This window comes from Methylobacterium sp. J-001, from assembly GCF_022829565.1.
Classification (GTDB): domain Bacteria; phylum Pseudomonadota; class Alphaproteobacteria; order Rhizobiales; family Beijerinckiaceae; genus Methylobacterium.
In genome coordinates this window covers 1-45558 of sequence record NZ_JAKSYN010000021.1, presented here as the reverse complement: position 1 = coordinate 45558, position 45558 = coordinate 1, and the positions used below count along the sequence as shown (strand labels likewise).

The 45558-nt window shown below is 69.5% G+C and carries 46 protein-coding genes; 31 read left to right on the top strand and 15 right to left on the bottom strand.

Features of this window, described 5'->3' with window-relative positions; all coding sequences use genetic code 11:
* From MKK65_RS00645 to MKK65_RS00630, 4 genes are all read right to left on the bottom strand, one after another.
* Positions 1-1584, bottom strand: a 1584-nt coding sequence (locus MKK65_RS00645; RefSeq protein ID WP_243954410.1) for a methyl-accepting chemotaxis protein, incomplete at its 3' end; no start/stop codon positions are given.
* Between the two features lie 48 nt (positions 1585-1632).
* Positions 1633-2205 carry a chemotaxis protein CheW gene (locus MKK65_RS00640; protein WP_243954408.1) on the bottom strand — a complete coding sequence of 191 codons (573 nt, stop codon included), beginning with the start codon at positions 2203-2205 and terminating at the stop codon, positions 1633-1635.
* Positions 2206-3699: a CheR family methyltransferase gene (locus tag MKK65_RS00635; RefSeq protein ID WP_243954406.1), complete on the bottom strand. Its 1494-nt coding sequence runs from the start codon at positions 3697-3699 to the stop codon at positions 2206-2208.
* Positions 3700-3706: 7 nt separating this feature from the next.
* Positions 3707-4201: a chemotaxis protein CheW gene (locus MKK65_RS00630; RefSeq protein ID WP_243954404.1), complete on the bottom strand. Its 495-nt coding sequence runs from the start codon at positions 4199-4201 to the stop codon at positions 3707-3709.
* Positions 4202-4410: 209 nt separating this feature from the next.
* On the opposite strand from MKK65_RS00630, the gene MKK65_RS00625 reads away from it, so the two are divergent.
* The 7 genes from MKK65_RS00625 (at position 4411) to MKK65_RS00595 (ending at position 11577) form a co-directional block, all read left to right on the top strand.
* Entirely contained in the window at positions 4411-4662 is a 252-nt protein-coding gene (locus tag MKK65_RS00625) for a hypothetical protein (protein WP_058192218.1), read from the top strand.
* Between the two features lie 369 nt (positions 4663-5031).
* On the top strand, positions 5032-5847 hold the full coding sequence (locus tag MKK65_RS00620; protein ID WP_243954401.1) for a DeoR/GlpR family DNA-binding transcription regulator: 816 nt from the start codon (positions 5032-5034) through the stop codon (positions 5845-5847).
* Positions 5848-5932: 85 nt separating this feature from the next.
* Complete coding sequence (glpD, locus tag MKK65_RS00615) at positions 5933-7465, top strand: glycerol-3-phosphate dehydrogenase (protein ID WP_243954399.1); 1533 nt, start codon at positions 5933-5935, stop codon at positions 7463-7465.
* Positions 7466-7521: 56 nt separating this feature from the next.
* Positions 7522-9027, top strand: coding sequence for a glycerol kinase GlpK (gene glpK, locus MKK65_RS00610; RefSeq protein WP_243954397.1), 1506 nt, complete (start codon positions 7522-7524; stop codon positions 9025-9027).
* Between the two features lie 211 nt (positions 9028-9238).
* Positions 9239-9970 (top strand): MIP/aquaporin family protein, encoded by a 732-nt coding sequence (locus MKK65_RS00605; protein WP_243954395.1) that lies wholly within the window; start codon positions 9239-9241, stop codon positions 9968-9970.
* A 139-nt stretch (positions 9971-10109) separates the two neighbouring features.
* The gene (lipA, locus tag MKK65_RS00600; RefSeq protein WP_243954393.1) at positions 10110-11105 is read left to right on the top strand and encodes a lipoyl synthase; all 996 of its coding nucleotides are present in this window, start codon (positions 10110-10112) and stop codon (positions 11103-11105) included.
* Between the two features lie 16 nt (positions 11106-11121).
* A complete protein-coding gene (locus tag MKK65_RS00595) occupies positions 11122-11577 on the top strand; it encodes a type II toxin-antitoxin system RatA family toxin (RefSeq protein WP_243954391.1) in 456 nt (151 codons plus the stop codon).
* Positions 11578-11582: 5 nt separating this feature from the next.
* Here the strand turns inward: MKK65_RS00595 and MKK65_RS00590 are convergent, their stop codons facing one another.
* Both MKK65_RS00590 and MKK65_RS00585 read right to left on the bottom strand, forming a co-directional pair.
* Positions 11583-12800, bottom strand: coding sequence for an FAD-dependent oxidoreductase (locus tag MKK65_RS00590; protein WP_243954389.1), 1218 nt, complete (start codon positions 12798-12800; stop codon positions 11583-11585).
* A gap of 21 nt (positions 12801-12821) precedes the next feature.
* Positions 12822-13319, bottom strand: a complete 498-nt coding sequence (locus MKK65_RS00585) for a CinA family protein (RefSeq protein WP_243954388.1) — start codon at positions 13317-13319, stop codon at positions 12822-12824.
* A gap of 100 nt (positions 13320-13419) precedes the next feature.
* Between MKK65_RS00585 and MKK65_RS00580 the strand changes: the two genes are divergently transcribed.
* The gene (locus MKK65_RS00580; RefSeq protein ID WP_243954386.1) at positions 13420-13818 is read left to right on the top strand and encodes an MAPEG family protein; all 399 of its coding nucleotides are present in this window, start codon (positions 13420-13422) and stop codon (positions 13816-13818) included.
* Between the two features lie 427 nt (positions 13819-14245).
* Here the strand turns inward: MKK65_RS00580 and MKK65_RS00575 are convergent, their stop codons facing one another.
* Complete coding sequence (locus MKK65_RS00575; protein ID WP_243954384.1) at positions 14246-15577, bottom strand: bifunctional 2-C-methyl-D-erythritol 4-phosphate cytidylyltransferase/2-C-methyl-D-erythritol 2,4-cyclodiphosphate synthase; 1332 nt, start codon at positions 15575-15577, stop codon at positions 14246-14248.
* 169 nt (positions 15578-15746) lie between these two features.
* On the opposite strand from MKK65_RS00575, the gene dusB reads away from it, so the two are divergent.
* From dusB to ntrC, 3 genes are read left to right on the top strand one after another with little or no spacing between them, the layout of a single operon-like run.
* The gene (gene dusB, locus MKK65_RS00570; protein WP_243954382.1) at positions 15747-16769 is read left to right on the top strand and encodes a tRNA dihydrouridine synthase DusB; all 1023 of its coding nucleotides are present in this window, start codon (positions 15747-15749) and stop codon (positions 16767-16769) included.
* On the top strand, positions 16766-17923 hold the full coding sequence (locus MKK65_RS00565; protein ID WP_058192206.1) for a two-component system sensor histidine kinase NtrB: 1158 nt from the start codon (positions 16766-16768) through the stop codon (positions 17921-17923). Before dusB ends, MKK65_RS00565 begins: the two co-directional genes overlap by 4 nt.
* 48 nt (positions 17924-17971) lie before the next feature.
* Entirely contained in the window at positions 17972-19438 is a 1467-nt protein-coding gene (gene ntrC / locus MKK65_RS00560; protein WP_058192205.1) for a nitrogen regulation protein NR(I), read from the top strand.
* A 63-nt stretch (positions 19439-19501) separates the two neighbouring features.
* Here ntrC and MKK65_RS00555 read toward each other — a convergent pair whose 3' ends face one another.
* On the bottom strand, positions 19502-19804 hold the full coding sequence (locus MKK65_RS00555; protein WP_243954380.1) for a hypothetical protein: 303 nt from the start codon (positions 19802-19804) through the stop codon (positions 19502-19504).
* Between the two features lie 74 nt (positions 19805-19878).
* Between MKK65_RS00555 and MKK65_RS00550 the strand changes: the two genes are divergently transcribed.
* On the top strand, positions 19879-20052 hold the full coding sequence (locus tag MKK65_RS00550; protein WP_243946381.1) for a hypothetical protein: 174 nt from the start codon (positions 19879-19881) through the stop codon (positions 20050-20052).
* Positions 20053-20080: 28 nt separating this feature from the next.
* On the opposite strand, the gene MKK65_RS00545 is transcribed toward MKK65_RS00550, so the two are convergent.
* Positions 20081-20440: a type II toxin-antitoxin system HicB family antitoxin gene (locus MKK65_RS00545; protein ID WP_058192204.1), complete on the bottom strand. Its 360-nt coding sequence runs from the start codon at positions 20438-20440 to the stop codon at positions 20081-20083.
* Positions 20437-20703 carry a type II toxin-antitoxin system HicA family toxin gene (locus MKK65_RS00540; RefSeq protein WP_243954378.1) on the bottom strand — a complete coding sequence of 89 codons (267 nt, stop codon included), beginning with the start codon at positions 20701-20703 and terminating at the stop codon, positions 20437-20439. The genes MKK65_RS00545 and MKK65_RS00540 overlap by 4 nt, the downstream gene beginning before the upstream one ends.
* A 164-nt stretch (positions 20704-20867) precedes the next feature.
* Here MKK65_RS00540 and metC point away from each other — a divergent pair, with 164 nt between their 5' ends.
* From metC to MKK65_RS00515, 5 genes are all read left to right on the top strand, one after another.
* On the top strand, positions 20868-22058 hold the full coding sequence (metC, locus tag MKK65_RS00535; protein ID WP_243954376.1) for a cystathionine beta-lyase: 1191 nt from the start codon (positions 20868-20870) through the stop codon (positions 22056-22058).
* Positions 22059-22146: 88 nt separating this feature from the next.
* Positions 22147-23868: an ArnT family glycosyltransferase gene (locus MKK65_RS00530; RefSeq protein ID WP_243954373.1), complete on the top strand. Its 1722-nt coding sequence runs from the start codon at positions 22147-22149 to the stop codon at positions 23866-23868.
* Positions 23865-24632 (top strand): glycosyltransferase family 2 protein, encoded by a 768-nt coding sequence (locus tag MKK65_RS00525; RefSeq protein ID WP_243954371.1) that lies wholly within the window; start codon positions 23865-23867, stop codon positions 24630-24632. The genes MKK65_RS00530 and MKK65_RS00525 overlap by 4 nt, the downstream gene beginning before the upstream one ends.
* Positions 24626-24961, top strand: a complete 336-nt coding sequence (locus MKK65_RS00520) for a lipid-A-disaccharide synthase N-terminal domain-containing protein (RefSeq protein ID WP_243954369.1) — start codon at positions 24626-24628, stop codon at positions 24959-24961. The genes MKK65_RS00525 and MKK65_RS00520 overlap by 7 nt, the downstream gene beginning before the upstream one ends.
* Positions 24958-25557 carry a pyridoxamine 5'-phosphate oxidase family protein gene (locus MKK65_RS00515; RefSeq protein WP_243954367.1) on the top strand — a complete coding sequence of 200 codons (600 nt, stop codon included), beginning with the start codon at positions 24958-24960 and terminating at the stop codon, positions 25555-25557. The genes MKK65_RS00520 and MKK65_RS00515 overlap by 4 nt, the downstream gene beginning before the upstream one ends.
* A 105-nt stretch (positions 25558-25662) precedes the next feature.
* Here MKK65_RS00515 and MKK65_RS00510 read toward each other — a convergent pair whose 3' ends face one another.
* Positions 25663-25902, bottom strand: coding sequence for a hypothetical protein (locus MKK65_RS00510; RefSeq protein ID WP_243954414.1), 240 nt, complete (start codon positions 25900-25902; stop codon positions 25663-25665).
* On the opposite strand from MKK65_RS00510, the gene MKK65_RS00505 reads away from it, so the two are divergent.
* The 5 genes from MKK65_RS00505 (at position 25877) to MKK65_RS00485 (ending at position 32278) form a co-directional block, all read left to right on the top strand.
* On the top strand, positions 25877-27502 hold the full coding sequence (locus MKK65_RS00505) for a methyl-accepting chemotaxis protein (protein ID WP_409565343.1): 1626 nt from the start codon (positions 25877-25879) through the stop codon (positions 27500-27502). The genes MKK65_RS00510 and MKK65_RS00505 overlap by 26 nt on opposite strands.
* Before the next feature lie 130 nt (positions 27503-27632).
* Positions 27633-28532 (top strand): EamA family transporter RarD, encoded by a 900-nt coding sequence (rarD, locus tag MKK65_RS00500; protein ID WP_243954363.1) that lies wholly within the window; start codon positions 27633-27635, stop codon positions 28530-28532.
* 48 nt (positions 28533-28580) lie between these two features.
* Positions 28581-30962 (top strand): response regulator, encoded by a 2382-nt coding sequence (locus tag MKK65_RS00495; protein ID WP_243954361.1) that lies wholly within the window; start codon positions 28581-28583, stop codon positions 30960-30962.
* Positions 30959-31240 (top strand): hypothetical protein, encoded by a 282-nt coding sequence (locus MKK65_RS00490; protein ID WP_243954359.1) that lies wholly within the window; start codon positions 30959-30961, stop codon positions 31238-31240. The genes MKK65_RS00495 and MKK65_RS00490 overlap by 4 nt, the downstream gene beginning before the upstream one ends.
* Before the next feature lie 741 nt (positions 31241-31981).
* A complete protein-coding gene (locus tag MKK65_RS00485) occupies positions 31982-32278 on the top strand; it encodes a hypothetical protein (RefSeq protein ID WP_243954358.1) in 297 nt (98 codons plus the stop codon).
* Between the two features lie 81 nt (positions 32279-32359).
* Here MKK65_RS00485 and MKK65_RS00480 read toward each other — a convergent pair whose 3' ends face one another.
* A complete protein-coding gene (locus MKK65_RS00480; RefSeq protein ID WP_243954355.1) occupies positions 32360-33385 on the bottom strand; it encodes a P1 family peptidase in 1026 nt (341 codons plus the stop codon).
* 100 nt (positions 33386-33485) lie between these two features.
* Here MKK65_RS00480 and MKK65_RS00475 point away from each other — a divergent pair, with 100 nt between their 5' ends.
* A complete protein-coding gene (locus MKK65_RS00475) occupies positions 33486-34352 on the top strand; it encodes an NAD(P)-dependent oxidoreductase (protein ID WP_243954353.1) in 867 nt (288 codons plus the stop codon).
* Positions 34353-34694: 342 nt separating this feature from the next.
* On the opposite strand, the gene MKK65_RS00470 is transcribed toward MKK65_RS00475, so the two are convergent.
* Positions 34695-35546: a S49 family peptidase gene (locus MKK65_RS00470; RefSeq protein ID WP_243954352.1), complete on the bottom strand. Its 852-nt coding sequence runs from the start codon at positions 35544-35546 to the stop codon at positions 34695-34697.
* Between the two features lie 230 nt (positions 35547-35776).
* On the opposite strand from MKK65_RS00470, the gene MKK65_RS00465 reads away from it, so the two are divergent.
* From MKK65_RS00465 to MKK65_RS00440, 6 genes are all read left to right on the top strand, one after another.
* Positions 35777-36079 carry a hypothetical protein gene (locus MKK65_RS00465; protein ID WP_058192192.1) on the top strand — a complete coding sequence of 101 codons (303 nt, stop codon included), beginning with the start codon at positions 35777-35779 and terminating at the stop codon, positions 36077-36079.
* 176 nt (positions 36080-36255) lie between these two features.
* Complete coding sequence (gene gyrA / locus MKK65_RS00460; RefSeq protein ID WP_243954350.1) at positions 36256-39012, top strand: DNA gyrase subunit A; 2757 nt, start codon at positions 36256-36258, stop codon at positions 39010-39012.
* Positions 39013-39073: 61 nt separating this feature from the next.
* Positions 39074-39577 carry a pantetheine-phosphate adenylyltransferase gene (coaD, locus tag MKK65_RS00455; RefSeq protein WP_243954348.1) on the top strand — a complete coding sequence of 168 codons (504 nt, stop codon included), beginning with the start codon at positions 39074-39076 and terminating at the stop codon, positions 39575-39577.
* A 27-nt stretch (positions 39578-39604) separates the two neighbouring features.
* Entirely contained in the window at positions 39605-40153 is a 549-nt protein-coding gene (locus MKK65_RS00450) for a peptidylprolyl isomerase (RefSeq protein ID WP_243954346.1), read from the top strand.
* Positions 40154-40164: 11 nt separating this feature from the next.
* Positions 40165-40662 (top strand): hypothetical protein, encoded by a 498-nt coding sequence (locus tag MKK65_RS00445; protein ID WP_243954344.1) that lies wholly within the window; start codon positions 40165-40167, stop codon positions 40660-40662.
* A 66-nt stretch (positions 40663-40728) separates the two neighbouring features.
* Positions 40729-41190 (top strand): peptidylprolyl isomerase, encoded by a 462-nt coding sequence (locus tag MKK65_RS00440; protein ID WP_058192188.1) that lies wholly within the window; start codon positions 40729-40731, stop codon positions 41188-41190.
* 204 nt (positions 41191-41394) lie between these two features.
* On the opposite strand, the gene mobA is transcribed toward MKK65_RS00440, so the two are convergent.
* Positions 41395-42045: a molybdenum cofactor guanylyltransferase MobA gene (mobA, locus tag MKK65_RS00435; RefSeq protein WP_279596426.1), complete on the bottom strand. Its 651-nt coding sequence runs from the start codon at positions 42043-42045 to the stop codon at positions 41395-41397.
* A gap of 17 nt (positions 42046-42062) precedes the next feature.
* A complete protein-coding gene (apbC, locus tag MKK65_RS00430; RefSeq protein WP_243954342.1) occupies positions 42063-43211 on the bottom strand; it encodes an iron-sulfur cluster carrier protein ApbC in 1149 nt (382 codons plus the stop codon).
* Between the two features lie 239 nt (positions 43212-43450).
* Between apbC and MKK65_RS00425 the strand changes: the two genes are divergently transcribed.
* A complete protein-coding gene (locus MKK65_RS00425) occupies positions 43451-43954 on the top strand; it encodes a pyridoxamine 5'-phosphate oxidase family protein (protein WP_058192185.1) in 504 nt (167 codons plus the stop codon).
* Positions 43955-44081: 127 nt separating this feature from the next.
* Positions 44082-45353 carry a nicotinate phosphoribosyltransferase gene (locus tag MKK65_RS00420; RefSeq protein WP_243954340.1) on the top strand — a complete coding sequence of 424 codons (1272 nt, stop codon included), beginning with the start codon at positions 44082-44084 and terminating at the stop codon, positions 45351-45353.
* The last annotated feature ends 205 nt before the right edge of the window (positions 45354-45558 follow it).

The window sequence follows — 45558 nt, the reverse complement described above, 5'->3', positions numbered from 1 at the left end:
GGCGTTCTGCTGCCCCGCTTGCCGGATGTTGTGCAGCGCCTGCATCACCTGCTCGATCCCGAGCTGCTGCTGGTTGGTCGAGGCCACGATCTGCTGGAACGTCTGGACGTTCTCCTCCACCCGCGCCGTGATCTCCTCGATGGTCCGCTGCGTCGTGTCCGAACGGGTCTTGCCCGAGGCCGCGCGCTTGACCGCCTCCTCGGTGAGCATCACCGAGGTGTTGATGCCCCGCTGGATCTCGCCCAGCAGCCCCCGGACCTGGCCGGTGGCCGCCTTGGCCTGGTCGGCCAAGAGCTTCATCTCCGAGGCCACCACGGCGAAGCTGCGCCCGCTCTCGCCGGCCGCGGCCGCCTCGATGGCGGCGTTGAGCGCCAGGAGATGCGTGCGCTCGGAGATGTCGTTGACCGTCTCGATGATGTCGCCGATCGTCTGGGTCTTCTCCGACAGGCTGACGATGTTGCCGGCCACGGCCTCGGCCTGCTCGCGGATCGCGTCCATGGCCTTAGCGGTGTCGGAGACGGCGCGCAGGCCCTGGCGGGAGGTCTGGGCGGTGGCCTGGGCGGTGGCGATGACCTCGGTGGCGCGCTTGCCGATCTGGGCGCCGGAATGGGTGATCTCGTCGACGGTGGCCGCGGTCTCTTGGACGGCGGCGAACTGCTCCTCGACGGACGCGGCCTGCTGCTGCGCCGAGGCCCGGATCTCGGCGGCGGCGGCGTTGAGGTCGGCGGTGGCCGCCCGGTTGGTCCGGGCGAGGTCCGACAGGCCCGACACCATGGCGTTGAGTGTCCGACCGAGGCGGGCGATCTCGTCGCCGCCGCGCACGTCGAGCTGCCCCGACAGGTCCCCCGAGCCGACCCGCTCGACGAACCCCATCACCGTCTCGAGCGGGCGCACCACCGCACGGCGGATAAGCCACGTGACGATCATCGCCAGCAGCACGGCGGCCGCGAGGGTCAGGTGGATCGAGAGGCGCGAGCGCTCGTAGACCTCGTGCGCGGCGCGCTGTCCCAGGGCCATGCTGCCGTCGAGCAGGGTGCGCAGATTGGTGATGCCGCCGAGGAACGGCGCCTGCAGTCGGCCGATCTCGTCGTTGCGCGCCTCGACGGCGGCGACATCCTGGTTGGCGATGGCGGCGAACTGCGCCTCGCTCACGCTCCGGACATCCCGGAACGAGCGCTGCACCTCGGTGGCCGCCGCGGCGATCCGGTCCCAGGCGGCGTTGCGCTCGGCGGAGATCGAGATCGTCCGGTACTCGCTGGCGAGCTGGACCGTGGTGGCGAGGCCGGCCTCGACCTTGGCGGCGGTCTGGCGCCACGCCGCCACGTTGTCGTCGGCGCGCGCCGGCCGGCCTTGCGCCTGCGACAGCATCGCGATCACGGCGTTGCGGCGCAGGAGCCCCAGGTCGCGGGCCTGGTTGCCCAGATCGTCGAGCTGGCGCAGCACCGACATGTCGCGCCGGACGATGGCGTCGGTGGTGTCGCGCACCGCCCCGATCTGCTCCAGCGCGTAGAAGCCGAGAGCCACGATCACCACCGTGACGGCGACGAAGCCGAGGAGGATGCGTCTTCCGATCGAGAACGTCACGGTCGGGGCTAGCTCCGGTGGTGGGGCGCGGATGCGCGGATCAGGGCGTTAGGGCAGGACGCGGCGCAGGAGGCGGGGCAGGTCGACGACGACGAAATCCGGTCGGCCGTCGCGGGCCGAAGCGGGGGCATAGCCCGAAGCGGCGGCGTTGCCCAACCCGGCGGGGTCGGCCTCGGCTGTCGCCCCTGCGGCGGAGGGTCCCGGGGCGACGGCGATCCCGAGCACCCGGTCGACCGCCAGAGCCACGGGCTGTGCCTGGGCGGCGCGCAGCACGACGAGATGGCCGGCGCCCAGCTCGGCGTCCGGCGGCTCCGGCCGGCCGAGGGCCCGGGCGAGGCCGAGAACGCCGACGATCCGGCCCGAGAGGGCGATCAGGCCCAGCAGCGCCGGCACGGCCCCGGGCATCGGCGTGGATGGGCGCATCGGCAACACCTGCGCGACCGCCGCGAGGGGAATCCCGTAGCGCTCGGTCCCGCAGGCGCAGACAAGGTGGTCGATGCCGTGCACGGCCCCCACGGCAGCGGCTTGCCGCCGGGCGAGCGCGGCGGCGCGCTCGGCCTTGAGGTCCCGCTCGGACTTGCGCGGTCGGCTCCGCTCCGGTGCGCTCGGGCGCGCGTCCATTTAAAAGCTCCCGCTGCCTGGGCCGCGATACGGGCCGAGCCCGGTGCGGGCTGCGGCGGCCCCGGCCGCGACCTCGCCGGCCACCGCGCCATCACCCTCGCGGAGGGGCGTCTCCGGCTCGAGGGCCTGACTCAGCGCGACGGCGTTGTCGAGGGCGCGCGCGGCCTCCTCGGCACGCCCCATCGCCATCAGCAGCAGGCCGAGATGGTAATGGGCCATGACGAAACCCCGGTCGAGATAGAGCGCCGCCCGGAAGGCCCGCTCGGCCTCGACGTCCCGACCGAGGGTGCGGGCGAGCAGCCCCTCGTAGAAGCGCAAAGACGGATCGGTCGGATCCCGTTCCAGAGCGCCGGGCAGCAGCCGCCAGGCGGTGCCGGTCTCGCCGGCATCGGCCAGGGCGCGGATCTGGGCGAGGTCGCCGGCCTGCACGGCGTCATCGCCACGATCGAGGCTCACGGCGATGGCGGGCAGGGGCGCGGGCGGAACGAGAATAGCGACGGCCGCTTCAGCGGGCTCGAGCGGCGGGTCCGCCGGCAGGGGTTGGGACGCCGGCCAGGGCGGTTCGACGGCGAGCGGCACCGGCCAGGGCACGGGCGGCGGGACGGCATCGGCGAGACGCCGGTAGGCGACGGTGCCGGGCAGGCTGACCGGATCGAGGAACCCCGAAAAGGTCGGGTTCGGCTCGGCATGGCCAAGGAGTATCCAGCCGTCCGGGCGAAGCCGGCGTCCGAGGCCGCGCACCACCGCGGCCACCGTCTCGGCCTCGAAATAGATCAGTACGTTGCGGCACAGGATCAGGTCGAACCCCTCGCCGGGCGGCCGCTTCGGCTCGATCAGGCTCAGGAGGTTGCCGCGCTCGAACCGCACCAGGGTGCGGAATTCCGGCCGCAGGGCGTAGCCGCCCTCCCGGCGGATCCCGGGCGCGGGAGGCAAGCGGGTGAAGTAGCGCAGCCGGTCCTCCGGCGGCATGGTGCGGAGCGCCCAGCGGCCGTACACGGCCGCCCGGGCGGTCGCCAGCGCCTCGACGCTAATATCGGTGCCGAGGATCGCGATCCGCCAGTCGGGCAGGGCATCGCCCAGGGCCTCGCGGACCAGGATCGCCAGGGAATAGGGCTCGGCCCCGGTGGAGCAACCGGCGCTCCAGATCCGCAGGGTGCGGTCGAGGCTGCGCGCCGCGATCAGCGCCGGCAGGATCGTCTGGCGCAGGGCCTGGAACTGCTCCGCGTACCGGAAGAAGAAGGTCTCGCCGACGGTGATCTCGGCCTCGAGCTGGGACCATTCCGCCTCGCCCTTGGACCGGTCGGCCAGGAGCGCGGTGTAGGCGGCGCAATCGGCGACCGCATTGGCCCGGAAGCGTCGGCGCAGGCGCTCGATCAGCAGCTCGTCCTTGTCGATGTAATAGTGGTGGCCGGTGCGCGCGATGATCCGCGCCTTGAGCGCGGCATAGGCCGGGTCGTCAGCCGCCTCGGGACGGAACGGAGCGGGGCGCGGCATCGCCGGATCACGCGGTTGCGGGCAGGGCGGCCAGGCGCTCGGCCGCGGCCTGGGTCAGCGCCGCGACCCGGGCCCGCTCCTGGGCGGTCAGGAGGCTCGCAGGAGCCAGGGCGTGCACGAGCCGGTCGCTGATCACCAGCTCGGCGGCGACGCAGCCGTTGAGCGTGCCGTCCTGCTCGGACGGCCGGATCGCGGAGTCGGGCACGATCACGAGATCGGCGGCGCGATCGACCAGGTAGGCGACGGAATCGTCCCGGGTGAGCACCAGATGCGCGTAGAGGCCCGGGGCGGTGGCGGCCGGGCGCAGGCCGAGCAAGGGCGCCAGATCGACCACCGGGATCGGCGCGCCGCCGAGATTGAGGAAGCCGGCGAGCCAGCCGCCGGTGGCCGGGGGCGTGTGCAGGTCCGGCAGGGGCAGGATCTCGGAGACGGAGGCGCGGGGCAGGGCGCACGGCGTGCCGGCCACATCGAGGAGCAGATAGGCCGAACCGCTGCTGGCCAAAGCCGCCCCTCCTGTAAGCCCCACGGTCACGGTCGCGCCGGGCCCGCTCGCGAGATAGGCCCACGGCCGGCGGCAGGCAATCGTCCACAATCGGATCGCGGAACCGGGGAACCATGTCTCCCCTCAGCCGCTTATTTTCCGACGCAGCGGCAAAGCCCTAGACGTTGGGCGACGCCTTGCCTGCGCCTGTCTTACGCCAGGGATCGATCATGAAGAAACTGCTGTTGGCTGCCGCGTCGCTGACGCTGCTCGCGGGCTCCGCTTACGCCCAGGGTAATGCGCCCTACAACAATTCCGGCGCCCAGGCTGGCGGCCCCCGCGGCGGCATGGAGCGGGCCGGCGAAGCCGCCGCCATGGAGCGGGGCGCAGTTGCGCCGACCGAGCGCCCGATGATGCGCAAGCGCATGAAGCACAAGCGCATGATGAAGCATCACCGCCGGATGCGTCACCACCAGATGTGATCAGGCCGGGATCGCCGCACGCGGCCTCTACCGGACGATCTGGCCTGTCGCGCTCGCGGCAGGCCTTTTTTGTGGGGTTTTTCCGGCGTGGTTCAGATGCTCCACTTCGAGGATGACACGCGCCCTCCCTCCGCCCTTTGCGGGGGAGGGAGGGCGCGTGTGTGACCAAGCAAACACCGCGTAGTCCAGTGAGGAAGTTGCCCGCGCCACGGTCTACCGGTGTTGAGAATCCTGTCCTCTACCCGAGCGATCCGGTTGCCCCACCGCCCCGGCAGGTCCACTCTCGTTACGAAAGCCGCCACACCCGCAGGATGTTCGAAAACGAACATCTGCACCTATAGGGCGGCCCGAGGAACACCAGGAGTCTCGATGTCACGCCTGCTCGACCGGAAATCCGAGGACAGGGTCGAGGCAACCGGGGTCGAGGGGCGGCGGTGCGCCATCGTGGCGGCGGTGCGCCAGCGGGGCTTCGTCACCATCGAAACCCTGGCCGCGCAATTCGGCGTCACCGTGCAGACGATCCGGCGGGATCTCAACGAACTGAGCGCGGAGGGGCGGCTGGAGCGCTACCGGGGCGGCGGCGGGCTGCCGTCGAGCGTCGAGAACATCGACTATGCCGATCGCCGGGTAACCCTGCTGCCGGAGAAGACCCGGATCGGCCGGCTGGCGGCCGCCCGGATCCCGTCGCACTGCTCGGTCTTCGTCAATATCGGCACGACCCCCGAGGCCGTGGCCCGCGAATTAACCCGGCACGACGACCTTAGCGTCATCACCAACAACCTCAACGTGGCTTTGTCACTGGCCGAGGCCACGGAATTCCACATCGTCGTGGCCGGCGGCACCGTGCGCAACCGCGACGGCGCGGTGCTGGGCCAGCTCACCTGTGACACGCTCAGCCAGTTCCGGGTGGACGTGGCGGTGATCGGCATCAGCGGCATCGATGCCGACGGCGCGCTGCTCGACTACGATTACGAGGAGGTGCGGGCGACGCAGACCATCCTGGCCCATGCCCGCAAGACCTTCCTGGTCGCCGACCACACCAAGTTCACCCGGCGACCGATGGTGCAGGTCGGGCGTCTGGATCAGGTCGACACATTCTTCACCGACCGGACGCCGCCGCCCGAGGTCGTCGCGATGATCGAGCGCCAGGGCGTCACCCTGGCGGTGGCCGACGACGAACCGTAACGAACATGTGCTTTTTCGCTTGCGAAAATCGGCAGGCGGCTCAATATGTCCTGAACCCGCCATCGAGGGCGGGAGAGGAGGAACAATGCCGGCTGCAACGCGCCAGCGCACGCCGTCCGACGCCTACGATCTTCTGGTCATCGGCGGCGGCATCAACGGCACCGGAATCGCGCGCGATGCGTCGGGCCGCGGCCTGTCGGTCCTGCTGGCCGAGCGCGGGGACCTGGCCGGCTTCACCTCCTCGTCCTCGACGAAGCTGATCCACGGCGGGCTGCGCTACCTCGAATATTACGAGTTCCGCCTGGTCCGCGAGGCCCTGGCCGAGCGCGAGCGGCTGCTGCGCCAGGCGCCCCACGTGATCTGGCCCCTGCGCTTCGTGCTGCCCCACGACGAGGGCCTGCGCCCGGCCTGGATGCTGCGGCTCGGCCTGTTCCTGTACGATCATCTCGCCCGGCTGCGGACCCTGCCGGGCTCGAAGTCCGTCGATCTGCGCAGCTCCCCCTACGGCGCGCCGCTGCAGAAGCGGCTGACCAAGGGCTTCGTCTATTCGGACTGCTGGGTCGAGGACAGCCGCCTGGTGGTGCTCAACGCCATGGATGCCCGAGAGCGCGGCGCCACGGTCCTGACCCGCACCGGCGTGGTCTCGGCGCGGCGCGAGGGCGACGGCTGGGTCGCGACCCTGCGCGACGAGCGCACCGGAACCGAGCGGATGGTCCGGGCCAAGGCCGTGGTCAACGCCGCCGGTCCCTGGGTGAGCGCGACGCTGGGCGGCACGCTCGGCATCAACAGCCGAGCCGCGGTGCGCCTGATCAAGGGCAGCCACATCGTGGTCAAGCGCCTGTTCCCGGGGGACCAGGCCTACATCCTGCAGCAGCCCGACAAGCGCATCATCTTCGCGATTCCCTACGAGCGCGACTTCACGCTGATCGGCACCACCGACGTGCCCTATGACGGCGAGCCCGGGCCGGTCTCGATCTCCCCCGAGGAGACCGACTACCTCTGCGGCTGCATCAACCGCTCCTTCGACACCCGCATCACCCCGGCCGACGTGGTCTGGAGCTATTCGGGCGTGCGCCCGCTCTATGACGACGCGGCCGAGAACGCCTCCGCGGTGACCCGCGACTACGTCCTCGACGTGGAGGACCAAGGCGGGAAGGCGGCAGTGCTGTCGGTGTTCGGCGGCAAGATCACCACCTACCGGCGGCTGGCCGAGCACGCGATCGAGAAGCTCAAGCCGTTCTTCCCGGGCCTCAAGCCGGCCTGGACCGGCGAGGCGGTGCTGCCCGGCGGCGCCATGCCGGACGCGGATTTCGACCGGTTCCTCGCCGAGCTTCAGGCGGAGAAGCCGTTCCTGCCCGCCGAGACCGCGCGGCGCCTCGCCCGGGCCTACGGCACCAAAGCGCGCGAGATCGTCGGGAGCGCGCAATCCATGGCCGATCTCGGCGCGGTGTTCGACGGCGGCCTCACGGCGGCCGAGGTCGATTACCTGCGTATCGCCGAATGGGCGGTCACCGCCGAGGACATCCTCTGGCGCCGCTCCAAGCTCGGGCTGCGCACCAGCCCCGAGAGCGCCGCGCGGCTTGCCGCCTACCTCGACCGCAAGGCCGAGGCCGCATGATCCAGTCGAACCCGAGCCGGCGCGAGACCGGTCGGGCCTAACCAAGGGAGGGAACGATGAGCCGTTACGTCGGGGCCATCGACCAGGGCACCACGAGCAGCCGCTTCATGGTGTTCGATCGCGCGGGCAGCGTCATCGCGCTGGCCCAGGCCGAGCACGCGCAGATCTATCCGGCCCCCGGCCATGTCGAGCACGACGCCGCCGAGATCTGGACCAAGACGCAGGGCGTGATGCGCGAGGCCCTGGACAAGGCCGGCCTCCAGCCCACCGACCTCGCGTCCATCGGCATCACCAACCAGCGCGAGACTACGCTGATCTGGGACCGCCGCACCGGCAAGCCGCTGCACAACGCCCTGGTCTGGCAGGATACCCGCAACGACCGGCTGGTCTCCGAGTTCGCCCGCGACGGCGGCCGCGACCGGTTCCGCGACCTCACTGGCCTGCCGCTGGCGAGCTACTTTTCCGGACTGAAGCTGCGTTGGCTGCTCGACCATGTCGAGGGCGCCCGGGAGCGGGCCGAAGCCGGCGACGTGCTGTTCGGCAACATCGACACCTGGCTGGTCTGGAACCTCACCGGCGGGACCGAGGGCGGGCTGCACGTTACCGACGTGACCAATGCCAGCCGCACGCAGCTGATGTCGCTGAAGTCCCTGGATTGGGACGACGGCATGCTGAAAACCTTCGGCATCCCGCGGGCGATGCTGCCCCGGATCGTCTCGTCGAGCGAGGTCTACGGCGAGACCAAGGCGCCGTTCGCCGGCGTGCCGATCGCCGGCATCCTGGGCGACCAGCAGGCGGCCCTGTTCGGCCAGACCTGCTTCGCGCCGGGCGAGGCCAAGAACACCTACGGCACCGGCTGCTTCGCGCTGATGAACACCGGCACCGAGCCGGTCCCGTCCAAGGCCGGCCTGGTCACGACCCTGGCCTACCGTCTCGACGGCCAGAAGCCCGCCTACGCCCTGGAGGGCTCCATCGCGATCACCGGCGCCCTGGTGCAGTGGCTGCGCGACAACCTGCACATGATCAAGGATTCGGCCGAGGTCGAGACGCTGGCCACGACCGTCGAGGACAATGGCGGCGTCTACTTCGTGCCGGCCTTCTCGGGCCTCTACGCGCCGCACTGGAACGAGGGTGCGCGCGGGCTGATCATCGGCCTGACCCGCTACGTCAACCGCGGCCACATCGCCCGCTCGGTGCTGGAGGCGACCGCCTTCCAGACCCACGAGGTGCTGGACGCGATGGCCAAGGATTCCGGCATCCCGGTCAAGGAGTTGCGTGCCGACGGCGGCATGGTCGCCAACACCACGCTGATGCAGTTCCAGGCGGACATGCTCGATGTGCCGGTGGTGCGCCCGAAGGTCTCCGAGACCACGGCGCTCGGCGCCGCCTACGCGGCCGGCCTCGCGGTCGGCTACTGGAAGGGCCTCGACGACCTCAAGCGCAACTGGGGCGTCGACAAGCGCTGGACGCCGAAGATGGATGCCGGCCAGCGCCAGAAGATCGCCGCCGCCTGGGGCCGGGCGGTGCAGCGCTCCTTCGACTGGAAGCTCGACGAGGATTGAGCGGCCAAGGCCCGGGATTCCAAAGGGCCTGCAGCCCCTTGGCAGGGATTCGGGGGCGGAGCACCCGGGGATCGCAGGGCTCTGCTCTGCACCCGCAAAAGGTCTCGGACCTTTTGAAACCAAGATGTTCCGGCCGAAGCCTGAGGGCGAGGACGGCAAAACCTCAAAAAAAGACTTTTTTAACAAGACGATATTTGGGGGAGACCAGACCATGACTTCGCCATTCCTGGGCGAGTTCCTGGGCACGATGACGCTGATCGTGCTGGGAGACGGCGTCGTCGCCGGCGCCCTGCTCAAGAAATCCAAGGGCGAGAATGCCGGCTGGATCGCGATCACAGCCGGCTGGGCCTTCGCGGTGCTGGCCGGGATCTTCGTCGCCACCGCCACCGGCAGCCCGGACGCGCATCTCAATCCCGCCGTGACCGTGGCGGGCGCGGTCAGCTCAGGGGATGTCTCGAAGCTCTGGGTCTACAGCCCGGCGCAGATGCTCGGCGCCTTCGCGGGCGCGGCCATCGTCTGGCTCCACTACCTGCCGCACTGGGCGGCGACCCCGGAGCAGGACCTGAAGCTCGCCTGCTTCTGCACCGGGCCCGCGATCCGGGACGCCAAGGCCAACTGGACCTCGGAGATCATCGCCACCTTCTTCCTCATCCTGACCATCTCGGCATTGGTGACCAACACGCTCGGCGCCTCGGGGGCGATCCCGCGCGGGGTCGCCCCCTACATGGTCGGCATGCTGGTCTGGGGCATCGGCCTCTCGCTCGGCGGCACCACCGGCTACGCCATCAACCCCGCCCGCGATCTTGGACCACGCATCGCGCACGCCGTCCTGCCGATCGCGGGGAAGGGCACCTCCGACTGGGGCTACGCGCTGATCCCGGTGGCCGGCCCCGTTGTCGGGGCGGTGCTGGCCGGGCTGCTGGTACGGGCGCTCGGGATCTGACGGAAACGCCGCATCCTCAACCGCCGCAGGGCGTCCCGGCGTCGCGGCGGTTTGCGGCGCGAGGCCGGGCGCCTTAAGTCAGTCCCACTGACCGACCGCGCCTCCGGGCGCCTCCCCCCGGTGTGGCAGCCCCCGACCCATGGCCGTCGTCCTCGACATCCTGAAGAACGATCCGCGCTCCGCGCGCCTGCGCCATCCCGAGAAGGCGCACCGGCCGGACCAGCCCGTTCAGGCCAAGAAACCGGATTGGATCCGGGTCAAGGCGCCGGGCTCCAAGGCCTGGACCGAGACCCAGAAGATCGTCCGCGAGCACGGCCTGGTTACCGTCTGCGAGGAGGCCGGCTGCCCCAATATCGGCGAGTGCTGGGAGAAGCGGCATGCCACCTTCATGATCATGGGTGACACCTGCACGCGGGCCTGCGCCTTCTGCAACGTCCGCACCGGCTTGCCCGACGCCCTCGACGCCCTGGAGCCGGAGAAAATCGGTGACTCGGTGGCCAAGCTCGGCCTGCACCACGTGGTGATCACCTCGGTGGACCGGGACGACCTGAAGGACGGCGGCGCCCAGCACTTCGCCCGGACCATCGCGGCGATCCGCCGGGCGAGCCCCGGCACCACGGTGGAAATCCTCACCCCCGACTTCCTGCGCAAGGACGGCGCCCTGGAGGTGGTGGTCGCGGCCAAGCCCGACGTGTTCAACCACAACCTGGAGACGGTGCCGGCCAAGTACCTGACGGTGCGGCCCGGCGCCCGCTACTTCCACTCGGTGCGCCTGCTGCAGCGGGTGAAGGAGCTCGACCCGACGATCTTCACCAAGTCCGGCATCATGGTCGGGCTCGGCGAGGAGCGCAACGAAGTGCTCCAGCTCATGGACGACCTGCGCTCGGCCGATGTCGACTTCCTGACCATCGGCCAGTATCTGCAGCCGTCGAAGAAGCATCACGAGGTGGTTCGCTTCATTCCGCCCGACGAATTCAAGACCTACGAGACCACCGCCTACGCCAAGGGCTTCCTGCTGGTCTCGGCCACGCCGCTCACCCGCTCGTCGCACCATGCCGGCGAGGATTTTGCCAAGCTTCAGGCGGCCCGGCTCGCCAAGCACGCTGTCTCGCACGCCCCCGCCCTCTCGGCCTGAGCACGTCGGAAAAGAAATGCCGTCCTTCCGGGTTACCCGCACGGTGCGGCATTCGCCGCAGCAGATGTACGATCTCGTGGCCGACGTGGAGCGCTACCCGGAATTCCTGCCGCTCTGCGAATCCCTGCGGGTGATCCGCCGGCAGGCGATGCCGGAGGGCGGGCAGGTTTTGGTCGCCGAGATGGGCGTGGGCTACAAGGCCATCCGCGAGCGCTTCACCACCCGGGTCAGCCTCGATCCGGCCAACCACAAGATCGTGGCCGAGTATATCGACGGTCCGTTCCGCCACCTGGAGAACCGCTGGTCGTTCAAGGAGGCGCCGAACGGCGGCTGCAGCGTGGATTTCTTCATCACCTACGAGTTCAAGAGCCGGACGCTGGGCCTCCTGATGGGCACGATGTTCGACCGCGCCTTCCGCAAGTTCACCGACGCCTTCGAGGGACGGGCGGACCGGATGTACGGTACCGCCTGAAGGGATCAGGCCCGGGCCGGCATGGACACGTGCTCCGGCCGCACGCCCATCCCGATCATCCGGGCGGGCAGGACCTGGAGCATCGGCAGCCTGTCGAGGATCCGCAGGGCCAGCGGCGCCCGGAACGGCGCATCGGCCTTGAGCGTGCTGGCGATCACCCGGGCCTGGATGAACCGCTGCAGCGCCTGCGTCGCCCGGACCGGGAACATCCGCCGGGCCTGGACCCGGGCGAGGTCGGCCTCGGCGACCGGCCCCGCCCGCAGGGGCCCGGCCAGGATGTTGGCGGCCGCCACCGCGTCCTGGATCGCCAAATTGATGCCGACCCCGCCGACCGGCGACATCGCGTGGGCGGCGTCGCCGATGCAGAGCAGACCGGGACGGTGCCAGCGCGCCAGCCGGTCGACGGTCACGGTCAGGAGCTTGACCGAATCCCAGTCGGCGATGGCGTCGGTGCGGTCGGCCAGGAACGGCGCGATCTCGCCGACCGCCGCCCGAAAGGCCGGCAGCCCCCTGGCGCGGAGCGCCGCGTCACCGTCCTTCGGAACCACATAGGCGCATTGCCAGGTATCGCCCCGGTCGAGGGTAATCAGGATGCGGCCCGGGCCGAATCGCCCGGCTGCCGCCTCCGGATCGCCGTCCTGGCGCGGCAGGCGGAACCACAGCACGTCGATCGGCGCCCCGAAGGCCCGGGGGACAAACCCGGCGCGTTCGCGCATCGCCGAGTGGCGCCCATCCGCGCAGAGCACGAGGTCGGACCGGACCTCCACCGGCCCGTCCGGCCCCTTGGCCCGCACGCCCGCGACCCGGCCCTTTGCCTCGATGAGGTCGCGGGCCTCGGTCCTGCGGATCAGCCGGAAGCCCGGATAGCGCCCGGCCTCACCGGCCAAAAAGTCCAAAAAATCCCATTGCGGCATGAAGGACAGGAAGCGGTTGCGGGTCGGCAGCCGGCTGAAATCGGCGACCCGGTAGCTCCGGCCGTTCACGACGCCCGAGAAGGTCTCGACCCGCCGCTGGGGCAAGGCGCGAAAGCGCTCAGCCAAGCCCAGCTCGTCGATGAGATCGAGGGTGGAGGGGTGGATCGTGTCGCCGCGGAAGTCGCGCAGGAAATCTGCGTGCTTCTCCAGCACCGTGACGGCGATTCCGGCCCGGGCGAAGAGCAGGCCGGCCATCATCCCGGCCGGGCCGCCGCCGACAATGCAGAGCTGGGTCCTCAGGCTGTCCATCGAGCCCTCCCTGCCGTTGGATCAGTCCGCTAGCGCCCCTTCGAGCAGGCCAAGCGCGTCCGCGACCGCCGCCCGGCGAATTTCTCCGCGGCTACGGTCGCCGTAGCGTCGCTCCAGGTGACGCCGTCCGCCCTCCCGCAGCGCCAGCCCGAAATGCACCAGCCCGACCGGCTTCTCGGCGCTGCCGCCGCCGGGGCCGGCGATGCCGGTGATCGCCACGGCCACCGCGGCGTGCGAGGCGGACAACGCCCCGCAGGCCATCGCCCGGGCTACGTCCTCGCTGACGGCGCCGTAACGGCGGATCAGATCCATCGGTACCCCGATCGCCTCCGCCTTGGCTTCGTTCGAGTAGGTGACGTAGCCGCGCTCGAGCACGGCCGAGGAGCCGGGCACCGCGGTGAGCAGCCCCGCCACCAGCCCGCCGGTGCAGGATTCGGCCGTGACGATCGTGCGGCCGGCCTTGGCATAGGCCGCGACCAGCGCCTCGGCGCGTTCGAGAAGCTCCGTGTCGTCGATCATCGCGAGGCTCGCCCTGGGCCGGAGCGCCCTATCTGGTGTTGTGACGCAAGGCCGGTTCCGGCTCAAGGACCGGCCGCCCCCAACAGGAGACCCTATTCAGATGATCTTCCCCGCGACCACGGCCTTCTACGCCGCGCTGCTCGCCCTCGTATATCTCGGCCTGTCCGGCTGGGTGATGGGATCCCGCGTCTCCAGCAACGTCCTGTTCGGCGACGGCGGCGACGAATCCATGCTCAAGCGGGTCCGTTCGCACGCCAATTTCTCGGAGTACGTGCCGCTGGCGCTGATCTTGGTCGGCCTGCTGGAAGCCGGCGGCGGCAGTCATGGGCTGGTCCAGGGCCTGCTGATTGCCCTGCTGGTCGGCCGCATTCTCCATCCGATCGGCATGTTCGCTGCACCCAACTCCGCCCGCCAGTTCGCCTGCCGGGGCGGTGGCATCCTGCTGACGATGGCGACCTTGGCCATCGCGGCGATCGCGCTGCTGCTGCGGACGGCGTGATTTTTCTTTTTGGGGGAAAGGCCTTCGGGCCTCGTCACGGATGAGGGGCCGTACTCGGCCAGAAGCGCTTCGTCCTCTTGCTTTTGAAGAGATAGCAGCTTCGCACGGCGGAGCGAGAGAATCCCCTCGCCCCGCTTGCGGGGAGAGGGCTTCGGCGACCTTGTCGTCGCCGAAGCGAGGCGGCAGCCGAGGGTGAGGGGGCGGTTCAGGACGCGCGCCTCGTTCTGAGACACCCCCCTCACCACCGCTTCGGCTTCGCCTGCGCTTCCCGCACGGACGACGAGGTCCGTGCGGGCCTCTCCCCGCGCGCGGGGAGAGGGGAACCCGCGCCTTATTCAAAGAGGGGTGAAGATCGCAGCCGGTCGAAGTGAGCGGTAGAACGCGGCGGCTGAAATAGGCCTTGGTCTGCCAAAGCGAGCCGGCCGCCTCACCCCTGCCGCATCGCGGTCTCGGCCTCGGCGTCGAGAGCGGGGCCGTCCTCCTCGGGCAGGCGGATCGTGGCGGCGGCCTGGGCGGCGAGGCCCTCGGCGCGGCCGACGAAGCCGAGCTTCTCCGTGGTGGTCGCCTTGATCGACACGGCGGTGAGCGGCACGCCGGCGATCTCGGCGATGCGCGCGCGGATCGCCTCCCGGTGCTGGCCGATCCGCGGCGCCTCGGCGAGCACGGTGATGTCGAGATGATCGATCCGGCCGCCGCGCGCCCGGACCAGCTCGCAGGCATGGGCCAGGAACTGGTCCGACGAAGCACCCCGCCAGCGCTCGTCCGAGGGCGGAAAGTGGGTGCCGATATCGCCGTCCGCGATGGCGCCGAGCAGCGCGTCGGTGAGTGCGTGCAGCGCCACGTCGCCGTCGGAATGGGCCAGCACCCCGCGATCGGCGGGAATCTTGATGCCGCCGAGCCAGACATGGTCGCCGGTCGTGAAGGCGTGAACGTCGAAGCCGGTGCCGAGGCGGGTGACGTAGGTGGTCATGGCGCGGGCTCCGGGCGCAGGTAATTCGGAAGGGTCGGAGGCGAAGGCCCGGTCCGCCTCGATCAGGTCGGCGGGCTGGGTGATCTTGCGGTTGGCGATGTCGCCGACGAACACCACCACGGGCAAGCCCGCCCATTCGGCGAGCGCCCCGTCGTCGGTGAAGCCGTCGAGGCCTTGCGCGGCCGCATCGCGATGGGCACCGAGCAGCGGCGCGAAGGTGAAGGCCTGGGGGGTCTGGACCGCGCGGAGATGCTCCCGGGGCGGGGTCTCGTGCACGCGACCGATGCCGGGGGCGATCTCGGCGACGCGCTTGACCGTGTCGGTCACCGGCACGCCCGGCACCGCGGCGCCGTGGTCGCGGCCGGCCGCGATCGCCCGGGCGATCAGGGCGGCGTCGACATAGGGGCGGGCGGCATCGTGCACCAGCACGATCTCCGGCGCCGCGCCGGCCGCCAGGGCCTCGAGCCCGGCGCGCACCGAGAGCTGCCGGGTGGCGCCGCCCTCAACGGGGGCGCCGATCTTGTCCCGCATCGCGGGGGTGAGCTCTTCGAGGCAGCTTTGAAAGAATTCGGCCGCGTCGGCGGCGATCACCGGCTGGATCCGGGCGATGGTGTCCTGGGCGGCGAGGGCGGCCAGCGTCCGGGTCAGGACCGCCTGGCCGCCGACCCGGCGATACTGCTTGGGCGTGCCGCCGCCGATGCGGATGCCGCGGCCGGCGGCAACCACCACCGCGGCGACGCCGGACCCCGTATCCACGGGTCCGGTGGCAGGCGTGCCGGTGGCGGGCATGGGCAGCGAACTCGTGGAATCCAGGGCATGGCGGCAGCGGGCGCGCGGGCCAGCCGTGCTGCCGAGCCTCTGCCGGTGAGGATGCCCGTCGTTTAAGCGGGGGAGGGCGCGAAATCAACGCGCGGCACCCGCTTGCCAGCGGACCGCATTTGCCTCATTGTTGTGCAGAATGGCGACTGATCATTATTTAAGCGCGCTGCGCGACGGACGACCGGCCGGCGGGGGCGAAACTCCCGCCCCGTTGTGCCTGCTCGCGCCCCTGTCGGGGGTCACCGACCTGCATATGCGCCGGATCGCCCGGCGCTGCGGCGCCGACGCGGTGGTGTCCGAGATGGTGGCCGCGCGCGAATTCACCCGCGGCGCCGGCGAGGCGACCCTGCGGGCGGACGGCTCGGGCGTCGACCTGCACGTGGTCCAGCTCGCCGGCTGCGAGGCAGAACCCATGGCTGAGGCCGCCCGGCTGGCCGAGGCGGGCGGGGCCGACGTGATCGACGTTAACATGGGCTGCCCGGCCAAGATCGTGACCGGAATCGCCTCCGGCTCGGCCCTGATGCGCGACCTCGACCATGCCGAGCGGCTGCTCGCCGCCGTGCGCGGGGCGGTGTCGGTGCCGGTCACCGTCAAGATGCGGCTCGGCTGGGACGACGCCACGCGCAACGCCGTCGATCTGGCCACCCGGGCCGAGCGGCTTGGGCTGAACGCCGTGACCGTCCACGGGCGGACCCGGCAGCAATTCTACAAGGGCACGGCCGACTGGGACGCGATCCGGCCTGTGGTCGAGGCGGTGTCGATCCCGGTGATCGCCAACGGCGACGTCGTTGACCTCGCCAGCGCCCGAGCGTGCCTGGCGGCCTCCGGCGCGGCCGGGGTGATGATCGGGCGCGCCGCCACCGGGCGGCCCTGGCTGGTCGGGCAGGTGGCGGCGGCTCTCGCTGGACGCCCGGCGGAGGCGCCCGCGCGGGCCGAGCAGGCCGACATGGCGGCCGCGCATTACGCCGGCCTGCTGTCGCTCTACGGCCGTCACATGGGCGTGCGCCACGCCCGCAAGCACCTGGCCGCCTACGCCGAGACCGGCGGCGCGCTCGAGCCGGCCGAGCGCGCCGCGCTCCTCACCACCACCGATCCCGATGTGGCGCTGGCCCTCCTGGCCCGGGCCTTCGGGGCGGCCGACATGGTCCGGGAGGCCGCGTGAGCGACGACGCCGTCTCGAATTCGGGCAGCCCGGAAAGCCCTGCCGGCCAGCGCCCCCCCGCCGGGGAGGCCGTGCTCAACGCCCTGCCGTTGCCGGTCCTGACCATCGGCGGCGACGAGCGGATCCTGCACTGCAATCACGCCGCGGAGGCGTTCTTCGACTATTCCGCGCGCCTGATGCAGCGCCGCCGCCTGCGCGACATCATCCCGTTCGCCTCGCCGATCATCGCGCTGGTGGCCGAGGTCCGGCGCCGTCGGGCCAGCGTCAGCGAATATCGGGTCGAGCTCACCCAGCCCCGCCTCGGGCTGGAGCGCAGCGTCGACGTCTTCGCGACGCCGCTCTGCGACGACGACGACGCCGTGGTGATGATGCTCCAGGAGCGCACCATCGCGGACAAGATGAACCGCCAGCTCACCCATCGCGGCGCCGCCCGCTCGATGGTGGCGCTCGGCGCGATGCTGGCGCACGAGATCAAGAACCCGCTGGCCGGCATCCGCGGCGCCGCACAGCTCCTGGAGAGCACCGGCGCCGAAGAGGACCGGATGCTGACCCGGCTGATCTGCGACGAGTCGGACCGGATCGTGCGCATCGTCGAGCGGATGGAGCTGTTCGGAGACGAGCGCCCGGCCGATCGCGGCGCCGTCAACGTCCACGGGGTGCTCGATCAGGTGAAGCGTTCGGCGCAGTCGGGGTTCGCACGCCATATCCGGTTCATCGAGACCTATGACCCGTCGCTGCCGCCGGTGCTCGGCAGCCGCGACCAGTTGATCCAGGTGATCCTGAATCTCGTGAAGAACGCCGCCGAGGCGATCGGCCCGGACGCGGTCGAGGGCGAGATCACCCTGTCCACCGCGTTCCGCACCGGCTTGCGCCTGCAGGTGCCGGGGTCGCGCGAGCGGGTCAGCCTGCCGATCGAGGTGGCGATCCGCGACAACGGGCCAGGCATCTCGGCCGACCTGCTGCCCGACCTGTTCGATCCGTTCGTGACCACCAAGGCGCAGGGGTCCGGCCTCGGACTTGCATTGGTCGCTAAGATCGTCGGCGACCACGGAGGCATCGTCGAGTGCGATCCCGCCCCCCGCCGCACGACGTTCCGCATCCTCCTGCCGATGTCGAGTGCCCGCGACGGGCGCGAATCGGCGGTCGAGCCGTAATGTCGCCTTGTGTTTCGGCCGCCCGGCCGGAGGTCTGAGTAGAGAGTCATGCCGAACGGCCACATCATCGTCGCCGACGACGACGCCGCGATCCGCACGGTGCTGAACCAGGCACTGTCCCGGGCGGGCTACGAAGTCCGCTCGACGGGCAATTGCGCCACGCTCTGGCGCTGGGTCGCGCAAGGGGAGGGCGACCTCGTCATCACCGACGTGGTGATGCCCGACGAGAACGTGTTCGACCTGCTGCCGCGCATCAAGCGCGTGCGACCGGAGCTGCCGATCATCGTCATGAGCGCGCAGAACACCTTCATGACGGCGATCCGCGCCTCGGAGCGGGGCGCCTACGAGTACCTGCCCAAGCCCTTCGACCTGAAGGAGCTGATCGCCATCGTGGGCCGGGCTTTGTCGCGTCCCCGCGGGGCGCCCGCGGCCGGCGCGCCCCCCGACAACGAGGACATTCCGCTGGTCGGGCGCTCGCCCGCCATGCAGGAGATCTACCGGGCGCTCGCCCGGCTGATGCCCACCGACCTCACGGTGATGATCACCGGTGAATCCGGTACCGGCAAGGAGCTGGTCGCCCGGGCGCTGCACGATTACGGCCGCCGCCGCACCGGCCCGTTCGTGCCGGTCAACATGGCCGCGATCCCGCGCGACCTGATTGAGTCCGAGCTGTTCGGCCACGAGAAGGGCGCGTTCACCGGCGCGCTCCAGCGCTCGGCCGGCCGGTTCGAGCAGGCCGAGGGCGGCACCCTGTTCCTCGACGAAATCGGCGACATGCCGATGGAGGCCCAGACCCGGCTGCTGCGCGTGCTCCAGCAGGGCGAGTACACCACGGTCGGCGGGCGGGTCCCGATCAAGACCAACGTCCGGATCATCGCGGCGACCAACAAGGACCTGCGGATCTCGATCCAGCAGGGCATCTTCCGCGAGGATCTGTTCTTCCGGCTGAACGTCGTGCCGCTGCGGCTGCCGGCCCTGCGCGAGCGCTCGGAGGATGTGCCGGATCTGATCCGCCACTTCTTCGTGCTGGTCGAGCGCGAGGGCCTGACCCGCAAGTCGCTCGACGGCGACGCGATGGAGCGGCTCAAGCGCTACCGCTGGCCCGGCAACGTCCGCGAGTTGGAGAACCTGGTCCGGCGGTTGGCCGCGCTCTATCCGCAGGAGACGATCACCGGCCCGGTGATCGAGGCCGAACTCGATACCCTGCCGCTTGCCCCCCCGGCCTCGACCAATGGCAGCGGCGGAACCCGTAAGGCCGGCTCCGAGTCGGAGAGCCTGTCCAGCGCGGTGGAGCGCCACCTGTCGGACTACTTTTCGGGCTACCGGGACACGCTGCCCCCGCCCGGGCTCTATCACCGGATCCTGCGGGAGATCGAAGGTCCGCTGATCGGAGCGGCACTCGCTGCCACCCGGGGCAATCAGATCCGCGCGGCGGAACTGCTCGGCGTCAACCGCAACACCCTACGCAAGAAGGTCCGCGATCTCGATCTGCAGGTGTTCCGCACGGCCCGATAGGGGGCTTTCGAAGGGCTTCCAAGCTCCTTCGGGGGGTCGGGGCGCGTCGCGTCCCGGGCCCTTTCAGCGCCGCGGCAGGATCGGGTCGCCGCGCATCAGGGCGTTGAGGCGCTCGGTATCGAAGCCGTTCGGGATGCTCGGCACCACAGGCTTCGGCGCGGGCGCAGCCTTCACGGGGGCCGGAAGCGACCCGGTGGCGGAGGGCTCGGCCTGGGCGGCGCGCACCACGGCCGACGGCGCCAGATGGGCGAGCCGGTCGGCGCTGACGAGGGCGACGATCGCCGTCGAGACCAGCACGAGGACGCCGCCGAAGAGAGAACGCAGGATACGCACGCAGACGACCCGGAACGCGACTTGAGACGGCAACAGATTACCCGCCGGCCCGTTAACGAAGCCCACCCCAAATGTCCGGGATGGGAGCCAATGTTCGGGAGGCGATATTGACGAACGTCCAGGCCACCGCGAGCGACAGCCCGTTCATTCAGGGCCGCAACGCCCGCCTTTACGGCAAGCCCGCGAGCGAATGTCCCTATCCGGAAGGCTCCGAAGAGCATGCCGGCTGGATGCAAGCTTACGAGGAGGCTGCGGTCTCCGATCCGGCGGAGAAGCCCTGAGCGGTGGGGGCAGAACGGCGGAGGCCGGTCATGCCTCCTCAGTAACGGCCACCATGCGTTCCGAGCCCGCGCGACGCAGGACATCCTCGGCCCATTGGTTGAGGCTCGTCCCGGCGAGTTCCGCCGCGAGAGCAGCCTGCGCATGGATATCGGGGTTGATCCTGAGCATGAGCTTGCCGGAATAGGCTTTCTCCGGCTCCTTTCCGATCGCTCGACAAGTCGCGATATAATCGTCCACGGCCTCATGAAACGCAGCCTTCAGTTCGGCTACAGTTCCCCCGTGAAAGCTGACCACGTCGTTGATGCCAGCTATTTGACCGACAAATAGCTCATCCTCCTCGTCAAATGCGACGCGGGCACGGAAGCCCTGATAGGTCATCGTGTTCACGCTGACTCTCCCGGTCTGACCCCGATTTTGATGAGAAACTCACGCGCGGCGCGCACCTGATAGCGCGCAGCCTCCTTGGCCGGATGCGGCCGATGGAAAGCGGCCACGACGCCTCTGTACTCGAAACGCACCCGTGACCCGGTCCCTTCGATAAGCCGGCATCCGACTGCGAGCAGCAAGCTTTCAATAGCCTGCCACTCTATCGAGGCCAGCACGGGATCCTTGTAGATCGCACGCAAAGTTCGCGAATGCCGGCTGTTCACGCTTCGCTCGGTATCGCCAGTTTAGATATCAAAATCTGATATCAACTTTCCCCCTCATGGTCAATCCGAAGGCCGTGTGATCGTTTCACCCTTTGGCCCAGGCTTGACCTCGCCCAAACCCGCGGGCTTCGTGTTTTGCAGCGCAACGCGATCGTCGAGCCACAATGTCCCTGACGCCCAAGCCCGAATCGAAGCAGACATTCGGGGCGGCGACGCGCCTCGTCCATGCCGGCCGGGATCCGGGCGCGCAGCACGGCTTCGTCAACACGCCGATCTATCGCGGCTCGACCGTGCTCTACCCGACCTACGACGCGATCAAGCATCGGCGCGGGCGCTACAATTACGGCACCTCGGCGACGCCCACGATGGATTCGCTCACCGAGGCCTGGACGGAGCTCGCCGGGGCCGCCGGCACGGTGGTGACGCCCTCGGGGCTCTCGGCCCTGACCATCGCGCTGATGGCCGCGGTCTCGGCCGGCGACCATCTGCTGGTGACGGATTCGGCCTATCGCCCGACCCGGCAGTTCTGCGACGGCGTCCTGGCCCGGTTCGGGGTCGCGGTCACCTATTACGACCCGACCGTGGGGGCCGGGATCGCGGAGCTGATGCGCCCGAACACCAAGGCGGTGCTGGTCGAGGCGCCGGGATCGCAGAGCTTCGAGATGCAGGACATCCCGGCGATCGCCGAGGTCGCTCATGCAAGGGGCGCCTGCGTGATCATGGATAACACCTGGGCGACGCCCCTGCTGTTCCCACCCCACGAACGCGGAGTCGATATCGCGGTCGAGGCCGGGACCAAGTACCTGAGCGGCGGCTCGGACCTGCTGATCGGCCTCACCTCCGCCAACGCGGCCTATTTCCCGGCGGTGCGGCGCACCTTCGACCATCTCGCCCCCTGCGCCGGGGCCGAGGACATCTTCCTGGCGCTGCGGGGCATGCGCACCATGGCGTTGCGCCTGCGCGAGCACGGCCGCGCCGGGCTGGAGATGGCCCGGTGGTTCCAGGCCCGGCCGGAGGTGCTGCGGGTGCTGCATCCCGGGCTGCCGGAGGATCCCGGCCACGCGATCTGGAAGCGCGATTTTTCCGGCGCCTCCGGGCTGTTCGGGGTGATCCTCAAGCCGGTGCCCGAGGCCGCGGTCGCCGCCATGCTGGACGGACTCGAGCTGTTTGGGATGGGCTTCTCCTGGGGCGGCTTCGAGAGTCTGGTGATCCCGTTCGACTGCGCCGGCTACCGGACCGCGACCCAATGGGCCCCGGGCGGCCCGGCCCTGCGCTTCCATATCGGGCTGGAGGATGTCGCCGACCTCCAGGCCGATCTCGATGCCGGCTTCGCGCGCCTGCGGGCGGCGTCCTGAAATGGTCCGCCCCGTCATCGCGCGCGCGATGACGCATCGATGACGGCGCATTTGACCTTCCCGTCCGATCCTGATTGACCGGCCGGGCATGACCACGAGCCTTTCCGCCGACGGCGTCCCGCGCCTCGCTTCTGTCGACCGGATCGGCCGCGGGCTCGACGCGCTGAGCCTCACCCAGACCCGCGCCATCCTGGCCCTGCTGGCGCTCTGCCTGCTGCTATTCCTGCCCGGCCAGATCTCTTTGCAGCCGATGGACCGGGACGAGCCACGCTTCGCCCAGGCCTCCAAGCAGATGCTGGAGAGCGGCGACCTCGTCGATATCCGCTTCCAGGGGGAGGCCCGGCACAAGAAGCCGGTGGGGATCTACTGGGCACAGGCCGCCGCGGTGGCAGCAGGCGAAGCGCTGGGCGTCCCCGACGCGCGCCGGCAGATCGCCCTCTACCGCATCCCGTCGCTGATCGGCGCCACCGCCTCGGTGCTGCTCGCCTACTGGGCCGCGCTCGCCTTCCTGCCCCGCCGGCTCGCCCTGCTCGCGGCCGCCCTGTACGGCGCCGGGCTGATGCTCTCGGCCGAGGCGCATCTCGCCAAGACCGACGCCCTGCTCGCCGCCTGCGCCACCGCCAGCCTCGGGGCGCTCGCCCGGGTGTGGCTCGCGTCCCGTGCGGGCGGAGTCGCGAGCCGCGCCGTCTTCCCGGCCTTCTGGCTCGGGATGGCACTCGGCATCCTGGTCAAGGGACCGATGGTCCCGCTCTTCGTCGTGCTGCCGGCGCTGATCCTGTCGGTGGTCGCGCGCTCGGGCCGCTGGCTGCTCGCCCTGAGACCCTGGGCTGGCCTGGCACTCACGCTCCTGCTGGTTGCGCCGTGGTTCGCGGCGATCGCCTGGAAGAGCGGCAGCGCGTTCTACGCGGAGGCGGTGGGTCACGACATGCTCGGCAAGGTCGGCGGCGCGGCCGAGCGGCACTGGGCTCCCCCCGGGGCCTACACGCTCGCGTTCTTCGCGACTTTCTGGCCCGGCGCGGCCTTCGCGGCGATGAGCCTGCCGCTCGCCTGGCGCGCACGGCGCGAGCCCGCCTTCGCGTTCCTGATCGCGACCGTTCTGCCGGCCTGGCTGATCTTCGAGGCGGTGCCGACCAAGCTGCCCCATTACGTCCTGCCGCTGATGCCATGGCTGGCGATCCTCACGGCTCTGGCCCTGTCGCGTGGCGCGCTCGACCCGCGGCTGCGGGGGGCGCGGGCGACGGCCCTGCTGGTTCCGGCGATCCCTATCGGGCTCACGCTCGGCCTGTGCCTCGCGGGCTGGCGCCTCGACGACCACACGCTGCCCTGGGCCGCGCTGCCGCTGCTGGCCGCCGCCTGCGCGGTTGCCGCGCTGGCCTGGACGGCCTTTGCGAGCGGCAAGCCTGAGCGGGCCCTCGTACTCGGCATTTTCGCCTCCTGCCTGCTCGGTCCGGCGGTGCTGGGCGTGGCGCAGCGTGCGCTGCCGGCGCTCAAGGTCTCCCCCCGGCTGGCCGCCCTGCGTGACCGGATGCGCTGCCCGAATCCGCAGGTCGCGAGCCTCGGCTACCGGGAGCCGAGCCTGGTCTTCCTGGTCGGAACCGACCTCGCCCTGCCGCCGGACGGCACCGCTGCCAAGCAGTTCCTGGAGGCAGGCGGCTGCCGGCTGCTGTTCGTGGAGGCTCGTGATCGGGACGACTTCAACGCCGCCTGGCCGGTGGGGCGGGGCGCGCCCGCGCCGCTCGCCGAAGTCGAGGGCTTCAACCTCAATACCGGCCGGCGGGTCTTCGTGAACGCTTACGCGGTGACCCCATGACCGGCGCCCCCCATCTCAGCGTCGTCGTGCCGGTGAAGAACGAGGCGGGCAACATCGCCCCCCTGGTGGCCGAGATCGAGTCCGCCTGCGCGCCGATCGGGTTCGAGCTGATCTACGTCGACGACGGCTCCACGGACGGCACGCCGGGCGCCCTGGCGGCGGCCCGCACCGGCCGCCCATGGATGCGGGTGATGCGGCACACGCGCAGCGGCGGCCAGTCGGCGGCGGTGCGCAGCGGTGTCCTGGCGGCGCGGGCGCCGGTCGTCGCGACCCTGGACGGCGACGGCCAGAACGATCCGGCCTTCATTCCCGCCCTGCTCGCCGCCCTCGAGGCAGGGGGCGCGCAAGTCGGCCTCGCCCAGGGGCAGCGGCGCGGGCGCAAGGACGGACGTTTCAAGATGCTGCAATCGCGCATTGCCAACGGCGTGCGCGGGCGCATCCTGAACGATGCGACCCGCGACACCGGCTGCGGCCTGAAGGTGTTCCGCCGCGCCGTATATCTCCGGCTGCCCTATTTCGATGCCCTGCACCGGTTCATGCCGGCCCTGGTGGTGCGCGAAGGATTTGCGGTGGTCCACCACGACGTGATCGACCGGCCCCGGCTCACTGGAATCTCGAATTACGGCTTGTTCGACCGTCTCTGGGTCGGCCTCCTCGACCTCGCCGGGGTCTGGTGGCTGATCCGGCGCAAGCGGGCCGATCCGCAGCCGCGGGAACTGCCCGCCCCGGACGCCGCGCCCGCAGACCAGGATGTCGGATGCTGATCCAGCTCGCCCGCGATCTGCCGGACTATTTCTATGATGTGTTCGTCACCCGGCTCGATTTCTGGGTGGTGTTCGGCATCGTCGCCCAGATGGTGTTCGGCTCGCGCTTCATCCTGCAATGGATCGCCAGCGAGCGGGCCGGCCGAAGCGTGATGCCGCTCTCGTTCTGGTTCCTGTCGATCCTGGGCGGGCTGATGACCCTGGTCTACGGGTTCGTCCGCCGGGAGCCGGTGATCATCATCGGCCAGGGCCTGTCCACCGGCATCTACCTGCGCAACCTCGCGCTGATCTTCCGCGAGCGGCAGCGGCGGCGGAGCGGCACCCCATGACGCGCGCGCCTTTGCCAGCCTTCTACGACGACCTCGACGCCACCTTTGCCGAGCTTTGGCGCCTCCTGGCGGAGGGCGCCGCGCAGGGCCGGAGCGGGTTCCACCTGCCGGTGCTGGCGACCCTCGGCGCTGAGGGTCCACGGCTGCGCACGGTGGTGCTCCGCGCCGCGGATGCCGAATCCGGCACCCTGCGCTTCCACTGCGACCGCCGCTCCGACAAGGCCGCCGAGATCCGGGTGAACCCGGCCTGCGCGCTCGCCGCCTACGACGCCGAGTCCAAGATCCAGATCCGGATCGAGGGCCGGGCGACGCTCCATGTGGACGATGCCGTCGCGGACGCCGCCTGGGCCGGCTCCCGGGCGATGAGCCGGGTCTGCTACGGCGCCGACCCCGCCCCGGGGACGATCCTACCCACGGGCGGCGCCTATACGCTGCCCGACGAGGCGACGGCGGCTACCCTCGGCCGCCCGCATTTCGCGGCCGTATCGGTGCGGGCCGCGCACCTCGACTTCCTCTACCTCGACCGCCGCGGCCATCGCCGGGCGGCCTGGACACGGGGCTCTGGCGACTGGGCCGGCGGCTGGATCGCACCCTGATCGGATTCGACGCACGAGATCGACCAGTAACAGATCTCACAAACATCATTAAGATATTTTTATTTCTTTATTTTTGAGACTTAACATCAGATCTGGTACAATAACTCAAATATTCGCCGCAAGATAAAGAAAAAACCGACCATTCTTCGGTTCGAATGCTCCGTCGATCCCACAGAAATCGCTCTTGTCGCCAGGACGATAAAAAAAGATACGTCTCGCCAGCTCGATCGGGATCGCGCCAAGTGGGGCCGCCATGGAACTGATAGCGAAGATCAACATTCCCACAAAGCTGTTCGCAGTCATTGCTATGATGAGCGCAATGTTTTTCGGCTGCGCCTGGTACACGTCGCAGAATATCGCCGGAATCGACGCGGCCTACACAACGCTGCTCGATAAGGAATCGAAGGCGGTCGTGAAGATGGCGCGCCTGAACCGCGTCGTCGCGCAGCTGAGTTACGGCGCCTTCCGCACCGCGGCCGAAGCCGGCACGCCGGAAGGGAGCCGCATCGGCAGCACCCTCGACGCATTGGTGGACGAGGCCGCGAAGCTCGCCGACGGCGCCCGTCGGGAAGCCCCCAACTTCCGGGATCGCATCGACCAGATCGGCCCCCAATTCGACGCCTATGCCCGGGCCGTCCGCGACATCCGCGCCCTCGCCGAAACAGGTAAAGGTGACGAGGCCCTGACGCTCGCACGCCGGATCGCGGGCGGCGTTCAGAAGGAGGTGAGTGATGCCGTCCGGACGCTGGTGGCGGACATCGACGCCTCGGTCCAGACCCATTCCGACGCACTGACCGCGGAGACCAACGCGACGCGCACCCTACTGCTGACCGTGTCGATCCTCGGCATCGCCGCCGGCATGATCGGCGGTGTCCTCGTCGTCATCTTCGGCGTGACACGCCCGATCCGCCGGCTTGCGGGCACGCTGCAGCGCATGGCGGACGGGGAGATCGACGCCGAGATCCCCGAGGCGCGGCGCGGCGACGAGATCGGCCTGATCGGCCGGGCCGTGGAGGGCATCAAGGCGCTGGTCGCCGAGAAGGCCGCCGAGCAGGCCGAGACCCGGCGAATCGCCGACGAGTCGGCCGCGAAAGCGCGCCGGCAGGCCATGCTGGACCTCGCCGACGGCTTCCAGGGCACGGTCGGCCGGATCATCGGCCAGGTCTCGTCCTCGGCCACGGAGCTTCAGGCCACCGCCCAGACCATGACGGCCACCGCGACCCAGACCGCCAGCCAATCCACCACGGTGGCGGCCGCGGCCGAGGAAGCCGCCAGCAACGTCAATACCGTGGCGAGCGCCGCCGAAGAGCTGGGCTCGTCGGTCCAGGAGATCGGCCGGCAGGTCGACGGGTCGGCCAAGCTCGCCCAGGGCGCCGTGTCCGAGGCCGATCAGACCGCCTCCCTGGTGCAGGAGCTCAGCGCCGCCGCCGCCAAGGTCGGCGACGTAGTGCGGCTGATCACCGATATCGCCGCCCAGACCAACCTGCTGGCCCTCAATGCCACGATCGAGGCGGCGCGTGCCGGTGAGGCGGGACGGGGCTTCGCGGTGGTCGCCGCCGAGGTGAAGGAACTGGCGAACCAGACCGCCAAGGCAACCGAGGAGGTCGCCGGGCAGATCGGCCAGATCCAGAGATCCACCGGTGCGGCCGTCTCGGTCATCGGCGGGATCGCAGCCCGCATCCGGGAGATCGAGGCGGTGTCGACGTCCATCGCGGCCGCGGTCGAGGAGCAGGGTGCTGCGACACAGGAGATCGTGCGCAATGTCGGCCAGGCGGCACAGGGCACCGGCGCGGTGACCAGCAACATCGTCGGCGTGGCCTCAGCCGCCGAAGAGACCGGCAAAGCGGCCGGCCAGGTGCTCGGCGCGGCTTCCGAGCTGTCGCGCCAATCCGAGCACCTCAGCGGCGAAGTCGGTCGCTTCCTGGCGACGATCCGGGCTGCCTGAGCCTGGGCGCGGCCCGCGCAGGGATATCAGCCTTGCGCGGCTCCCCCTGTCCGGGATGGGCCGCCGGGCGTAAAGCCCCGGCACCGTCCGCTCGCTCGGGTCGATCGGCGGATCGACCCGGAGGACTGACGTGGGCCTCGTCTACGCGCTCGGCGCCTATCTGAGCTGGGGCCTGCTGGTCCCGGTGCATTTCCGGATGCTCGGCGCCTTCAGTCCGAACCACATCCTGGCCGAGCGCATCGTCTGGTCGAGCCTGTTCGCGGGGGCGCTGGCCCTGGCGCTCGCCGCGCGCAAGCGCCTGAACCTGCCGCTGCCCCTGTGCCGCCGCCACGCTCTGCTGGCGGTCTCGGCCACGATGATCGGGGTGAACTGGCTGCTCTACCTCTACGCCATCGACCGCGGACACCTGCTGGACGCGAGCCTAGGCTACTACATCAACCCGCTGGTCAGCGTGGCGTTCGGGCGGATCGTGCTCGGCGAGCGGTTGCGGCCGTTGCAGGCGGTGGCGGTGGGGATCGCGGCGGCGGGCGTCGCGGTGGCGGTCCTGTGGGCCGGCGAACTGCCGGCCTTGTCGCTGTCCCTCGCGGTGAGCTTCGCGCTTTACGGGCTCGTCCGAAAAATCGTCGGGGTCGACGCCTTGGTCGGATTCCTGGCCGAGACGCTGATGCTCCTGCCCCTCGCGATCCTGTGGCTCGTCCTCTCGCCCGAACCGTTCCTGCCGGCGGAGCCCAAAAGTCTCGTGCTGCTGATGCTCACCGGGCTCACCACGGCGCTGCCGTTGATCTGGTTCGCCGCTGCGGCGGTGCGCTTGCGGCTGACCACCCTTGGCCTGCTGCAATACGTCGCCCCGACCTGCCTGCTCGGTCTGAGCGTCCTGGCCTATGGCGAGCACGTGGAGCCACCCAGGACGGCGATGTTCGCCCTGATCTGGGCGGCGCTCGCCCTGTACAGCTTCGACGCCTTCCGCGGCCGGCGGCCGTCGGAACCAGCGGTCGCGGTCCGGTCGGATCCCGATCCGATGCGTGTATAAGGCATTCCATGCGCCCCGCGGGGCGGGCGACGGGATACCGGCGAGCCGATGAGCGAATCCGAGGGCGGCCGAGGCGTCGTCACCGATGCCGATTACAGGAATCTCGCCGAGACGCTGCCGCAGCTCGCCTGGATCGCCGAGGCCGATGGAACCATCGTCTGGTACAATCAGCGCTGGTACGACTACACGGGCAGCACCCTCGAGGAGATGCGTGGCTGGGGCTGGCGCGCCGTCCACCATCCCGATCACGTCGACGCGGTGACCGAGCGCTTCCGGGCGGCGATCCTGCTCGGCCAATCGTGGGAAGACACGTTCCCGCTGCGCGGGAAGGACGGGATCTATCGCTGGTTCCTGTCCAAGGCGCTGCCGCACCGGGACGAAGCGGGCAACATCCTGCGCTGGTACGGCACCAACACCGACGTCTCCCGGCGCCGGGCCGTCGAGGAGCGCCTGCGGGATTCCGAGCAGCGCTTCCGGGCGCTGGTGGACGCCTCCGCGGCGGTCATCTGGAACACGAACGCGGTGGGCGAGCTGATGCCGCCCCAGGTCCGCTGGAGCACCTATACCGGCCAGAGCGAGGAGGCCTACCAGGGCTGGGGCTGGGTCGACGCGGTCCATCCGGACGACCGCGCCCACGCGGCCGATTCCTGGGCCGCCTGTGTCGAGGAACGCAAGCCCTACGAGGTCGAGTACCGTCTGCGCCGGCACGACGGCGTCTGGCGCGCCATGGAGGTGCGCGGCGTGCCGGTGCTCGCCGAGGACGGCACCTTGCGCGAATGGGTCGGCACCTGCGTCGACGTCACCGAGCGCAAGGAAGCCGAGGAGGCGGTGGAGCGGGCCCGCCAGGCCGCGGAGGCCGCCAACCGGGCGAAAAGCCAGTTCATCGCCAACATGAGCCACGAGCTGCGCACCCCGCTCTCGGCGGTGATCGGCTATTCCGAGATGCTCGGCGAGGAGCTGGAGGATATCGGCCAGGCCGCCCTGCTGCCGGACCTGCGCAAGATCGAGGCGGCGGCCCGGCACCTGCTGTCGCTGATCAACGACGTGCTCGACATCTCCAAGATCGAGGCCGGGCGCATGACTGCCTCGGCCGAGACGTTTTCGGTGTCGGACCTGCTCCGGGACGTCTCCGATGCCACCGGCTCGCTGGTGGAGAAGAAGGGCAACCGCTTCGTCCTCGACGCCGACGGTGCCGAACTGGGCGCGATGCACCAGGACCAGACCAAGATCCGCCAGTGCCTCCTGAACCTGATCGGCAACGCCGCCAAGTTCACCGAGGCCGGCACGATCACCCTGGCCGTGCGCCGCCACCAGGACGCGGGGGCGGACTGGCTGTCCTTCGCGGTCACCGATACCGGTATCGGGTTGAGCGAGGAGCAGATCGCGCGCCTGTTCGAGCGCTTCGTGCAGGCCGACGACTCGACCACCCGCCAGTTCGGCGGCACCGGCCTCGGCCTCGCCATCACCCGGGCCTTCTGCCAGACCATGGGCGGCGACATCGCCGTCACCAGTAAGGAGGGGCAGGGCGCGACCTTCACGATCCGCCTGCCGGCGGTGCTCGCGCCCGAGGACGAGCCGCCGGAGGTGGCCGAGATCGCCGCCGCGGTCGAGCCGCACGAACAGCACGAGACCGTCCTGCTGGTCGACGACGATCCGGCCGCCCGGGAGCTGCTCCAGCGCTTCCTCGAGCGCGAGGGGTTTCACGTCCGCACCGCCAGTGACGGGCGAGCCGGGCTGACGCTGGCCCGGGCGCTCAAACCGCGGGCGATCCTGCTCGATGTCGAGATGCCGCGCATGGACGGCTGGGCGGTGCTGCACGCCGTGCGCAACGATCCCGATCTCGCCGGCACGCCGGTGATCATGACCTCGGTGGTGGCCGAGCAGGGGCTGGGCCAGGCGCTCGGCGCCACCGACTACTTCGTCAAGCCGATCGACTGGGACCGGATGAAGGGCATGATGGAGCGCTACCGCCCGGAAGGGCCGGGGGAGGCGCGCGTCCTCGTGGTCGACGACGACCCGGATGCCCGCGAGCGCCTGCGCCGGTCGCTCGGCCGCGAGGGCTGGACCGTGGACGAGGCCGAGAACGGCCGGATCGCCCTGGAACGGGTCAGCCAAACGCGCCCGAGCCTGATCCTGCTCGACCTGATGATGCCCGAGATGGACGGGTTCAGCTTCCTGCGGGCCTTGCGCGCCCGGCCGGACGGCGACGTGCCGGTGGTGGTGCTCACCGCCAAGGAGATCACCAGCGCCGAGAAGGCGAGCCTCGGCGCCCACGCCGACCGGGTGATCGCCAAGGGCTCCATGAGCCTCGCCGAGATCGGCCGGCAGTTGCGCGTGCTCTATGCCCGCTCGGCCGCCGAGCCGGTGCCGGGCCGGCTCCAGGGCCTGATCGAGCGGCTCGCCGAGAACGATGTGGGAGATGAACCATGAGCGACGACGGGATTGATCTTAACAAGGCGGCGGCGATCCGCCTGCGGGCGCGGCTGGCAGTGGTGGAGCGGGCGGCCTGGTTCGGCCTCGTCCACGCAATGAAGACGCGGCCCGCCGAGACCGAAGCCTACATCGCCGCCGAGCGGGCGCGCTGCGCGGAAGGCTTTGGCGGCACCACCTGGGCCAAGGACCTCACGGATGCCGAGCGCAAGATGCTCGCCGAGGAGGTCGATGCCGGGCTGGCGCAACTGATCGAGGATGCCCGCGGGGAGGTGTGAGCCGGTCTCGGTGGGACGGCACTACCTCTTCACGCATAACAGATAGCGAGTAGAAGCGTCGCAGACGGCCGCTTGATGGCGGTCGATAAACGAGCGACATGATGCAGATCAAGAAATATTTAGGAATTTATTCTTAAATCGGAAATGCCTCTTATTCTAAATAATTCAAACTGCAAATCTAATTAATGTGAAAATTATTAATCAACAGCACATCAAAAGTGATAAATATAGGCGAATATTGCTATATAATTGAGGTAAAGTTCCGATCGCATCATGGCCCGGAATACTGGTTTTCTGCTAAAGTTCCTATTTATGTGGCGCGCACAGGAGAACTCGCGGTGCGTGACCGCAGCGAATCATTGCATCTATCTAAACTTCGTTTTGATCTTGCGGCAGCCAGCGTCGTCGTAAAATTCAATCGGCTTAGGTTTGCGCTTAAATATGTTGAGCCCAATCAGCCGCATGTCCCGGCGGGACAGCGCGAAGGAGGTCAATGGTCTAGTACCTCATCTGGGTCTGGAACACGTCGAACCAACAACGGCGTTCAATCTATCGCTCGATCGTACAGATTCGGAGTACTTGTTGCCGAGATACCGAAAAAATAGGCGCAATTGCGTCTACGAATTCGACTTCGGGTTAGTCATGGTAGAAGGCCCAACAAATCCTCGTTGCATTCAGGAACTTCCATCAAAAGCTGTCAGCCATGGAATGTTGCTGAACGACAACTTCAGGACGTGAGCCATGCCAACGAATTCCTATCTCCCAATTAACTTCACGATTTCTCTGGAAGCTTGGGCAGAAATTGAAGCCATCAGAGAATTCTATGACAAAGATCGTGATGACAAAGCCTCTGTTTTAATGATTTCCTGGGGAAATACTGTATTAAACGACGGCAAGTCCTGGGGTCACGTCGTCATAGGATTCTATCGGACATCAGAAAGGCATGAAATCCGCGATGGCATTCAGATGCTTTCTGGCCACGAAGTTGTTTTTTCATTACACCCCATCTTTATGGGAAATTCGACGGAAAAATTATAAAATTTGGACGGGAAGAGGGATTTTTCCTGGCGCCCAATTGAAGACACCCGCGATCACGCACTTCGTGGTCGGACTCGAAATCTAAGACTCCCGGAACACGTCGCACCAAGCCGGCGGCAGGCCCATGACCGACAGAGGCGCCGTGACAGCGTGGCCCGGCAGGGTCGTCGCGCAATAGACGCCCCGCGCCACGCTCCGAGCCAGCACCCGCGCGGCAGCATCCCCCAGGCGCGCGAGGTCGGCCACCGGGTCCGTGAGCGGCACGGCGCCGGTCGCCACCGCGAAGACGAGGTCGCCGTCGAGCGGCGTATGCGCCGGCACCAGGGCGCGGGCGAGGCCGTCCTGCGCGGCCACCGCCAGGCGCCGGCACTGCGCTTTGGTCAGGGCCGCGTCGGTGGCGACCACCGCGAGGGTCGTCGCCGCGCCGGGGAGGACGCGGGCCGGAAAGGCGAGGGCGTCCGCCGGCACCCGGGCCGGGGAACCGAGGCCGCCGAACTCGTCGCCCACTTCGAAGGGCGCGGCCCAGAAATGCGGCCCGTCGCCGATCGTGGCGCTGCCGAAGGCGTTGACCGCTGCGAGCCCGCCGACCGAGAAACCGGTGCCGGGCACCGAGGCCGAGGCCGAGCCGATGCCGCCCTTCAGGCGCCCGGTGCGCGCGCCGGTGCCGGCCCCCACGGAGCCGAGGGCGAAGTCCTCCGCCGCCGCCGCGGCCGCCAGAAAACCCAGCTCGCGATAGGGCGGGTAGCGGCCCCATTGCTTGTCGCCGCCGTTGAGCAGGTCGAACAGGATCGCGCCCGGCACGATCGGGACCCGCATCGGGCCAACGGGAAAGCCGCGCCCGGCCTCGGCGAGCCAGGCGGTCACGCCGGCGGCCGCGTCGAGCCCGAAGACCGAGCCGCCCGAGAGCACCAGGGCGTCGATCCGCTCCACCGTGCGCTCGGGATCGAGCAGGTCGGTCTCGCGCGTGCCGGGGCCGCCGCCGCGCACGTCGACGGAGGCGGTGACGGGCGCGTCGAACAGGATGGCGGTGACCCCGCTGGCCACCGTCAGATCATGGGCGTGGCCGACCCGCAGGCCGGGAATGTCTGTGATGCGGTTGCGCGCCATGGATCGAGCTTGCCACGCCCGGCGATCGGGGCAAATCCCGCTCACGCTGCCGGGGCCCGTCGCGGGTCGAGACGGCGGCAACGCCATCGAGGAGCAGGACATGGACGTCGGATTCATCGGATTGGGGCGGATGGGCCGCGGCATGGCCGTCAGCCTGGCGCGGGCCGGCCACCGGGTCCGGGCGTGGAATCGCTCGCCCGAGGCCGCGCAGGGTCTCGACGGGGTGATTCCGGTGGCGAGCGCTGCGGAGGCATTTGCCGGGGACGCGGTCATCACCATGCTGGCCGACGACGCGGCCCTGGAGGCGGTGATCGTGTCGGGCGGCCTGCTCGATCAGCCCGAGCGCCCCGGCCTGCATATCGGCATGAGCACGATCTCGGTGGCGCTGGCCAAGCAGCTCGCCGCTGTGCACGGGCGGGCCGGCGTTCCTTACGTCTCCGCCCCGGTCTTCGGGCGCCCGGACGTGGCCGAGGCCGGCAAGCTCAACATCGTGGCGGCCGGTCAGGCGGCCCTGCTCGACCGCGCCGCGCCCCTGTTCGACGCCATGGGCGCCAGGACCTGGCCGTTCGGCGACGAGCCGTCGCGCGCCAACGCGGTCAAGCTCGCGGGCAACTTCATGCTGATCTCGGCCATCGAGGCCATGGGCGAGGCCTGCGCGCTCACCGAAGGCCACGGGGTCGCGGGCGCCGACTTCCTCGACCTGATGACCAACACGCTGTTCGCCTCGCCGGTCTACAAGGGCTACGGCGCCTCGATCGCCCAGAACCGCTACGAGCCGCCGGGCTTCGGCCTCAAGCTCGGCGCCAAGGACGTGCGGCTGGCGCTCCAGGCGGCGGAAGGCGTCGGCGTGCCGATGCCCTTCGCCAGCGTCCTGCGCGACGGGCTGATCGAGGCGATCAGCCACGGCGACGGCGAGAAGGACCTCGCCGCCCTGGCGCGGGTCTCTGCGCGGCGCGCCGGCCGGTAAGGGGATTCCGACGGGCGTGCGCCCAGCGCTTTCACGGTGTTGGGCCACGTGCGCGTCGTGGGATCGGCGCTCCCCTTTCCCAGACAGGTGAAGCGAAGCGGAACCTGATCTGGGACCCAGCACGCGAAGCGCCGCGCCAGCGGCACAGGTCGATCAGACGGACGCTGCGCGCCGTATTGTGCTAGGTCCCGGGTCGCATTCCGCTGGCGCTGCATGCGCCCGGGAAAAGGGCGGTGCAGACCGGCCCAACGCCATGGCTTGGCTTTCAGCTCAAGCACCTTGAAAGGGCTGGGCGCTTGCCCTTTGGCGGGTGATCCGAGCAGGGCCTTGATGCAGCGGGCGTCAGAGCCCGAAGCGGGCGAAGGCGGCGCGCTCCTCCACCGCCGCCAACGCCTCCTCGGCGATGCCGCCCGGCGCCCCGCCCCGGCGCAGCAGCCGGGACAGGAACCCGCCTTTGGCTTCGGCGACGAGCCTCAGGTCGACCGTGTCGCCGAAGCGCGCCCGCATGGTCGCGCGCACGTCCCCAAGTGCGTCGACCAGCCCGAGGGGCAGGGCCTGGCGGCCGGTCCAGACCGCGCCGGTGAACAGGTTTTCGGATGTCGACAGGGTCGGGCGCCGGGATGTGACGAGGCCGGTGAACAGGTCCTGGATATCGGCCTGGAGGCGCTTCAGGCGCTCCACGTCGGCAGGGTCCTCCGGGCGGAACGGGTCGAGCATCGACTTCGCCTCGCCCTGGGTGTGGACCCGGCGCTCGACGCCGATCTTCTCCAGGAGGCCCTGGAAGCCGAAGCCGGCCGAGACCACGCCGATCGAGCCGACGATCGAGGTCGGGTCGGCGACGATCTCGTCGGCCGCGCAAGCGATCATGTAGCCGCCGGACGCCGCGACATCCTCCACGAAGGCCACGACCGGGAGCTTCTTCTCCTCAGCCAAGGCCCGGATGCGCCGGTGGATCAGGTGCGACTGCGCGGGGGAGCCGCCCGGTGAGTTGATCACGATCGCCACCGCCTTGATCCCCGGCATGGTGAAAGCCCGCTCCAGGCTGCCGGCGACGCCGCCGATCGAGAGCCCCGGGCGGATCGGCGAGACCGCCCCGATCGTGCCCGAGAGCCGGACCACGGCGACCCGCGGGCGGCGGTCGCGGAAACGGCGCGGCAGGAAGGCCCGGAGGGCGTCGGGAAGGGCGAACGGCATGGAGGCTCTTCGGGGGAGGCGGGAAGCGGTATGTGCTGTCGTCCGAATTGGGCGTTGCGGCGCCCCGCGCAAGGGAACCGGGACAGGAGGTCCCGGCAACCATGATCGTCTGCGCAGTCAGAGCGGATCGAACCGTTTGCCGACCTTGGCGGTTCCTGGCGACGGCGCGCAGAGCGTGCCGGCCCGGATCTGCGGAATGCCGCCGGGTGCTCACACGGGAGAGAGAGACGATGCGACCCTGGCCCATCCTGGTCCTGCTCGCCGCGCTGATTGGGGGCTTCGCCAGCACCCCATCGCGGGCGGCACCGCTGCCGGTCCCGGCCGCCGCCGAGGCGGCTGCGCCTGGCCCCACAGTTCAACTCGCCCGCTGGCACTATCGGCGCCACTGGCACCGCCGCCATCATTACCGTCGGCATTGGCATCACCGGCGCCATTTCTGGCATCGCCGCCACCATTGGCATCGTCACTACGGACACCGGCGGCCCATCGCGTATCGCCGCCATTTCGGCCCGCGGCACCCCACGTTCTACTGACGCGTGCAGCCTGCGCCCCGGCCGGATCGATCCGGGCCGCAGCCTTGTGCGCGGGCGCGGAAAAGCTTATTTAACCACCTGATATCACTGCTGTTCCGCAAGGCCGTCCGGGCGCTCCGCGCGCCACCGGGATGGTCGCCAGCACCGCCCCTCCGGGCCTGATTACGGGTACTTCCTTGGCCGAGACCGATCCGACGGGCACCGCCCCGCCCGCCAGCGACATTCGCCCCGTCTCCATCACCGACGAGATGCGCCGCTCCTACCTCGATTACGCGATGAGCGTGATCGTGAGTCGCGCGCTTCCCGACGCGCGCGACGGGCTGAAGCCGGTCCACCGCCGCATCCTGTATTCCGCCTTCGAATCCGGGCACCTGCCGGAGCGGAAATACGTCAAGTCGGCCCGCATCGTCGGCGACGTGATCGGTCTCTACCACCCGCACGGCGACCAATCGATCTACGACGCCTTGGTGCGGATGGCGCAGGACTTCTCCATGCGCCTGATGCTCATCGACGGGCAGGGCAATTTCGGCTCGGTCGACGGCGATCCGCCGGCGGCCATGCGCTACACCGAATCACGCCTGGCCAAGCCGGCGACCGCGCTGCTGTCCGACATCGACAAGAACACCGTCGACTTCCAGCCGAACTACGACGAGTCGCGGGAGGAGCCGAAAGTCCTCCCGGCCCGGTTCCCGAACCTCCTTGCCAACGGTGCCGGCGGCATCGCGGTCGGCATGGCGACCAACATCCCGCCGCACAATCTCGGCGAGCTGATCGACGCCTGCATGGCGCTGATCGACGATCCCGGGCTGACCATCGAGCAGCTCACCGAGATCGTGCCCGGCCCGGATTTCCCCACCGGCGGCATGATCCTCGGCCGGGCCGGCACCCGGCAGGCCTACGCCACCGGCCGCGGCTCGGTGATCATGCGGGCCAAGTCGCATATCGAGGAGCTGCGCAAGGAGCGCGAGGCGCTGATCTTCACCGAGATCCCGTATCAGGTGAACAAGGCGACGCTGGTCGAGAAGATCGCTGAGCTCGTGAAGGAGAAGCGGGTCGAGGGCATCTCGGACCTACGCGACGAATCCGATCGCAGCGGCATGCGCATCGTGGTCGAGATCAAGCGCGACGCCATGGCCGAGGTGGTGCTGAACCAGCTCTACCGGTTCACGCCGCTGCAATCCTCCTTCGGCTGCAACATGGTCGCCCTCAACGGCGGCCGGCCGGAGCTGATGAACCTGAAGGACCTGCTCCAGGCCTTCGTCGATTTCCGCGAGGAGGTCGTCTCCCGGCGCACCAAGTTCCTGCTCGGCAAGGCTCGCGAGCGCGCCCACGTGTTGTGCGGCCTGGCGATCGCGGTCGCCAATATCGACGAGGTGATCCGGCTGATCCGCACCTCGCCGGACCCGAACACGGCCCGCGAGGCCCTGATGGGCCGCGACTGGCCGGCCCACGACATCGCGCCGCTGATCGCGCTGGTGGACGACCCGCGCCACCGGGTCGCAGAGGACGGCACCTACCGCCTGTCCGAGACCCAGGCCCGCGCCATCCTCGACCTGCGCCTGCAGCGCCTCACGGCGCTCGGCCGCGACGAGGTCGGCGACGAGTTGAAGTCGCTGGCCGACGAGATCGCCGACTATCTCGATATCCTGCGCTCGCGCGCGCGCATCCAGGCGATCGTCAAGGACGAGCTGATCGAGGTGCGGCAGCAATTCGCCACCCCGCGCCGGACCGAGATCGTCGACTACGATTCGAGCGTGGACGACGAGGATCTGATCGCCCGCGAGGACATGGTCGTGACCGTGTCCCATGCCGGCTACGTCAAGCGCGTGCCGCTCTCGACCTACCGGGCGCAGCGCCGGGGCGGCAAGGGCCGCTCCGGCATGGCGACCCGCGACGAGGATTTCGTCACCCGCCTGTTCGTGGCCAACACGCACACGCCGGTGCTGTTCTTCTCCAGCCAGGGCCAAGCCTACAAGGAGAAGGTCTGGCGCCTGCCGATGGCCGCCCCGAACGCCCGCGGCAAGGCGCTGGTCAACATCCTGCAATTGCAGGACACCTCCGAGCGCATCACCACGATTATGCCGCTGCCCGAGGACGAGGCGTCCTGGGAGACCCTGGACGTCATGTTCGCGACCGCCAGCGGCAACGTCCGGCGCAACAAGCTCTCGGACTTCGTCCAGGTGAACCGCAACGGCAAGATCGCCATGAAGCTCGATCCGGGCGACCACATCGTCCATGTCGAGATCTGCCGGCCGGACCAGAACGTGCTGCTGACCACGGCGATGGGGCAGTGCATCCGCTTCCCGGTGGAGGACGTACGCGTGTTCAAGGGCCGCGATTCCACCGGCGTGCGCGGCATCCTGCTGGCCAAGGACGACCGGGTCATCTCGATGACGATCCTGAACGCCTTCGATGCCAGCGCCGAGGAGCGGACCGGCTACCTGAAGATGCGCCGCGCCGTCACCGGCGAGGCGGAGGAGGCCGCCGAGGTCGAGGCCGAAGATGGCGCCGAGGCCGCCGCGATCTCGCCGGAGCGCTACACCGAGATGGGCGCGGCCGAGCAATACGTGCTCACCCTGTCCGAGCGGGGCTACGGCAAGCGCTCCTCGTCGTTCGAGTACCGGACCTCGGGCCGGGGCGGGAAGGGCATCACGGCGATGCGGGTCAACGACCGCAACGGCAACCTCGTGGGCTCCTTCCCGGTCGAGGCCACGGATCAGATCATGCTGGTCACCGACCGGGGCCAGCTGATCCGGGTGCCGGTGGACGACATCCGCATCGTCGGCCGCGCCTCGCAGGGCGTGACCGTGTTCAACACCGCCAAGGACGAGAAGGTCGTGTCGGTGGAGCATATCGTCGGTGAGGACGAGACCGAGGCGGGCGCGGAGGGCGACCTCGAGGCCGGCCCGGAGGGTGGCCCCGAGGCGGCGTGAGGCGCCTTCACCCCCGGCCCGAGGTTCCGTCCGGCGCAAAAATGCTCTAGGTCGGGCCTCGATGACCCGCACCGCCCTCTACGCCGGATCGTTCGATCCGGTCACGAACGGCCATCTCGACGTGGTCCGCCAAGCCTGCCGGCTGGTGGACCGCCTCGTGATCGCCATCGGCGTCCATCCCGGCAAGGCGCCGTTGTTCTCCGCCGAGGAGCGCGCGGCGCTGCTCACCGAGACCTGCGGGCCGGTGGCCGAGGCCGAGGGCGCGACCCTGGAGATTGCGACCTTCGCCGACCTCGCGGTCTCGGCCGCCCGGCGCTGCGGGGCGTCCATCTTCATCCGCGGCCTGCGCGACGGAACGGATCTCGATTACGAGATGCAGCTCGCCGGGATGAACGGTGCCATGGCACCCGAGGTGCAGACCGTGTTCCTGCCCGCCTCGACGCAGGCGCGCCCGATCACCGCGACGCTGGTGCGCCAGATCGCCGGCATGGGCGGGGACGTCTCGCCCTTCGTGCCCGCGGCCGTCGCCGACCGCCTCCGGCAGCGCTTCGCCGCCACAGCCTGATCCTCTGACGTTTCTGGAAGGACCCCGATGAACCGCCGCCACGCCCTCCTCGCGCTCGCCCTCACGTTCGGCTCCGTCACGGTCGCCCAGGCCGCCGACGCCAACACGGTCTATCTCGAGACCAAGGACGGGCGCATCACCATCGCGCTGCGGCCGGATCTTGCCCCGAAGCACGTCAAGCAGATCAAGACGCTGATTTCCCAGGGCTTCTACGACGGCCTGAAGTTCCACCGGGTGATCGACGGCTTCATGGCCCAGACCGGCGACCCGAAGGGCAACGGCACCGGCGGCTCCAGCCTGCCGAACATCCCGGCGGAGTTCTCGCAGACCGCCGAGTTCCGCCGCGGCACCGTGGGCATGGCCCGCTCGTCGGATCCGAACTCGGCCAATTCGCAGTTCTTCATCTGCCTCGGCGACGCACCGTTCCTGAACAAGCAGTACACGGTCGTGGGCAACGTCACGGACGGGCTCGACGTGCTCGACAAGATCAAGAAGGCCTCCCCGGGCGCGCCGGGCGGCGCCGTGCAGGATCCGGACAAGATCGTCCGCATGACGCTCGCCGAGAAGGCGAAGTAGTCCCCCCGTCGATGTGGTGCCGGCTCGCCGTCCTCGGCGCGCTCGCCCTCGCTCCGGCGGCGGCGCACGCCTATGACGGCGTCTCAGCCTATGGCGGCTATGCCTATCAGCCGGGCGGCGGCTACCCGCTGAGCCTGCCGCAGACCCTGCGGGGCACCGTCGCGGTGCCGCTGGCGCATCGACCGGCGCGGGCGGCCGACACCCTGGCCGAGCTCTACCCGGTGCTGGCGGCCTGCTGGCAACCGCCCGCCGGCCTCGCCGGGCCGGTCACCGGGTCCGACGATGTCGAGATCACCGCGCGGCTGTCGCTCCGGCGCGACGGCAGCCTGATCGGTCCCCCGCGCATCACCTACGCGGCGGGATTCGCTGACGGACAGCGTCGCAACCTGGTGCGGGCGACGCTCGATGCGCTCGCGGGCTGCACCCCGGCGCGGATCACCCCGGGCCTTGGCCGAGCGATCGCCGGCCGGCCGGTGGCTCTGCGCTTCGTCTACCGGCCGCCGGCCTGACCGTTTCGCCGCGCTCGCCGATCCTATGGGCGCCGCTACATTTCCACCAACAGGAAGGACCTATCCATGGCCGATACCGAAACCCTCATCCTCGAGACCACCAAGGGCCGCGTCGTGATCGGGCTGCGCCCCGACCTCGCCCCGGGCCATGTCGAGCGGATCAAGACCCTGGCCGCCCAGGGCTTCTACGACGGCGTGCCGTTCCACCGGGTGATCGAGAACTTCATGGCCCAGACCGGCGACCCGACAGGCACCGGCTCGGGCGGCTCCGAGCTGCCGGACCTGAAGGCCGAGTTCAACGCCGAGCCCCACGTGCGCGGCACCTGCTCGATGGCCCGCACCAACTTCCCGCACTCGGCGAACTCGCAGTTCTTCATCTGCTTCGACGACGCCCGCTTCCTGGACAAGCAGTACACGGTCTGGGGCAAGGTCGTGGAAGGCATGGACGTGGTCGACACGATCAACAAGGGCGAGCCGCCGCGCTCCCCGGACAAGATCGTGAAGGCGAGCGTGGGCGAAGCGGCTTAATTCGAGACGTCGCCGCCCGTGCTCTCGCCACAAGTGCGAGTACGGGCGGCCAATCAGAGCGTTCCACAGCCTTCGTCATTGCGAGCGTAGCGAAGCAACCCAGGGCGGCGCGCGATCCCCGAACGTGGCGTTTCCCTGGGTTGCTTCGCTTCGCTCGCAATGACGGTGTGGGATCAGCGATCCGACTGGATACCGTCGTAGCGCTCAGGCACTTGACAGTCCTTCGGCAGCACGACCCAGCTGGTTGAGCCCGTGGGTAAGTTCTGCGGCCGCGGCCAGATCTCCCGGCGTATTGACGTTCAAGAACGGATCGACCGTTTCAACTGGCCATTCGACGACGGCCGCGCCGTGACGCGCGATGAACGCCCCCACCCGCCGCTCGTCCCGCTCACACAGCGCCCGACGCAGATCATCCCGCAGCCCGACAGGCCAGAGCGCCACGGTGTAGTGCTCGCGTCCGCCCGAGGCGGCGAGCGCGATCGGCGCGCCCTTCAGAGCCGATCCGAGCCGCGCGGCGAGATCGCCCGGTAGGAACGGAGCGTCCCCGGGCACGCTCAGGACATGGGTCACAACCGGCCGATGCGCAGCGGCGAAGTCGAGCCCCGCGAGCAGGCCGGCGAGCGGTCCCGGCCGGCCCGGGACGGGATCGGGCAGGACCGCTCCCGGAAACCCGGCGAACCGCTCCGGATCGCCATTGGCGCTGAGCGCCAGGCCGGCCGGGCATTGCGGACCCAGCCGCTCCACCACCCGTGCCAGCAGCGTCCGGCCGCCGAGTTCGAGCAGCGGCTTGTCGACTCCGCCCATCCGCCGGCCGAGACCGCCGGCCAGGATCAGGCCGAGGATTGGTGCCGCCAAGGTCCGGCTCCCAAGGCCTACTCGATCACGATCCTGGGCGCCGTCCGCCCCGCCGGGCCCCCGGACAGGTTCGCCCAGAGCTTGGCGGCGATGTCGCGATAGACCTTGGCGTGCGGGCCGTCGGGATCGGTCGCCACCACGGGCCTTCCGGAATCCGAGGTCTCCCGGATCGTCATGTCGAGGGGCACCTCGCCGAGGAACGGCACGCCCAGGCGCTGGGCCTCGATGCGGGCGCCGCCATGCCCGAAGATGTGGGAGGCGTGGCCGCAATTCGGGCAGACGAAGGTCGCCATGTTCTCGATCACCCCGAGGATCGGGACCGCGACCTTCTTGAACATGGTCACGCCCCGGCGGGCGTCGATCAGCGCGAGGTCCTGGGGCGTCGAGACGATGACGGCGCCGGAGAGCGGGGTGGCCTGGGCCATGGTGAGCTGGGCGTCGCCCGTGCCCGGCGGCATGTCGACGATGAGCACGTCGAGCTCGCCCCAGATCACGTCACGCAGCATCTGGGTGATCGCCGATTGCACCATCGGGCCGCGCCAGATCATCGCCGTCTCGGGCTCGATCAGGAAGCCGATCGACATGACCTTCAACCCGTAGCCGACCATCGGCTCCATGGCCTTGTTGTCGACCACGGTCGGCTTGCCCGACAGGCCGAACAGCTTCGGCACCGAGGGCCCGTAGATGTCGGCGTCGAGCAGGCCGACCTTCAGCCCCTGGGCCTGGAGGGCCAGCGCAAGGTTGCAGGCCGTGGTGGACTTGCCGACGCCGCCCTTGCCGGAGGCGACCGCCACGATGTGGCGCACGCCGGCGATCTGCGGCCCCTGGTTCGGCGGCGCGCCGGGCCGCGGCGGGGCGACCGGCGGCGGCGTCACCGGGCGGGGGGCGGCGTCGCTCTGGGCCGGCATGCCCGGACCCCGCTCCGAGGTCAGGCTCGCGAACACACCGGAGACGCCCGGCATCTGCAGGACGCGCCCCTCCGCCTCCCGCCGCACCGGCTCGAACCGCTCCGCCTCGCTCGGATCGACCAGGATCGAGAACATCACCCGGTTGCTGGGATCGACCACGACCTGGGACAGCCGTCCAGAGCCGGGCAGGGTGGTGCCGGCGGCGTCGACGGTGACGGATTGAAGCGCACGCAGCACGTCGTCGCGAGTGATGGCCACGATTCTCGACTCCTGATGGGACGACTCGGGACGGGCGTATCCGGCCGTATTCGCCAGCCGTCGCAGACCCGGAATTTGGTCCCTTGTAGCCCTGCGGGCGGCAAACGCCAGCCTTGCCGACGGGAGTCCGTATCGGGCCTGAACCAACGCCGCCCTCGCCCGTTGTGTCGAGACTCTTTCGGGATCGGTGCACCGTGCAGGTACGCCCCCCGCAGACCACTTCCAGGAGACTTTACCCGATGCATCAGGGCAACCACCGCGACCACGAGGGCGCGAAGAAGCTGTTCGAGCTGGTCAAAGACGTGAAGATCGCGATGATGACCACTGTCGATGCCGAGGGTACGCTCAACAGCCGCCCGATGTGGAACAACGACGCTGATGAGAACGGCGATCTGTGGTTCTTCACCAAGCTGCACTCGCCCAAGACCGCCGAGATCAGCAAGGACAACCAGGTGAACCTGGCTTATTCCGACCCGTCGAGCCAGACCTACGTCTCGGTGGCCGGCAAGGCCGAGATCGTGCGCGAGCAGGCCAAGATCGACGAGAAGTGGAATGAGAGCCTGAAGACCTGGTTCCCCAACGGCAAGGACGACCCCGAGGTCGCCTTGATCCGTGTCCACCCGGAGAAGGGCGAATACTGGGACAGCCCCAACAGCAAGATGCTGCATCTCTACGGCTACGTAAAGGCGACGCTCACCGGCGAGAGCCCCAAGACCGAGACCAAGAAGGTCGATCTCGCCTGAGTTTTTTGTGACTTGGCGACGTTGGTATCGGGGGCGGCGCGTCTTAGGGACGTGTCGCCCTTCTTCTTGACGCGCCCGCGCCCGGCATGCGCTCTGCGCCGTGAGACGCGGGACGAGTCCGAAAAGCATGATTGATCTGGCGAAACGGGTCCACGATCACAGCTTCCGCATCGACCCGGTCGTACGGTCGCTGCTCGACACGGATTTCTACAAGCTGCTGATGGCACAGACGATCCTGCGCCGGCATCCGCAGATCGACACCACCTTCGGCATCACCAACCGTACGCAGCGCATCCGCATCGCAGACGAGGTCGATGCCGGGCTGCTGCGCGAGCAGCTCGACCATGCCCGCAGCCTGCGGCTCAGCAAGGGTGAGGTGACGTGGCTGCGCGGTAACGTGTTCCGCGGTCAGGGCCGGATCCTCGGCCCGGAATTCGTGGCGTGGTTCGAAGGCTTCCAGCTGCCCAACTACGAGCTCGCGGTCCATGACGGCCAGTACGAGCTGACCTTCCACGGCCCGTGGATCGAGACCACGATGTGGGAGGTCCCGGCCCTGGCGATCCTCAATGAACTGCGGGCGCGCGCGGTGCTGAAGGGTCTCGGCAAGCTCGACCTGCAGGTGCTCTACGCACGGGCGATGACCCGGGTCTGGGAGAAGATCCAGCGGCTGCAGAAGCTGCCCGACCTGTCGGTGGCGGATTTCGGCACGCGCCGACGCCACGGCTTCCTCTGGCAGGATTGGTGCGTGCAGGCCATGGCCGAGGGGCTGGGCGGCGCGTTCCTCGGCACCTCGAACTGCCTGATCGCCGCCCGGCAGGAGGTCGAGCCGGTGGGCACCAACGCACACGAATTGCCGATGGTCTACGCGGCGCTTGCCGAGGACGACGCGGCACTCGCCGCCGCGCCCTACGCGGTGCTGGCCGACTGGCAGGAGGATTACGACGGCAACCTGCGGGTCATCCTGCCCGACACCTACGGCACCACCGGCTTCCTGGCCAACGCCCCGGACTGGGTGAGCGACTGGACCGGCATCCGCATCGATTCGAAGGATCCGATCGCGGGCGGCGAGGAGGTGATCCGCTTCTGGCGGGAGCGCGGCTACGATCCCCGGGACAAGCTCGCGATCTTCTCCGACGGGCTCGATATCGACGCCATCGAGCACATTCACGCCCATTTCCACGGACGCATGCGCATCGGCTACGGATGGGGCACCCTGCTCACCAACGATTTCCGCGGTCTCCTGCCCGACGGCAAGCTCGATCCGGTCTCGGTGGTCTGCAAGGTCATGGCAGCGAACGGCCGTCCCACCGTCAAGCTCTCCGACAACCCGACCAAGGCCCAGGGACCGGCCGACGCGATCGCCCGCTACCGCCGGGTTTTTGGCGTTGGCGAGCAGTAGGCGCTGCCGGTGCTGGTGTGAGGCTCGACTAGCTGCGCCGCCGGCATTCGGAAACGCGGCCCTTTCCCGGCCGCATGCAGAGCCAGCGGTATGCGACCCGGGTCCCAGCGCACGTCGACGTTTATTTTCCGCGTTAGCTCGTAATGTGCCGCTGCGCGGCGCTACTTCCCCTGGGTCCCTGATCACCTTTCACTCACGTTCCAGT

Bases quoted from the DNA above. Each gene is read 5' to 3' on its own strand.
- MKK65_RS00520 (WP_243954369.1), top strand. From the start codon at position 24,626: ATGCTGATCCAGCTCGCCCGCGATCTGCCGGACTATTTCTATGATGTG.
- MKK65_RS00505 (WP_409565343.1), top strand. From the start codon at position 25,877: ATGTTTTTCGGCTGCGCCTGGTACACGTCGCAGAATATCGCCGGAATC.
- MKK65_RS00485 (WP_243954358.1), top strand. From the start codon at position 31,982: ATGCCAACGAATTCCTATCTCCCAATTAACTTCACGATTTCTCTGGAA.
- MKK65_RS00470 (WP_243954352.1), bottom strand. From the start codon at position 35,546: ATGCCGTTCGCCCTTCCCGACGCCCTCCGGGCCTTCCTGCCGCGCCGT.
- metC (WP_243954376.1), top strand. From the start codon at position 20,868: ATGTCCCTGACGCCCAAGCCCGAATCGAAGCAGACATTCGGGGCGGCG.
- glpD (WP_243954399.1), top strand. From the start codon at position 5,933: ATGCCGGCTGCAACGCGCCAGCGCACGCCGTCCGACGCCTACGATCTT.
- MKK65_RS00590 (WP_243954389.1), bottom strand. From the start codon at position 12,800: ATGGACAGCCTGAGGACCCAGCTCTGCATTGTCGGCGGCGGCCCGGCC.
- ntrC (WP_058192205.1), top strand. From the start codon at position 17,972: ATGCCGAACGGCCACATCATCGTCGCCGACGACGACGCCGCGATCCGC.
- MKK65_RS00515 (WP_243954367.1), top strand. From the start codon at position 24,958: ATGACGCGCGCGCCTTTGCCAGCCTTCTACGACGACCTCGACGCCACC.
- MKK65_RS00640 (WP_243954408.1), bottom strand. From the start codon at position 2,205: ATGGACGCGCGCCCGAGCGCACCGGAGCGGAGCCGACCGCGCAAGTCC.
- glpK (WP_243954397.1), top strand. From the start codon at position 7,522: ATGAGCCGTTACGTCGGGGCCATCGACCAGGGCACCACGAGCAGCCGC.
- MKK65_RS00595 (WP_243954391.1), top strand. From the start codon at position 11,122: ATGCCGTCCTTCCGGGTTACCCGCACGGTGCGGCATTCGCCGCAGCAG.
- MKK65_RS00475 (WP_243954353.1), top strand. From the start codon at position 33,486: ATGGACGTCGGATTCATCGGATTGGGGCGGATGGGCCGCGGCATGGCC.
- MKK65_RS00450 (WP_243954346.1), top strand. From the start codon at position 39,605: ATGAACCGCCGCCACGCCCTCCTCGCGCTCGCCCTCACGTTCGGCTCC.
- MKK65_RS00495 (WP_243954361.1), top strand. From the start codon at position 28,581: ATGAGCGAATCCGAGGGCGGCCGAGGCGTCGTCACCGATGCCGATTAC.
- MKK65_RS00575 (WP_243954384.1), bottom strand. From the start codon at position 15,577: ATGCCCGCCACCGGCACGCCTGCCACCGGACCCGTGGATACGGGGTCC.
- dusB (WP_243954382.1), top strand. From the start codon at position 15,747: ATGGCGACTGATCATTATTTAAGCGCGCTGCGCGACGGACGACCGGCC.
- MKK65_RS00585 (WP_243954388.1), bottom strand. From the start codon at position 13,319: ATGATCGACGACACGGAGCTTCTCGAACGCGCCGAGGCGCTGGTCGCG.
- MKK65_RS00580 (WP_243954386.1), top strand. From the start codon at position 13,420: ATGATCTTCCCCGCGACCACGGCCTTCTACGCCGCGCTGCTCGCCCTC.
- MKK65_RS00440 (WP_058192188.1), top strand. From the start codon at position 40,729: ATGGCCGATACCGAAACCCTCATCCTCGAGACCACCAAGGGCCGCGTC.
- MKK65_RS00530 (WP_243954373.1), top strand. From the start codon at position 22,147: ATGACCACGAGCCTTTCCGCCGACGGCGTCCCGCGCCTCGCTTCTGTC.
- MKK65_RS00525 (WP_243954371.1), top strand. From the start codon at position 23,865: ATGACCGGCGCCCCCCATCTCAGCGTCGTCGTGCCGGTGAAGAACGAG.
- lipA (WP_243954393.1), top strand. From the start codon at position 10,110: ATGGCCGTCGTCCTCGACATCCTGAAGAACGATCCGCGCTCCGCGCGC.
- MKK65_RS00620 (WP_243954401.1), top strand. From the start codon at position 5,032: ATGTCACGCCTGCTCGACCGGAAATCCGAGGACAGGGTCGAGGCAACC.
- MKK65_RS00490 (WP_243954359.1), top strand. From the start codon at position 30,959: ATGAGCGACGACGGGATTGATCTTAACAAGGCGGCGGCGATCCGCCTG.
- MKK65_RS00635 (WP_243954406.1), bottom strand. From the start codon at position 3,699: ATGCCGCGCCCCGCTCCGTTCCGTCCCGAGGCGGCTGACGACCCGGCC.
- coaD (WP_243954348.1), top strand. From the start codon at position 39,074: ATGACCCGCACCGCCCTCTACGCCGGATCGTTCGATCCGGTCACGAAC.
- MKK65_RS00625 (WP_058192218.1), top strand. From the start codon at position 4,411: ATGAAGAAACTGCTGTTGGCTGCCGCGTCGCTGACGCTGCTCGCGGGC.
- MKK65_RS00465 (WP_058192192.1), top strand. From the start codon at position 35,777: ATGCGACCCTGGCCCATCCTGGTCCTGCTCGCCGCGCTGATTGGGGGC.
- MKK65_RS00480 (WP_243954355.1), bottom strand. From the start codon at position 33,385: ATGGCGCGCAACCGCATCACAGACATTCCCGGCCTGCGGGTCGGCCAC.
- MKK65_RS00425 (WP_058192185.1), top strand. From the start codon at position 43,451: ATGCATCAGGGCAACCACCGCGACCACGAGGGCGCGAAGAAGCTGTTC.
- MKK65_RS00445 (WP_243954344.1), top strand. From the start codon at position 40,165: ATGTGGTGCCGGCTCGCCGTCCTCGGCGCGCTCGCCCTCGCTCCGGCG.
- MKK65_RS00420 (WP_243954340.1), top strand. From the start codon at position 44,082: ATGATTGATCTGGCGAAACGGGTCCACGATCACAGCTTCCGCATCGAC.
- MKK65_RS00605 (WP_243954395.1), top strand. From the start codon at position 9,239: ATGACTTCGCCATTCCTGGGCGAGTTCCTGGGCACGATGACGCTGATC.